The 55989-nt window shown below is 44.5% G+C and carries 51 protein-coding genes and 1 pseudogene; 18 read left to right on the top strand and 34 right to left on the bottom strand.

Features of this window, described 5'->3' with window-relative positions; translation table 11 throughout:
- The first annotated feature begins 342 nt into the window (after positions 1 to 342).
- Complete coding sequence (locus RT064_RS07965) at positions 343 to 1629, top strand: replication-associated recombination protein A (protein ID WP_313062746.1); 1287 nt, start codon at positions 343 to 345, stop codon at positions 1627 to 1629.
- Positions 1630 to 1681: 52 nt separating this feature from the next.
- On the opposite strand, the gene RT064_RS07970 is transcribed toward RT064_RS07965, so the two are convergent.
- The gene (locus tag RT064_RS07970; RefSeq protein WP_313062747.1) at positions 1682 to 2335 is read right to left on the bottom strand and encodes a BLUF domain-containing protein; all 654 of its coding nucleotides are present in this window, start codon (positions 2333 to 2335) and stop codon (positions 1682 to 1684) included.
- Between the two features lie 458 nt (positions 2336 to 2793).
- Between RT064_RS07970 and ribBA the strand changes: the two genes are divergently transcribed.
- Entirely contained in the window at positions 2794 to 3909 is a 1116-nt protein-coding gene (gene ribBA, locus RT064_RS07975) for a bifunctional 3,4-dihydroxy-2-butanone-4-phosphate synthase/GTP cyclohydrolase II (protein ID WP_313062748.1), read from the top strand.
- Positions 3910 to 3992: 83 nt separating this feature from the next.
- Here the strand turns inward: ribBA and RT064_RS07980 are convergent, their stop codons facing one another.
- Together RT064_RS07980 and RT064_RS07985 are read right to left on the bottom strand one after the other, a co-directional pair.
- Positions 3993 to 4466: an acyl-CoA thioesterase gene (locus RT064_RS07980; RefSeq protein ID WP_313062749.1), complete on the bottom strand. Its 474-nt coding sequence runs from the start codon at positions 4464 to 4466 to the stop codon at positions 3993 to 3995.
- Between the two features lie 64 nt (positions 4467 to 4530).
- Positions 4531 to 5493 carry an acyl-CoA thioesterase gene (locus tag RT064_RS07985; protein WP_313062750.1) on the bottom strand — a complete coding sequence of 321 codons (963 nt, stop codon included), beginning with the start codon at positions 5491 to 5493 and terminating at the stop codon, positions 4531 to 4533.
- Between the two features lie 183 nt (positions 5494 to 5676).
- On the opposite strand from RT064_RS07985, the gene plsB reads away from it, so the two are divergent.
- The gene (gene plsB / locus RT064_RS07990) at positions 5677 to 8412 is read left to right on the top strand and encodes a glycerol-3-phosphate 1-O-acyltransferase PlsB (protein WP_313062751.1); all 2736 of its coding nucleotides are present in this window, start codon (positions 5677 to 5679) and stop codon (positions 8410 to 8412) included.
- A 60-nt stretch (positions 8413 to 8472) separates the two neighbouring features.
- Here the strand turns inward: plsB and RT064_RS07995 are convergent, their stop codons facing one another.
- A complete protein-coding gene (locus tag RT064_RS07995; protein ID WP_312276743.1) occupies positions 8473 to 9198 on the bottom strand; it encodes an SPOR domain-containing protein in 726 nt (241 codons plus the stop codon).
- Between the two features lie 62 nt (positions 9199 to 9260).
- Positions 9261 to 11078 (bottom strand): arginine--tRNA ligase, encoded by a 1818-nt coding sequence (argS, locus tag RT064_RS08000; RefSeq protein ID WP_313062752.1) that lies wholly within the window; start codon positions 11076 to 11078, stop codon positions 9261 to 9263.
- Positions 11079 to 11344: 266 nt separating this feature from the next.
- On the opposite strand from argS, the gene RT064_RS08005 reads away from it, so the two are divergent.
- The gene (locus tag RT064_RS08005) at positions 11345 to 11563 is read left to right on the top strand and encodes a DUF2788 domain-containing protein (RefSeq protein ID WP_007117392.1); all 219 of its coding nucleotides are present in this window, start codon (positions 11345 to 11347) and stop codon (positions 11561 to 11563) included.
- A 79-nt stretch (positions 11564 to 11642) separates the two neighbouring features.
- On the opposite strand, the gene cmoB is transcribed toward RT064_RS08005, so the two are convergent.
- Both cmoB and cmoA read right to left on the bottom strand, forming a co-directional pair.
- Positions 11643 to 12695, bottom strand: coding sequence for a tRNA 5-methoxyuridine(34)/uridine 5-oxyacetic acid(34) synthase CmoB (cmoB, locus tag RT064_RS08010; RefSeq protein WP_313062753.1), 1053 nt, complete (start codon positions 12693 to 12695; stop codon positions 11643 to 11645).
- 48 nt (positions 12696 to 12743) lie between these two features.
- Entirely contained in the window at positions 12744 to 13517 is a 774-nt protein-coding gene (gene cmoA / locus RT064_RS08015) for a carboxy-S-adenosyl-L-methionine synthase CmoA (protein WP_313062754.1), read from the bottom strand.
- A 268-nt stretch (positions 13518 to 13785) separates the two neighbouring features.
- Here cmoA and msrA point away from each other — a divergent pair, with 268 nt between their 5' ends.
- Positions 13786 to 14316, top strand: a complete 531-nt coding sequence (gene msrA, locus RT064_RS08020; protein ID WP_284034948.1) for a peptide-methionine (S)-S-oxide reductase MsrA — start codon at positions 13786 to 13788, stop codon at positions 14314 to 14316.
- Between the two features lie 266 nt (positions 14317 to 14582).
- On the top strand, positions 14583 to 15968 hold the full coding sequence (locus RT064_RS08025; RefSeq protein WP_313062755.1) for a lytic murein transglycosylase: 1386 nt from the start codon (positions 14583 to 14585) through the stop codon (positions 15966 to 15968).
- 189 nt (positions 15969 to 16157) lie between these two features.
- Here RT064_RS08025 and RT064_RS08030 read toward each other — a convergent pair whose 3' ends face one another.
- The 4 genes from RT064_RS08030 to RT064_RS08045 form a co-directional block, all read right to left on the bottom strand.
- Positions 16158 to 16418 (bottom strand): hypothetical protein, encoded by a 261-nt coding sequence (locus RT064_RS08030; protein WP_007115866.1) that lies wholly within the window; start codon positions 16416 to 16418, stop codon positions 16158 to 16160.
- 201 nt (positions 16419 to 16619) lie between these two features.
- Positions 16620 to 17627 (bottom strand): DUF4062 domain-containing protein, encoded by a 1008-nt coding sequence (locus tag RT064_RS08035; protein WP_313062756.1) that lies wholly within the window; start codon positions 17625 to 17627, stop codon positions 16620 to 16622.
- Between the two features lie 128 nt (positions 17628 to 17755).
- The gene (gene murI / locus RT064_RS08040; RefSeq protein ID WP_313062757.1) at positions 17756 to 18625 is read right to left on the bottom strand and encodes a glutamate racemase; all 870 of its coding nucleotides are present in this window, start codon (positions 18623 to 18625) and stop codon (positions 17756 to 17758) included.
- A gap of 190 nt (positions 18626 to 18815) precedes the next feature.
- Positions 18816 to 19550 carry a DUF1285 domain-containing protein gene (locus tag RT064_RS08045; protein WP_313062758.1) on the bottom strand — a complete coding sequence of 245 codons (735 nt, stop codon included), beginning with the start codon at positions 19548 to 19550 and terminating at the stop codon, positions 18816 to 18818.
- A gap of 551 nt (positions 19551 to 20101) precedes the next feature.
- Between RT064_RS08045 and RT064_RS08050 the strand changes: the two genes are divergently transcribed.
- Positions 20102 to 21763: an electron transfer flavoprotein-ubiquinone oxidoreductase gene (locus tag RT064_RS08050; protein ID WP_007115862.1), complete on the top strand. Its 1662-nt coding sequence runs from the start codon at positions 20102 to 20104 to the stop codon at positions 21761 to 21763.
- Positions 21764 to 21824: 61 nt separating this feature from the next.
- On the opposite strand, the gene RT064_RS08055 is transcribed toward RT064_RS08050, so the two are convergent.
- The 3 genes from RT064_RS08055 to recG form a co-directional block, all read right to left on the bottom strand.
- Positions 21825 to 23642 (bottom strand): alkaline phosphatase D family protein, encoded by a 1818-nt coding sequence (locus RT064_RS08055; protein WP_313062759.1) that lies wholly within the window; start codon positions 23640 to 23642, stop codon positions 21825 to 21827.
- Positions 23643 to 23877: 235 nt separating this feature from the next.
- Complete coding sequence (locus RT064_RS08060) at positions 23878 to 24057, bottom strand: hypothetical protein (RefSeq protein ID WP_099807412.1); 180 nt, start codon at positions 24055 to 24057, stop codon at positions 23878 to 23880.
- A gap of 220 nt (positions 24058 to 24277) precedes the next feature.
- On the bottom strand, positions 24278 to 26431 hold the full coding sequence (gene recG, locus RT064_RS08065; RefSeq protein WP_313062760.1) for an ATP-dependent DNA helicase RecG: 2154 nt from the start codon (positions 26429 to 26431) through the stop codon (positions 24278 to 24280).
- A 155-nt stretch (positions 26432 to 26586) separates the two neighbouring features.
- Between recG and RT064_RS08070 the strand changes: the two genes are divergently transcribed.
- Positions 26587 to 27483, top strand: coding sequence for a patatin-like phospholipase family protein (locus tag RT064_RS08070; RefSeq protein WP_313062761.1), 897 nt, complete (start codon positions 26587 to 26589; stop codon positions 27481 to 27483).
- Positions 27484 to 27561: 78 nt separating this feature from the next.
- Here the strand turns inward: RT064_RS08070 and RT064_RS08075 are convergent, their stop codons facing one another.
- Positions 27562 to 28095, bottom strand: coding sequence for a hypothetical protein (locus tag RT064_RS08075; RefSeq protein ID WP_313062762.1), 534 nt, complete (start codon positions 28093 to 28095; stop codon positions 27562 to 27564).
- A gap of 500 nt (positions 28096 to 28595) precedes the next feature.
- Between RT064_RS08075 and argA the strand changes: the two genes are divergently transcribed.
- Entirely contained in the window at positions 28596 to 29951 is a 1356-nt protein-coding gene (gene argA, locus RT064_RS08080) for an amino-acid N-acetyltransferase (protein ID WP_409519547.1), read from the top strand.
- A gap of 113 nt (positions 29952 to 30064) precedes the next feature.
- On the opposite strand, the gene RT064_RS08085 is transcribed toward argA, so the two are convergent.
- From RT064_RS08085 to RT064_RS08120, 9 genes and pseudogenes are all read right to left on the bottom strand, one after another.
- Positions 30065 to 30808: a BamJ family beta-barrel-assembly machinery protein gene (locus tag RT064_RS08085; RefSeq protein ID WP_409519548.1), complete on the bottom strand. Its 744-nt coding sequence runs from the start codon at positions 30806 to 30808 to the stop codon at positions 30065 to 30067.
- 151 nt (positions 30809 to 30959) lie between these two features.
- Positions 30960 to 31805 carry a BamJ family beta-barrel-assembly machinery protein gene (locus RT064_RS08090; RefSeq protein WP_313062765.1) on the bottom strand — a complete coding sequence of 282 codons (846 nt, stop codon included), beginning with the start codon at positions 31803 to 31805 and terminating at the stop codon, positions 30960 to 30962.
- 361 nt (positions 31806 to 32166) lie between these two features.
- Positions 32167 to 32802: a lysophospholipid acyltransferase family protein gene (locus RT064_RS08095; protein WP_313062766.1), complete on the bottom strand. Its 636-nt coding sequence runs from the start codon at positions 32800 to 32802 to the stop codon at positions 32167 to 32169.
- An 80-nt stretch (positions 32803 to 32882) separates the two neighbouring features.
- Complete coding sequence (locus RT064_RS08100; RefSeq protein ID WP_007115850.1) at positions 32883 to 33221, bottom strand: YnfA family protein; 339 nt, start codon at positions 33219 to 33221, stop codon at positions 32883 to 32885.
- A gap of 27 nt (positions 33222 to 33248) precedes the next feature.
- Positions 33249 to 33422, bottom strand: coding sequence for a hypothetical protein (locus RT064_RS08105; protein ID WP_313062767.1), 174 nt, complete (start codon positions 33420 to 33422; stop codon positions 33249 to 33251).
- The gene (gene parE / locus RT064_RS08110) at positions 33422 to 35308 is read right to left on the bottom strand and encodes a DNA topoisomerase IV subunit B (RefSeq protein WP_313062768.1); all 1887 of its coding nucleotides are present in this window, start codon (positions 35306 to 35308) and stop codon (positions 33422 to 33424) included. Before parE ends, RT064_RS08105 begins: the two co-directional genes overlap by 1 nt.
- A 67-nt stretch (positions 35309 to 35375) precedes the next feature.
- A pseudogene (locus tag RT064_RS11000) lies at positions 35376 to 35567 on the bottom strand (barstar family protein); the annotation flags it as partial.
- Between the two features lie 107 nt (positions 35568 to 35674).
- Positions 35675 to 36151 (bottom strand): GNAT family N-acetyltransferase, encoded by a 477-nt coding sequence (locus tag RT064_RS08115; protein WP_313062769.1) that lies wholly within the window; start codon positions 36149 to 36151, stop codon positions 35675 to 35677.
- Positions 36148 to 36777 carry a YqiA/YcfP family alpha/beta fold hydrolase gene (locus RT064_RS08120; protein WP_313062770.1) on the bottom strand — a complete coding sequence of 210 codons (630 nt, stop codon included), beginning with the start codon at positions 36775 to 36777 and terminating at the stop codon, positions 36148 to 36150. Before RT064_RS08120 ends, RT064_RS08115 begins: the two co-directional genes overlap by 4 nt.
- 234 nt (positions 36778 to 37011) lie before the next feature.
- On the opposite strand from RT064_RS08120, the gene RT064_RS08125 reads away from it, so the two are divergent.
- Positions 37012 to 37329 carry a DUF1289 domain-containing protein gene (locus RT064_RS08125; protein ID WP_313062771.1) on the top strand — a complete coding sequence of 106 codons (318 nt, stop codon included), beginning with the start codon at positions 37012 to 37014 and terminating at the stop codon, positions 37327 to 37329.
- Between the two features lie 35 nt (positions 37330 to 37364).
- On the top strand, positions 37365 to 38351 hold the full coding sequence (locus RT064_RS08130) for a putative bifunctional lysylphosphatidylglycerol flippase/synthetase (RefSeq protein ID WP_313062772.1): 987 nt from the start codon (positions 37365 to 37367) through the stop codon (positions 38349 to 38351).
- A 136-nt stretch (positions 38352 to 38487) separates the two neighbouring features.
- Here RT064_RS08130 and RT064_RS08135 read toward each other — a convergent pair whose 3' ends face one another.
- Positions 38488 to 38643 (bottom strand): DUF1328 domain-containing protein, encoded by a 156-nt coding sequence (locus RT064_RS08135; RefSeq protein ID WP_007115844.1) that lies wholly within the window; start codon positions 38641 to 38643, stop codon positions 38488 to 38490.
- A 654-nt stretch (positions 38644 to 39297) separates the two neighbouring features.
- On the opposite strand from RT064_RS08135, the gene RT064_RS08140 reads away from it, so the two are divergent.
- Positions 39298 to 39792, top strand: a complete 495-nt coding sequence (locus RT064_RS08140; protein WP_313062773.1) for a hypothetical protein — start codon at positions 39298 to 39300, stop codon at positions 39790 to 39792.
- Between the two features lie 162 nt (positions 39793 to 39954).
- On the opposite strand, the gene sstT is transcribed toward RT064_RS08140, so the two are convergent.
- From sstT to RT064_RS08155, 3 genes are all read right to left on the bottom strand, one after another.
- Entirely contained in the window at positions 39955 to 41190 is a 1236-nt protein-coding gene (gene sstT / locus RT064_RS08145; protein ID WP_313062774.1) for a serine/threonine transporter SstT, read from the bottom strand.
- Positions 41191 to 41315: 125 nt separating this feature from the next.
- A complete protein-coding gene (locus RT064_RS08150) occupies positions 41316 to 41783 on the bottom strand; it encodes a DNA polymerase III subunit chi (RefSeq protein ID WP_313062775.1) in 468 nt (155 codons plus the stop codon).
- Positions 41784 to 41805: 22 nt separating this feature from the next.
- A complete protein-coding gene (locus RT064_RS08155) occupies positions 41806 to 43320 on the bottom strand; it encodes a leucyl aminopeptidase (protein WP_313062776.1) in 1515 nt (504 codons plus the stop codon).
- 368 nt (positions 43321 to 43688) lie between these two features.
- On the opposite strand from RT064_RS08155, the gene lptF reads away from it, so the two are divergent.
- From lptF to RT064_RS08175, 4 genes are all read left to right on the top strand, one after another.
- Entirely contained in the window at positions 43689 to 44804 is a 1116-nt protein-coding gene (lptF, locus tag RT064_RS08160; protein ID WP_409519546.1) for an LPS export ABC transporter permease LptF, read from the top strand.
- Positions 44801 to 45874, top strand: a complete 1074-nt coding sequence (gene lptG / locus RT064_RS08165; RefSeq protein WP_313062778.1) for an LPS export ABC transporter permease LptG — start codon at positions 44801 to 44803, stop codon at positions 45872 to 45874. Before lptF ends, lptG begins: the two co-directional genes overlap by 4 nt.
- 1 nt (position 45875) lies before the next feature.
- The gene (locus RT064_RS08170) at positions 45876 to 46541 is read left to right on the top strand and encodes a DNA glycosylase (protein WP_313062779.1); all 666 of its coding nucleotides are present in this window, start codon (positions 45876 to 45878) and stop codon (positions 46539 to 46541) included.
- Positions 46542 to 46744: 203 nt separating this feature from the next.
- The gene (locus RT064_RS08175; RefSeq protein ID WP_313062780.1) at positions 46745 to 47566 is read left to right on the top strand and encodes a DUF305 domain-containing protein; all 822 of its coding nucleotides are present in this window, start codon (positions 46745 to 46747) and stop codon (positions 47564 to 47566) included.
- Between the two features lie 100 nt (positions 47567 to 47666).
- Here RT064_RS08175 and RT064_RS08180 read toward each other — a convergent pair whose 3' ends face one another.
- Together RT064_RS08180 and RT064_RS08185 are read right to left on the bottom strand one after the other, a co-directional pair.
- Entirely contained in the window at positions 47667 to 47993 is a 327-nt protein-coding gene (locus RT064_RS08180) for a chaperone modulator CbpM (RefSeq protein ID WP_313062781.1), read from the bottom strand.
- A gap of 111 nt (positions 47994 to 48104) precedes the next feature.
- Positions 48105 to 49097: a DnaJ C-terminal domain-containing protein gene (locus tag RT064_RS08185; protein WP_313062782.1), complete on the bottom strand. Its 993-nt coding sequence runs from the start codon at positions 49095 to 49097 to the stop codon at positions 48105 to 48107.
- A gap of 172 nt (positions 49098 to 49269) precedes the next feature.
- Here RT064_RS08185 and hisH point away from each other — a divergent pair, with 172 nt between their 5' ends.
- Entirely contained in the window at positions 49270 to 49905 is a 636-nt protein-coding gene (gene hisH / locus RT064_RS08190; protein WP_138017838.1) for an imidazole glycerol phosphate synthase subunit HisH, read from the top strand.
- A gap of 55 nt (positions 49906 to 49960) precedes the next feature.
- Here hisH and RT064_RS08195 read toward each other — a convergent pair whose 3' ends face one another.
- Positions 49961 to 51283: a valine--pyruvate transaminase gene (locus tag RT064_RS08195; protein WP_313062783.1), complete on the bottom strand. Its 1323-nt coding sequence runs from the start codon at positions 51281 to 51283 to the stop codon at positions 49961 to 49963.
- Between the two features lie 104 nt (positions 51284 to 51387).
- On the opposite strand from RT064_RS08195, the gene RT064_RS08200 reads away from it, so the two are divergent.
- The gene (locus RT064_RS08200; protein WP_313062784.1) at positions 51388 to 52764 is read left to right on the top strand and encodes an ATP-binding protein; all 1377 of its coding nucleotides are present in this window, start codon (positions 51388 to 51390) and stop codon (positions 52762 to 52764) included.
- A 95-nt stretch (positions 52765 to 52859) separates the two neighbouring features.
- Here RT064_RS08200 and RT064_RS08205 read toward each other — a convergent pair whose 3' ends face one another.
- The 3 genes from RT064_RS08205 to RT064_RS08215 all read right to left on the bottom strand — a co-directional run bounded on the left by RT064_RS08205 (position 52860) and on the right by RT064_RS08215 (position 55778).
- Positions 52860 to 53069, bottom strand: a complete 210-nt coding sequence (locus RT064_RS08205) for a hypothetical protein (RefSeq protein WP_253852213.1) — start codon at positions 53067 to 53069, stop codon at positions 52860 to 52862.
- Positions 53070 to 53166: 97 nt separating this feature from the next.
- Positions 53167 to 54861 carry an ATP-binding protein gene (locus tag RT064_RS08210; RefSeq protein WP_313062785.1) on the bottom strand — a complete coding sequence of 565 codons (1695 nt, stop codon included), beginning with the start codon at positions 54859 to 54861 and terminating at the stop codon, positions 53167 to 53169.
- Between the two features lie 209 nt (positions 54862 to 55070).
- On the bottom strand, positions 55071 to 55778 hold the full coding sequence (locus tag RT064_RS08215) for a response regulator (RefSeq protein ID WP_007115827.1): 708 nt from the start codon (positions 55776 to 55778) through the stop codon (positions 55071 to 55073).
- Positions 55779 to 55989 lie beyond the last annotated feature (211 nt).

The raw sequence follows: 55989 nt of genomic DNA on the forward strand, positions 1-55989 counted from the left end.
TTATCAAAATTCCCTCATTATGTTCTTTTGTATATTAAATGTTCAACACAACCTAACAATATTGTAGTTTTTTTAAAAATATGGCTCATTAAGCCTCACATCATTACTGTTTATTTTTATTTAACAAAGTAAAAATATTTCTCAATTCAAGTAGTCACACAAATCAAACAAGTTAGCTTACTGCTGTCGTTTAGGCATGCTAAAATTCTTAAAAAACCCTCATTGTTTTTGATGCAGTTACTTTTACCAAATAAGTACCGCGCTTGACTACAATCCCAATCTAAAAAATAGTGAAATCGCTGAAAACCTTCGACTAAGTAATCCAGTTAAACTTATACCCTAATGATGAATCAAATCGCTCAAATCCCCCTTGCCCAACGTGTCCGCCCAAAGTCGCTTGACGAGGTAATCGGACAAACCCATTTGCTCAGTGCCAACGCACCGATTCGCCGTATTGTTGAGCAAGGTTACTTGCCATCCATTATTTTGCATGGGGAAGCAGGCATCGGCAAAACCACCTTAGCCATGCTATTAGCCGATGCAGTGGGTCGTCCTTTTCGCCCGCTCTCGGCTATCAATGCAGGAGTCAAAGAGCTGCGTGAAGTACTGGCAAAAGATGACGGCTTGTTTGGCGAGCCGCCGGTGGTATTTGTCGATGAGATTCATCGGTTTAACAAAGCCCAGCAAGATGCACTCCTCGGCGCGGTTGAGTCTGGGGATATTACTTTAATTGGTGCGACCACTGAAAATCCCTCGTTTAGTGTCAATAATGCGCTGTTGTCTCGTTGCCAAGTGTATCGACTCAACCCTTTGAGCGAAGATGAAATCAGCCAAGTACTACAACGTGCCATTGACGATGATGCAGTTTTTAAACAATTTAAGATTGAAATACAATCAAGCCAAGCGATTTTTGCGCTATCGCAAGGCGATGCGCGTAAGGCGTTAAATTTACTTGAACTCGCCATTCAATCGAGCCCCAATTTTAAGCAAGGCAGCCAATCAGCGATAGTGGTGACTGATGACAATGTCATCGCGGTGGCAGGTGCAAGCCTGGTACGCTACGACAAATCGGGTGATGGCCATTATGACCTAGTGTCAGCGATGATTAAGTCAGTCCGCGGTAGCGACCCTGATGCGGCACTGTATTGGATGGCGCGGATGCTGACAGCGGGCGAAGACCCTGCCTTCATTGCACGGCGGTTGGTGATTTTGGCAAGTGAAGATATCGGACTTGCCAACCCCAATGCGTTACTACTTGCCGATACCGCACTGCGAAGCGTGCAGAGCATCGGTATGCCTGAAGCGCGGATTATTTTGGGGCAAGTGGTGGTGTATTTGGCGACATCGCCGAAATCCAATTCTAGTTATCAGGCCATCAATAAAGCGATGCGACTGGCTGAAAATGACCAATCGCCTGTACCACTACATTTGCGTAATGGCGTCACCAAGCTGATGCGTGCCGAAGGTTATGGCGCCAATTATGTCTATCCGCACGATTACCCCAATCACTACCACCCACAGCAGTATCTACCCGATAATTTGATGGGCACGCAGTTGTTTGACTTTGCTGATAATGCCAAAGAACAGCAAACCTATGCCTTTATACAGTGGTTAAAGAGCAGTGGTTAAAAAGCAGCGGCTAAAGGGCAATCTTTGAAAAGCGGTGACTAAAGAGCGATGCTTAAAGCGCGGCGGCTAAAAAACCCGTCAAAACAGACAACGGATGATTTAGCGCAGCCAAATGAACCCTATTCTGTAATACCCAGTATATCACCAGCAACAAGAACACCAACAAAAACCCAAGCTGAATCCACAAAAAATAGCGATGCTTAAAGCCCAATCGGCGCAGCTTGGCATGGCTATAACTGCCCTTATCAAAGTTAGTATGTTGATGCCTTTGCCATTTGCCCGAACGATAATAGTTTTCTACATCCGCAAGTAACCTTGGCACACTGGCGCTATCAAATTGCGCAGTTTCAAAATAATCGAGCAGGGGGCTGATATCATCGACATCATCCATATCATTGACGCTATCTAAATTGATGCAGTGCATTTTCCAATGCCCAAACAGCGCATTGGGCGCCTGTCCCTGCGCAATGACGTGAATATTTTTGTGTCTTTTATCGGCTTTGATTTTGTCAAATAGTTGGGTGATAGTGCGCTCATTACCTTCCATATAGTGTAAAAAGTTGCCTTGCTTAAAAAATAGTACGCTATTGACATTTGCCTGGGTGTTGCGCGCGACTGACTGACGATAGATATCAGGCAACGTCATCGTATGCAAACTTGCTTGTAAGGTGATTTTGCTCGTGTAGATAAGATAAAAGACTGACATCACAGGCTCCTTAGATAAATAAATCGGTTAGACGTCTATGACTTTTTAATAGCGTTTTCTTCAAACGTATTAAGAATGTAATTTTTATTAATTATTAAGTAATAATATACCAGTTTTTTTTAATTTTTGCTCAAAAATTATACAAAATCGCCACTTTTTGTTAATTTTTTCAACTAATCTACCCTAACCTTATGTCTGCGTGCGCTACCAGCGCGTATGGCTATCAATATTTCACTGCTTAGACTTACTGAGTTAATGCTATAATAGCGCACAAATAAGAAATGGGCGCCTATGCTAGCTTCACCCAATTTGATAAGGTGATTGTTAAAGTTAATTTAGACAATAGTTTGAACAATACTAGCTGATAGCGCTTATTTTCTGTCCCTATTTGTTAATCAGTTTTTCAATCAGTTTTTTAATCAATGTTATTTTAATAAATCGTTAACGAAGGCACTTTTATGGCATTTAATACAACGGCAGAAATTATCGATGACATCCGTGCAGGCAAAATGGTCGTTTTGATGGATGATGAAGACCGTGAAAACGAAGGCGACTTGTTGATGGCAGCCACCCATGTACGCCCAGAAGATATTAATTTTATGATTACCCATGCGCGTGGCTTGGTGTGTTTGACCATCACCGCTGACCGCAGTGAACAGCTCAATTTACCGCTTATGTCGGATAAAAATGGCGCTAAATTTAGCACCAACTTCACGGTATCGATTGAAGCGGCAGAAGGGGTCACCACAGGTATCTCAGCAGCGGATCGCGCCAGAACCATCCAAACAGCGGTGTCTTCGACTGCTAAACCCGAAGACATTGTACAACCGGGACATATATTCCCAATCGTGGCACAAAATGGCGGTGTGCTACACCGTGCCGGTCATACCGAAGCCGGCTGTGACCTAACACGCTTGGCAGGACTTGAACCTGCGGCAGTGATTTGTGAAATTATCAAAGAAGATGGCGAAATGGCGCGCCGTGATGACCTAGAGATTTTTGCCAAAGAACATGGCTTAAAAATCGGCACCATCGCTGATTTGATTAATTACCGTATTGCCAATGAGCAAACGGTAGAAGCTATCGCCAATTACCCCATGCAAACTGAGTTTGGTGAGTTTACTGCTTATCGTTTTAAAGAAAAAAATTCAGAGGATACCCATTTGGCACTGGTCAAAGGCAACCCTCAAGAAGGCGTGAGCACTGTGCGGGTGCATAGCTTCCAGCCATTGCGCGATTTATTCACCGTGCAGCTACCCAACAGCGGTAAGAGTAACTGGGATATCCATGCCTCGCTCAAAGAAATCAGCCAATCAGAGCGTGGCGTGTTTGTCTGGATTGGGCATCAGCAAGCAATTGATATGGGCGAAGCGCTCGATAACTTTGTCGCTGACAAACCCAACTCACCGCTTAATCACCAACCCTACCGCAGCATTGGGGTTGGTTCACAGATTTTACGTTATTTGGGCGTGCGTGATATGCGTTTGCTGTCATCACCACTCAAATTCAACGCGTTATCAGGATTTGACCTAAACTTGGTCGAAACCGTTGCCAATCCAGACCACAAAGAGTAATTCACCAGACAAAAAAAGCCACAAGCATTGCAGCTTGTGGCTTTTTTTTAACAATTTTAGTAACAGTTAAATTTTAGCGACAGTTAAACCGTATGACTTTCTAACTCGGCAAGTTGTTGGCGTTGACCATCAGAAATCGGTTGCTTGTTTTTGCCGTTTTGGTCAAAAAATACAATGACGGACGATACGGTAGCGACGACTTTTTGCTGGGCCGTGCTAAAGTAAACATAGTCATGGGTCAGGCTGGTATTGCCTATTTTTTCGGCACGAATGCCAATCCAAAGCACATCGGGGAAAGTGACAGAATTTAAATACTGGCAAGATGACGAAGCGAGCACGGTATAAGTTTGTAAGTTAAACATATCGACTTGTTCAAGGTAGTGGATACGTGCGCGCTGGGCATAGTTGTAATACACCACGTTATTGACATGATTGAACGCATCCATATCGCCCCATTCCACTTTTTGCTCATAGATAACAGCAAAGCCTTTTAATGGGTGATTGTCTTGTTGGGCGATGTTTTGGCGGACGGCATCACTCATTGGGGGATTGGACATATTTTTTTCTCTCATACGGCTACTATTTAACACGAGTTAACACAAGATAAAAACTATTGAATCACTAGCGCAGTCGCATTAACCCTTGCTGCTGGGTTGTGGCGACCAATTTGCCATTTTGCCAAAATTGACCGTGGTTTAGGCTTTTTGACTGTGATGTGGTATCGCACCACATGTTGTAGAGTAACCAATCATTCATATCAAATGGGCGGTGAAAATGCATACTATGGTCGATACTTGCCGCTTGCAACCCTTTAGTCATAAAGCTAATCCCGTGTGGCATCAGCCCTGTACCAATCAAATAAAAATCCGAAGAAAATGCGAGCAGTGCTTGTTGCACTTGAATTGACTGTTTACCCAGCTGCGGAATACGTAGCCAGTTGGCTTGGCTAGGTTCCATGATTTTTGGATGAATCGGGTCACGCGGCTGTACTGGCTTGATTTCGATATGACGCTGGCGCATAAAGCGCGCTTTTAGGGCATCAGGGATTTTGCCTACCACTTGGTCTTTGAGCTGCTGCTCGGTCAGCAACACATCTGGCGTAGGATACGTTGGCATCGCTTGTTGATACTCAAGCCCTTCTTCAAAGGGTGAAAAAGACGCCATCATGGTAAAAATTATGCTCGGTTGGTTATCATCATCATATTGGCGTGCTGTCACTTGACGTGAGGCAAGGCTACGACCATCACGTAATTTCTCGACTTGGTAATATACAGGCTTATTGATATCGCCACCGCGCAAAAAATAGCCATGAAATGAGTGGCAAGGTTTTGAATGCTCTACGGTATGGCTGGCGGCCATCAATGCTTGTCCCAGTACTTGTCCACCAAAAATACGCGCACCGACATAGTCGTGGCTTTGCCCAATAAATACACTGTCTTGATACGGTACGAGGGTTAAGGTTTCTAATAACTGCGTGACTAATTGCTGCCAAATCGCTTGCTGCGTTACGGCTGTTACGGGCACCTGTGGTTGCTGAGTGATATCAATCGTATGGGTATGGTTTATATCTTGCTGGCTTGCCATAGACACTCTTATGATTAACGTTATTTTGGGTAGATAAAATGAATTAAAGTCACTCATTATACAAGAATTTTTGAGTGATAAGGTTTAGAAATTCATCAATCTATGGCATGATAAGACATTTTTTAAACCTTGTATTTATCTTTAAAAAACTTACGAAAAAATCACGCAATCACTAGGCATACTATGAATCACGTAGGGAAAAATTCAGGCACTACCGAAGCGAACAACAAAGGTACCCATCCTGCTGCGACCCCGCTGTTAAAAAATCTATACCGACAAGTCTCTGGCAAATTATTGGGGCTCGCCGTCAAATCCAAACTTATCGGCGACATCCCCAATATTAGCGAAACTAGCACCCATGGTGGCGATGATAAGCTACCGACAGCAAGCGATAGCAATACATCAAGCCAGCGGCTCACCTTTTATGTGCTCAAAGAGTATTCTCGTAGCAACAGTATTTTAATTGACCTAGAAACCAAACAATACGACCTACCCCCTGCCCTAGCCAATGTCATCGATCGGGCGCATGGTATTGATGAAAATACTGCAATGATTTTTTTGCATCACCATAAAACAGAAAAACTGTCTGATAACAGTGCCGTATTCTCACCTCGCCTATTACGCTTGATTGAAGCCGTCGAGCGATACCCAACGCTACACATTGATTTTATCCCTGTCACTATCTTGTGGGGGCGCGCCCCAGAAAAAGAAGATTCGCTGTTTAACCTCCTCACGGCTGATGAATGGCAAGTGCCTAGCCTCAGTAAACAGCTATTTAATATCGGGGTCAAAGGGCGGGATACCTATGTGCAGTTTCATTCACCCAAAGATTTGCGTGCCATCATCGAAGATGAGATTAGCAAAAACCCTGCACTGCAAGCCGATAACCTAATATCCACTGATACTGCTAGTGAAGACCGCCATCATTTATACACCATCACTGCGCGGGTACAACAGCGTTTAGAAGGTTATTTGGATAAAAAACAAGAAGCCATCTTAGGTCCTGACTTATCAGACCGTCGCAATGTGGTCGATAAAATTCTGTATACGCCTGCCATTCAGCATGCCGTGAATGTCGATAGCAAAGAAAACTCGCGTGAACTCGCCAAAAGCCGAAAACTGGCGCGTGGCTATTTGAACGAGATTGCCAGTGATTACTCGTCTGCAACCGTGCGCTTTTTTGACCGCTTTTTGACCTGGCTATGGACACAGTTGTATGACGGGGTTGAAGTGGCGCACTTTGAACGGGTACGCGAACTGGCATCCGACCATGAAATCATCTATGTGCCTTGCCACCGCAGTCACATGGACTATCTGTTGCTGTCATACGTGATTTATAAACGTGGATTACGTGTACCCTACGTTGCCGCAGGCGAGAACCTAAACATCCCCGTACTAGGTCAAATATTACGCAATGGTGGCGCTTTCTTTATGCGTCGCAGTTTTAAAGGCAATCCGCTATACTCTGCGGTGTTTCGTGAATACGTGCATAGTATGTTGATGCGCAACACGCCGATTGAGTACTTCATCGAAGGCGGACGCTCGCGCTCAGGTCGCTTGTTACCGCCCAAAAAAGGGATGTTAGCGATGACAGTACAAAGCCATCTGCGCCAAGCGGGCAAACCGATTGTCTTTATCCCGACCTACATTGGTTATGAACGTATTATGGAAGGCGGCACTTATGTGGGTGAGCTTAAAGGTAAACCCAAAGAATCTGAATCGTTATTGGGTCTGTTAAAAGCCAGCCGAAAAATCGAGCGCATCTTCGGTCATGTGCACGTCAGTTTTGGTCAGCCACTGTATCTAGCTGATTTTATGAAAAAATTTGAGGTTGCCCCAAATACCCTACCCAAAGACCGTACCGATAGTGATATGCCTGCCAATGTCACTCACATGATTGACAATTTGGGCATCAAAATCATGCAGCGTATCAACCGCTCTGCGGTGCTTAACCCAGTCACTTTACTAGCTTTGGTATTGCTCGATACGCCCCATGGCGCACTCGATGAGCAAAGCTGTCGTGAACAGTTGGCACTGTATCAACGTATTGCAGAAAAAATCCCGTATGATGATGATGTGTCAATCACCCAGCAAAGCCCAGAATCCATTATCAATTATGGCGTCAAGCTTAAACTCATCGAGCGCACCCCACATGTGCTCGGTGATTTGATTCGTATTGCGGACGGTCAAGCGCCGCTACTGAGCTATTTTCGCAACAATATTTTGCATATTTATATCATCGCGTCACTGTGTGCCTCATTGATACAGCGTAATGGCACCATGAGCCTAAACACCATTGAGCGGGTGGTGGGTATCATGTATCCCTTCTTGCAAGCAGAGTTGTTTTTGAAATATCCACTGCGCACCCTAAATGACACTTTGCGTGAGCATATCGATACGTTGGTCGAAGAAAACATCATCGTGGACAAAGGGGTGAATGCGGACGGTCATCGCATCCTGACCACGCCAGAGCCGAATACCCGTAGCTATCAGCAGTTGACAGTACTTGCCAATTCAGTTGAGCAAAGTCTAGAGCGCTACTTTATGGTACTTGCGCTGCTGAGTCAGCAAGGCTCAGGCAAACTCACCAAAGATCAAGTGATTGATTTGGGTCATCTGCTTGGTCAGCGTCTATCGGTGCTATACGAAGATGACATGCCAGATTTTTTTGACCGTGCCTTGTTTACTAGCTTTATGGATGCGCTAGAGCGTCTAGGCTATATTACGGTGTCGGGTGATGGGGTGATTGAGTTTGATGCTCGCATTCATACCATGGCAAAAAGCGCGCGATTTATCCTCAATATGGACGTGATGCATATCTTACAGCAAATTTCACAACTGACTGATGAGGAAATCAAACGCACCTTGACTGAACTGCAAAACAAAAAGCAACGCAAATTTAGTCGTAAAAAAGCTTAATTCCACCGAACAATAAAAAACCGTGTTATCGCAACACGGTTTTTTTGCCTGCAAATCAGCCTAGCGACGCTGCTCGACAATCAATGAATCAATGCGGCTATTTTGTAGTTGGCGTTGGGCTTGTGCCGCCATTTCTGGGCTACTCATGGCGCGAGAGATGACTTGATAGACGGTTTGGTCATTATTTAAGCGTTTTTTGACGATTTGGGCATCCACCCCCGCCATTAGCACTTCAGCACGGCGTTTATCGGCATCATCGGCATTATCAAAGCTATTGATTTGCAAAATATAAGTCCGCGTAGGCTCTTCATTGCCAATCACAATGGCATCGGCACTGCTTTTGTCATCGGCAGCGGTGCTGGTGTCTATCGTGCTATTATTGGCTGAAGCGCGTGGCTTGGTACCGTTATCATCAGACAACAAGGGATTATCGACCACGCTGACATTCGCTGATTTTGGCGCACTGGTGCTGTCAGCTTGGGTCAACACCACATCAGGCTGCGCTGAGACTGGCTGACTGGCAGCAGCCTCGTCGGGGACTGCACTGACCTGCTGTTCTTTGAGTAAGTCATAGAACTCGTAGTTATTGGTTTTGGGTTTGTCTTGCACCTTTGGCTGCACCATCGGCGCTTCATCGCTGCTCGTGGTTTTGCCTTGGTTAAATGGATTCCACAAATAAACAAACAGTCCAATCCCCACAGTCAATATCATGCCCACCAACATGGCAGCAAAAAACGACATCGTGCTTGGCGCTTTACGCGGGGTCGCTCCTTTGGGTCTTGCCATCATCATCTCCTACGACATGGGATACGGTAATATTACAGCGTTTTTAGCGTATCTTAATCATATCACATACTGGTTGGTGCCGTTAATCCGAGCAAAATTAAGCCGTTTTGAATCACTTGGCGTACCGACTTTGATAACCGCAGACGCGCTTGCATCAAGTCCAGCTCATCTTGGGTTGGGGTTTCGCCATCTTTGGGTAAGATACGGTTGTCGTTGTACCAACCGTGGAACAAGCTTGCCAAATCTTTGAGGTAATTGGTCAATAAATGCGGCTCATAATTAACCGCAGCACGGCGTAGCACTTCAGGGTAAGAAGCCAGTAAGCTCAATAAATCCGTTTCAACAGGTTGGGTCAACAGATGCTGGTGGGCTTTGCCGGCTTTGTCATCGACCTTAATACCGCGCTCTTCAGTACGCTCAAGCACCCGGCAAATACGCGCATGGGCATATTGAATATAATACACCGCATTATCTTTGGTATGCGATTTGGCAAGTTCTAAGTCAAAGTCAATGTGCTGTTCTGGTTTACGCGCGACATAATAAAAGCGCGCGGCATCATTGCCGACTTCTTGACGCAGTTCACGTAAGGTCACAAACTGACCTGAGCGTGATGACATCTGGATTTGCTCTGTACCGCGCCATAGGGTGACAAACTGCACCAAAATCACATCCATACGCTGCGCATCGTAGCCCATCGCCGTCAATGCCGCTTTCACGCGTTTGATGTAGCCGTGGTGGTCTGAGCCCCACACATCAATAATTTTGTCATAGCCGCGGTCAAGCTTGTCTTTGTGGTAGGCGATATCCGAGGCAAAATAAGTAAATTGACCATTGGCACGGCGGACAACACGGTCTTTTTCATCGCCAAATTCGGTGGATTTAAACCACAAATTACCGTCTTTTTGGTATAAAAACCCCCGCTGTTCTAATAATTCCAAAGCAGGCACAATGGCATCTTGGATTGATTTTTCGCTAAACCATTGGTCAAAATGGACATTAAAATCCGCCAAATCATCTTGGATATCTGCCAAGATGGTACTTAGTGCGGCTTCATGAAAAATCTGATAGTTATCGCCCAAATTGGCTTTGGCATTGGCAATCAGCCCGTCAATATGGGCTTCTTTATCACCTGAGATACATACTTTTTCGCCGTTGGCATCGATTTGGTACTCGGCATCGGCAGGTACATTGAGTAGCATATGTTCCCAAGCGGTTTTTAGGCTATCGCCATGCTGTTTTTTGATGGGTTTGGCAATATCTTTGACATAATCCCCTTGGTACGCATTGGTGGGAAATACAATTGGCTCACCGCACAGCTCAAGGTAGCGCAAATAGGTACTGGTTGCCAAAATATCCATCTGACGACCTGCATCATTGACATAATACTCACGCCCGACTTGGTAGCCAACTGCCTCTAGTAAATTGGCCACGCTCATGCCAAACGCAGCGCCGCGACCGTGACCCACATGCAGGCTTGAGGTTGGGTTGGCAGAGACAAACTCAACTTGGATTTTTTGACCAGCAAATTCTTCGGATGTACCGAAGTCGCCTTTTTGCTCCATAATGGTGTCTAAGATGGCAAAACGCGCATTATCATCTAAGAAAAAGTTAATAAACCCCGGTCCTGCAATCTCAACTTTGCTAATCATGTTTGAAGCAGGCAACATCGCCACGATTGTTTGCGCCAGTTCACGCGGGTTTTTCTTGGCAGTCTTGGCAGCTATCATAGCAAGGTTACTGGCAAAATCGCCGTGCGCCTGGTCTTTGGTGCGGCTGATGGTACTGTTATCAACCCAATCGATTGGCAAAATTTGCTGTTGTTTTAGTGATTCCACCACTAATGCTAAGGCTTGCGAAATGACGGGTTGTTGTTCTGACATGGAAATTCTCTTTGTTGGCTCACAGGTTTTGTTGCAGGGTTGATAGCTAAAAAAGCACGATAAATCAATGAATCACCACCCATTTGAGGCTATCACTCGCTCACAATCGATGGGCATGGATTTTGGCGTTCAATATACCAATTTTTGATGGTTTTTTCATTATAATCCTGTCAAAAGATACATGCCATTACAAGGAAACGCGGTTTTTTAGCGTATAATATGCGCTAAAATTTTGTAATGTCTGATGACAATCATAGGATAATAACATGTTTGTTTTAGTCTCTAGTGAGTTAATCACCAAACTTGGCATGTATGTGCTGCTGCCTATCTTTATCGCGTTTTTATTTTTTATCATGTACGATATTTCCAAGAAAAACAATGCAGGCAAACAAGGCACATTTTGGATTTTTTTGGCACTGGGCGGCGGTTTTTTTGGCTTTCTCATCAAAATGGTCTTGGAGTGGTATTTTAGTAGGACGCTTTAAACTCCCCTACGCTAAACCTTACTGGCCTAAAACGCCATTACCCCAAAGCGTATGACCCTTGTTACTTGTTCATGTGCCGTTACGGTCGTTTGGCTATCATCACCGCACGGGTCGGGCGTTGATAGCCCTCGATGGTTTTGCTGCTATCATTGGGGTCAAGAAAATCGCTTAAAGATTGATAATCCATCCAGTCGGTTTTGCGTTGTTCATCCGTCGATGTCACATCCACATCGACACAGCGCACTTCCACAAAGCCTACTTTGTACAGCCATAGCGACAGTGCCGCAACCGATGGAATAAAATACACGTTATTCATCTGTGCATAGCGCTCACTTGGCACTAACACGGATGTTGCGTCCCCTTCAATCACTAGGGTTTCTAGTACCAATTCTCCGCCTTTTGCTAGCTGATGGTATAACTGCTCAAGATGCTCAAACGGTGACGCGCGGTGATACAGCACGCCCATACTAAACACGGTATGAAACAACCCCGCTTGCCCGCTAGTCAAGCTAGGATTGGGCAAGGCTTCAAGCGGTACGGGCACATAGTGCACCCTGTTGCGTCCAAAATCGTTACGGTCAGCGTCTCTGACGAAATGCCGAATCGCCATAAACTGGTGATAAAACAGACACGATGGGTCGATCACAATCACCGTGCTTGCCCCTGCGCCCGCCATACGCCAGCCGTGATAACCCGAACCGCCGCCCACGTCTAGCACGCGTTTGCCGTGAAGTGGGCTGATATGCGGCAACACCCTATCCCATTTCCAGTCACTGCGCCATTCGGTATCAATATGGATTTGCCGGTCATCTCGACCCAGTAAAAAACCGCCTTTGCGCCACGGCATCAAACGTTTGAGTAGCGCATGGGTTTGTTTGTATTCACTCTCTTGCCAGTCAAATGCTGCGGTGATACAGGGTTGATTTAGGTCTACTTGCGCGTTGTCAACCACGGGCAAGCGCTCAATGAGCGATTGATAAAATGGCGCATGGGCGTAGCGTGATTTGTCTTTGACGGTAGCCAGCCAGTTGGGCAACTGGGCAAGCCATTCATTGGCAACTGGGTATTTTTCCGCCAATTGCAGCAAGGTAAGATAGACGTCGGTTTCAGCAGTTTTGATGGTATAGTTCATGGTGGACTCTTTTAGGATTGACAGGTTTTCATCTTTTAAGGGTAATCATCACTTAAACGCAATAATCGACGCGAAGTTTAAAAACTGAAACCACGTCAAATGGCGGTCAAACCCCACCATTGCTAGACGCTGATGATGAAAATCGAGGGTATCGGTGATAAGTACATTCTCCAGTGCATTGCGTTTACCACTGATTTCCATCTCACTATAGCCATTGGCGCGTTTAAAATCATAATACCGCTCAACGCGCCAGGCATCGTCCGCTTCATCGAGCAAATGGGTTTTTTCGGTCAAAATCAAAATACCGCCTTCAACTAAAGCATCATAACAGCGTTTGAGTAACTGCTCGCGCTTGTCAGGGGATAAAAACTGCAAGGTTAAATTGAGCACAATCATATCGCACCGCTCAAACGCCACCCCACACACATCGGCACAAATCAGCTCGATATCATGCTCAGGATAATGCTGCATCAGTACACTTTGCGCTTTGGTGATCATCGGCTCTGAGATATCAATGGCTTTGATTTGCAAATCTTGCGGCGCAAACTCGCCTGCGAGCGCAAAACTCACCGCCCCGAGTGAACAGCCCAAATCATAGACGCGGCTGACTTTATTGCCGTCGCTATTGGTTTGGCGAAACTGGCAATGGCGTTTGGCAAAAATCGGTAACATGGCGAGCATCTGCCCATACCCAGGCACACTACGGCGAATCATATCGGGAAAACAAGCCACCACTTGCTCATCAAAGCTAAACCGCGCATTGGCATCTAGCGGCGTGGTAAATAATATATCGTGGGGTGGTTTGGCTTGGGGCTGACTCATGCGGCTGACTCACTATGGCTGATTGAGCGTTACTAAGACTCAGTATCGCTGACTTAGTATCGCTGACAGTTTTATGCGCGCTTCAACGATGAAGCGCTTAAGAAACGCTTAAACTGCCAGGTTTTTAGATAGCGGAAACTTGGTTTACATTGCCTAACTTGAATGGCGAGTAAACTTTGCTATTCTAACATTTTCACCCGTTTTACTTTTAATAATTTATTTTAACCCTTATATCAAACCAATGAGATAACCATAAAAAGGTACTGTTATGCAAACGATTATTTTAGGTGGTGGCTGTTTTTGGTGTACCGAATCAGTATTTAGCCATGTCAAAGGTGTGACCGATGTCACATCAGGCTATATGGGTGGTGATGAAGTAAGCGCCAATTACAAAGCCGTCTGTGGCGGCGATACCGGTCATATCGAAGTGATTAAAGTCGATTTTGATGAGACCATTATTCCGCTTGAGACGGTATTAGATATTTTCTTTGCCACCCATGATCCAACAACACAAGACCGTCAAGGTAATGATGTCGGCAGACAATATGCCTCTGTGGTGTTTTACACCGATGAAGCGCAGCAAAAACCGACCATTGACCGTGTGATTGGTGAGCTTCGCGATGAGCAAGGCATCAAGGTGGTGACCGAAGTCCATCCTGCTGCGCAGTTTTTCCCTGCCGAAGACTACCACCAGGACTATTACGCCAACAACCCGACCCAAAGCTATTGCAACTTTGTGATTCCGCCCAAGCTTGCCAAGCTCAAACAATATTTTAGCGGTTTTATGATTGAACAATAACGCGTATTGTTATTTTATTGATACTTTGTTGATACTGCGTTAATCCTTTCAAAATTGGGCTTTACACCGTTAATGCCCAATTTTTTTGAGTTCAACAATTAAACTTACCAAAACCGTGCAAAAATTAACGCTTTATCACCCAATGTGAAAAAATGTAATTAAATGCATTTACTCCTTTCACTAAGCAAGCTTTTTTTATACCCTTGAATGAGTCAAAATTCACCCCGTTTGTTGATGTCTTTATCTGTCACTATTCAAGGTTTGTTATGCGTTTACTTCCGATTTTTATGGCGCTGGCAGGCGTGGCGATGATTAGCCAAGCCAATGCCGCACCGACACCGCCTAATCTTAGCAATGCCCAGTTTCAACAGTGTTTATCCAATCTCAAAAACAGCAGCACCTTTCGCGGTGTAGCGAGCACTTTAGAGCAATATCGCCCCACTGAGCCTGACCCTAGTGTGATTGTCTCGCTCAACTATCAACCTGAGTTTCAAAAAGAAGTATGGGACTATCTCTCAGGTTTGGTCGATGAAGAGCGTGTGCAAGACGGTATCAATGCCAAAAACCAACTGCAAAGTACGTTAAGCCGCATCGAGCAGCGCTATGGCGTGAAAGGAACGGATGTACTCGGTGTTTGGGGGGTGGAATCTAACTTTGGTAAACAGCTGGGTAAAAAAGACTTAATCCAGTCGTTAGCGACCCTGTCTTGCTTTGATCGTCGTCAATCGTACTTTCGCACGGAATACGCTAATGCGCTGCGTATCTTGCAAAATGGTGACATCCGCCGTGATGATATGACTGGCTCATGGGCAGGGGCGTTTGGGCAAACCCAGTTTATGCCAAGTACCTTCTTACGCTTGGCGCAAGATTTTGATGGTGATGGACGTAAAGATTTGGTCAACAGCCAAGCTGATGCGCTCGCGTCAACGGCCAATTTCTTGGATAAAGCAGGTTATCGCACGGGCGAGCCTTGGGGGTTTGAGGTCAAGCTGCCTGCAGGGTTTTGGGCAGATAGCAACCGCAAAGCCAAAAAACCGATGAGCTACTGGCGCAATCAAGGTCTGACCCTTGCCAATGGTCAGCCGCTACCCTCTAGCCTTGATAGTGCAGGATTGCTATTACCTGCAGGTAGTAAAGGCCCGGCGTTCTTAGTGGGTAAAAACTTTGATGCGTTTTATAGTTACAATGCGTCAGAGAACTACGCGCTAGCGATTGCGCATTTGTCCGATATGATTAGCCAAAACCGTACTAGCAACGTCGGCTTTGTCACACCTTGGCCCACGGATGATGCCGGTATTAGTCGCCGTCAAGCCCGTGAAATTCAGCAAGCACTACTTAATCGTGGGTATGATATTGGTCAAGCTGATGGCATGATTGGCGATAAATCACGTTATGCGATTCAAGATTTTCAGCGTCAGCAAGGTGTCAACCCTGATGGTCGTGCGGGTATGAAACTCTACCGTATGCTAGTGACTCAGCCAACAGGCAATGCTCAGTATCCAAACCAATACCCAACCCAAACGCCGGTTCGATACCAGTCTGTACCGAATTCAACGGTTACTGCCACGCCGACTAAAGTGATACGCGATGCTAATGGTCGCACGAGTTACTATCGTATTGATAATGGGCAAGGTGGGGTGACAACGCCCTAGTCATTGAAACCTTAGTGTTTCAGTGTTAAGCATTAAACCTTAAATGATTTAAACCTGAGATATTTGAAACTTAGTCATCTACAATGTTTATTAATTTTTTATCCCCCAATAAAAAACCCTTAATGTCAGCATTAAGGGTTTTTTGTTGATAGTGACACGGTTTTGTTAATATCCCCACATGGGACAACCTTATACAATAGGTGGCGGGGTGGGCTCTTCACCATCATCCATTTGGATCGGTTTGACTTCACCTTTTGAATTGCTGCCCCAATTGTCCTCTTCGTCTTCATCCCACTTTTTGAAGTTATCGCGTGGGTTGATGCCACGGCGTTTCATGTCTTCGACTTGCTCTTCAAGGGTGCGAAACTGCTGGGCTTCGTGCATGGTATCTTCAAGTTGGTTGATGTTGTTTTCAAGATCGTCTGCTTGTTGGGTCACATGATTGCTCATAATTTTCTCCTCTTTTATCCTCAATGTTATCGTTATATGTGTTGTGGGCTTATCATAACACAAACAAATGTGACGCTAGTTAGCAGGTCTGTATAACATTATCATGACATGAGTAAATTATGGCTTGGTGAAAGCTGATATAAAATACTTGGGTAAAATACTGAAATAAAACACTAAAAAAGGCGTGTTAAAAATGACGGATTAAGCTTGTACAATGATGTTAATCTGCCACAGCTCGCGGATACTTCGTTCTTCTTTGACCGAGACCAACCATTGTTTTTTCACCAGTTGGCTTTTGATCCATTGATAATCAATATTGCTAATTTGACAGCGAGAGACGGCATGGATTTTGGGTGAGATTTTGAGCGCTTCTGCCATCGCAGCATCTTTGAGGGCATCATTAATTTGGGTCAACATCATATTACTGGTAAACGGCTGCGGTAATGCTTGTAGCATTTGCACAATATTGCCCCAGCTAAATGTATAAGCCGCGCTGATTTCTTGCAAGTTGCCGCCTTCAAACGCGTGTGCGGTATAGTTCACCAATAACACTTCATTGAGCGCTTTTGGCGTGACTTGGGTCGGTCTGACTTCAAGTTCAAGCGGCTTTTGATCGCGCTCTAGACTACTGGCCGTTAAGGCGGGTTGCACGCTATTACGGATATGAAATCTATCCGAGACAAAAACTGACTTCAAATCACCACTAGCGCCTGTCGGTAGCGCCCTTAATGGATGGGTGTCTTTGACCCAACCTGACCGCGGAAACTTCTCTTTGATTTCCTCAAGCATTCGCACACAGTCTGGCACGCCATCATGGGTCTGATCGAAATGAATGGCCCGCGAACCTTGTTCTTTAATCACCAAATTAAACAGATCCAACCGTTGACGTAATAGCTCATGTTGGCTTGGCTGGGTATTGACTAACGCAATCATTGGCACACGTTTTGAAGACGCATAGATATAAGATAAGTGCAGATAACTGACACCGGATAGGCTTAAATGACCGTAATCATTGCCCAAAATAAAAATCATATAATCACATTGGTCAATTTGTTGGCGGCTGTATTCAACAAAATTGGTATGGGTCGCAAGCAAATCCCAAGTCAAAAAATAATCTGTCGATAGCGCATACTCTAGCGCGTTCTCTAAGTTGACATTTTCATTTCTCACCAAAGAGATATGAATATGATAACGTTTCTTTTGAGACATGCTATCTTCTCCATAACGCTCTAATGAACGCAATTAATTAAAAAAGTAAAGGGTTAAAAGCTGAATCGTTAAAAGTTAAATCGTTAAAGGCTAAAAGGGTAAAAAGCCATGCTGACTAACCAACAAACTCAATACACTGCGCGATGTTGAGTCACACACAAGGTAAAAAAATCAATCCCCAACTCTGGCAAAAATCGCTGCAACAGACGCGTTGCTGCCTGCTCAGTAGTGGGTAAGTTGGCGGTGGCATAAAACTGTAACCGTAGTCGCTCTTTATGAGAGGCAAGCTGATTGGCTTGCTCAAGCAAATCATGCACGCGTTTGGCAATGGCATCCCCTGAATCAATCAATGCTACTTGCCCCATAGCTTGGTGGGTCATCATCTCATCGATACGCTTTGCCAAATAGGCTTTAAAAAAAGGAAAATGGGTACAGCCCAGTACCAGTTGGTCTACTTTTTTATCCTGTAACTCACTTAGCAAGTGATCTAAATCAGTCACGGCTAGGTGATTGCTTGGCATACCCAACTCCACCCAAGGCACTAGGCTGTTAAAACTATATTTGTGGACAGTCACTTGCTGCGGTTTGGCGACTTGTTCAATGACTTCATTAAGTAAATACCCGTGCAAGGTCGCTGGGGTTGCCAACACCGCAACTTGCTTGGTGACCGATTGCATCACCGCAGGTTTTAATGCAGGGACTAAGCCGACAATCGGCACTTGAGGATACTGCCGCCTTGCCGCCTGTAATCCATGCGCAGAGGCACTATTGCAAGCTATCACAATAAGTTTACAGCCTTGCGAATGTAGCCAGTCCACTGCCTGCAAGGTAAGTTCACGAATCTCTGCTTCACTGCGTGAGCCATATGGTACGTGCAGGGTATCGGCGAGATAGATATAACGTTCAAATGGCAAGCGTCGCTGCAAATGGGTCAATACCGACAATCCGCCCAACCCAGAATCAAATACGCCTATCGGCGCGCTTGCTAACTCTACCATAGCCTAATCAGTCCAACTCGCAGGGTGCCGCTATTTTGAACCGCAAAATAATCGCCTACCCATAAAATAGACCACTATCTTATACCAATTTTTAGACGCTCACTACAAAAAAATGCAGTTGCCGAATTTGACAGCCCATTCGTCACTTTACTTGCTCAAAACTTATCAACAGTTTGGTTAACGCTGAGACTTATGCGGTCATGGTCAAGGTAAAAGTGCTATCACCACTGTGCAAAATCAATGACGTACCCTCTTCACCCTCCACCAACTCACCCAGTTCAATCAAATGGTAAAACACATTGCGATGAATGAGTCCGTATAATGCTGAGTCACCATTTTGGCGCACCAACAGATAAGGCTGGCTGACTTGTTTTTGCTGTAAGTCAGCATCATGCGGAGTAGCATGAGTAAATGGCAGACCCAAACGGATCGGATGCTGCTCGTCAGCAATCACCACATCGCCTTGCGTGGTGGTGAACTGCAACACAGGTTTGCTAGTAGCGCCAAATTGCTGGGTAATGACGTCCACTTGATTCACTAGCAGTGGCGCGTCTTCTACTTGGATTTGCCATTTCTCAACAGGGGTTTTTAAAAAATACTCAACGTGGTGGTTGTCATCAACCTCTGACCATAATACTTTGGCAAACAGATCAATGAGTAGCTGCCGGGTGATTTGACTGCCTTCATGCCACCACTCGCCATTGGCTTTGACCACCACATCCATCGTACCGCTGAGTTTGGGTTGCCATTTTTCAAGCGGTGGAATTTGGCGTGTCGGATGATTTGCGTTTGCTACCGCTTGTGAAGTGACCGATTGCGAAGCGACCGATTGCTCGATTTGTTGGCTTAGCTCGCCTATATCAACGCTAGTATCAAAATTAATATCAAAGCTGGGTTTAGATGCTACATTATCATTATTAGTCATTTTATAGCTCATATTATGGTAGTTTTTATTTAGATTAGGATTTAGAGTATTGTATGGGTTTATGAATGCCATGATGCGCTGTGTTGACATCACTTTGTGGTACATAGTAGTCAATTCAACGCTGGGTTTCAAATAGTCGCTGTTAGTACCTGTGTCGATTTATTGTATATAAAGGTGACAGATAGCATAAGACAAGCCAGATTAGATACGATAAATTAAGCCCGGCAGTCATTTTCTCCTGCAAAAATATTAGGTGGTTAAACGGTTAATCTATTATACTAAGTAGTATTTTTTCTGAATTCATATAACGATTCATTATATGTTAAAATCAAGAAAACCATTGATAACATTGCCAGCCTGTGCCAGCAATTATTTGATGAACTGATAATCAAAGGCTAACCTTCCCAATCACTAGCCTTGCAAAAATCATCGTGATGCGACTTATGTTGATGAATTGTCAGATATAAGCTGATAAACCGCATTGGGTTAAACAATGCGCGCAAGGTTAAGCAAGTTGTCATCACTGAATTTTATTTTTCTAAGGAGTTTGTATGCAAGACATCGAACGCGAGCAAATGGAGTTTGACGTAGTTATCGTGGGTGGCGGACCTTCAGGTCTATCTGCGGCAATTCGTCTACGTCAACTTGCCATTGCTGCTGGCAATCCTGATTTTAGCGTGTGTATCGTTGAAAAAGGGTCAGAATTTGGTGCCCATATCTTATCAGGTGCGGTCATGGAGCCTAACGCACTGACTGAACTGATTCCTGATTGGAAAGAAAAAGGTGCGCCCGTTCGCGTGCAAACCAAAGGTGACCGCGTCTACATGCTCAAAAATGAGACCAAATACCGCGAATTGCCAGAAAAAATCGTCCCAAGCTTGATGCACAACCACGGCAATTACATTATCTCATTGGGTAACCTTGTACGTTGGTTAGCTACCCAAGCCGAAGAGCTTGAAGTGATGATGTTCCCAGGTTTTTCTGCCGCTGAAATTCTCTACAACGAAGATGGTTCTGTTCGTGGCGTATTGACAGGTGACATGGGCGTCAATGCCGAAGGTCAACCAAAATCAGGCTATGAGCCAGGCTATGAGCTACTGGCAAAATACACCATTTTTGCTGAAGGGTGCCGTGGTCACTTAGGTAAACGCTTAATCAGCCGTTTTAACCTATCAGAAGGCAAAGACCCGCAGCACTACGGGATTGGCTTAAAAGAGCTTTGGGAAATTGACCCTGCCAAACACCAAGAAGGCATGGTGCTGCACGGTTCAGGTTGGCCACTTAGCGAGACGCATAGTAATGGTGGTTGGTGGTTATACTTTGATGAAAACAACCAAGTGTCATTTGGTATGGTGATTGACTTGTCTTATCACAACCCTTACCTATCGCCATTTGATGAGTTACAACGTCTAAAAACCCACCCGCTCATTCGCAATATTTTAGAAGGTGGTAAACGCTTATCTTACGGTGCGCGTGCCTTGACCAAAGGCGGTTTAAACTCATTACCAAAATTGTATTTTGCCGGTGGTGTATTAGTAGGTGACGATGCAGGTTTCCTAAACCCAGCAAAAATCAAAGGTACTCATACCGCCATCAAATCAGGTATGTTAGCCGCGGAAGCCGTGTATGAAGCGATTGCTGCCGGCCGTCAACATGACGAAGTGCCAACCTATGAGCAAAAATTCAAAGCATCCTGGCTCTACAACGACATGTACCAAGCGCGTAACTTCGCAAATGCGATGCACCGCATGGGTATCTGGATGGGTGGTGCGTTCAACTTCCTAGAGCAAAATATATTTAAGGGTAAAATGCCTCTGACTATTCGTGACAGAATGCCTGACTACGATGTGCTTGAGCGCGCAGACCACGCTTATATCCCTGAGTATCCAAAGCCCGATGGTAAGCTAACCTTTGATAAATTATCTTCCGTGTTTATCTCCAATACCAACCACGCTGAAGATCAACCTTGTCACTTGAAATTAACCGATCCAGAGGTACCAATTAAGCGTAACCTCAAAATCTTTGCTGAGCCAGCACAGCGTTATTGCCCAGCAGGGGTATATGAAGTGGTACAAAGTGACAGCGGCGCAAAATTTGTAATCAACTCACAAAACTGTGTGCACTGTAAAACTTGTGATATCAAAGACCCCTCACAAAACATCACGTGGGTCACGCCAGAAGGCGGTGGTGGTCCAAACTACCCAAATATGTAAGGATTTATCAAAAAAAGCCGCTAATGTTAGCGGCTTTTTTATTGGGTTTTGTTAAAGTTGTTTAAACCAAATAAGGCTCACCCACTTTGACACGCATGGTTTTACCAATACTGCTTGAATAAGTGGGCTTGGTGATATCACTGACAAATACCCAGTCGCTAGTGCATTGCTCAGGGGTCACTGTCACAATCATATAACCGCGCTGAGAGGTGTCACACCATTTTAACGTACCACCTTTGACCAGCATAGGTAACCCCAGTGCTAACTGTTTTGGGTCAACTGTTGCTAAGTATTCTTCAAAACCTGGCGATGTCACTGACTGTACCGCAAACTCCACCCCGACGGGTTCACCTTTGACATTGACTAGATTATTCGCCCAAGCATTATGGGTATCGCCTGCCAATACCACTAAGTTTTTTTGCATCGCGTTGGCAATACCATAAATCATCTCGCGTGCCACCGCGTAACCATCCCATGCATCTAGGTTATAAGGGATGAATGGGGCTTGCTGCAACTGTTGTACCACACTCTGCTCTTGCGGCGTCAAGGTCGTGGGCGCTGTCTGCGCTTTTTGCATTAGGGTCAGATAAGTGACGGCATCTACCCCCAAGGCAGGATTCATGAAGTTGAGCAGTACGGGGGCAGGAATAAACATCTGCCCCATCACCACTTGCTGACCCAAAATTTGCCAAGTCGACTTTGACGCTTGCAATTGACCTGCCAGCCAATTTTGTTGTGGCAAACCGATCAATTGGCGACTGGTATCTTGCATTGCTGCGGTGAATTTTGCGCTATCTAAAGTGAGCTGGCCATTGGCATCTTTAATTAAAAAATTATTGTAATCTAGCTGTTTGTCACGGGCAATGACACGGGTGTCTAGCATATGCAGACTGAGTAAATTACCAAAATCAAAACTGCGATAAATTTGCGTCATCACACTATTACGCGTGGGCATCCATTCATGATAGGCTTTCATGGCGTCCATTTTGCGCTGATTCCAATCGCCTTCATTGGGTTGGTGGTTTTCAGCACCTGCTTTATAAGTGTCATTACTAATCTCGTGGTCGTCCCATACCGCAATCATTGGCATGGTGGCATGTACAGCCTGCAAATCTTTATCGGTACGATATTGGGCATAGCGCAAGCGATAGCCAGTAATGGTGAGCAATTCTTCCACTGGAATGACTTCACGATTGAGCTGGGCGGCCTGGCTTGAAGCATAGGCAGGCACCGTTTTACCTTGCTCATCGATAGTATGGCGACCATATTCATAGATATAATCACCTAAGTGGAGCAGCACATCGACATCGCTGCGCTTGGCAATATCGGCATACGCATGAAAATAGCCTGCAGGATAGTTTGAACAGCTCACTACCGCAAGTTTCACTTGATTGACATTCGTGACAGGTAGGGTTTTGGTTTTACCAATCGGACTGGTGACACCACCACATATAAATCGATAAAAGTAAGGGGTATTCGGCTGTAAACCCGTGGCATCCACTTTGACCGTATAATCTTGCCCACCGTTTGTTTTGCTCGTGCCTTTATGGATGATGGTGTTAAACGCATTATCACTGGCAATTTGCCAATCGACATCAAGGCTGCTGCCACTGTTCGTCGGTGTCACACGAGTCCATAAAATCACTTTGTCAGCAAGCGGGTCACCACTGGCTACGCCATGTAAAAAGCTAACCTGCGCTGTGTTATCATTATCATCATTGTCATTATTACAGCCCGCTAGCATCATCGATGCACCTGCGGCAGTCGCAAGCGAGGTAGATTGTAAAAAACGGCGACGGTTGATACTTGGGGTTGATGGCTGGGTGTCTTTAAGCAAATTGTGGATAGGAGAATTTTGCTCAGCAGGCGGTTTGGTCATGGGATTTCCTCAAGGTTAGGCAAAGCCAAAATGTGATAAAAATGAGTGACGTAACTAGGAAACATTAGCTGACTAAGGTGACAACCGTATGACGATTGAATGAACAATTAATGGCAAATTTTAGCCAATAAAAAAGCTGACCGAAGTCAGCTTTTGTGCAGTCAAAAATCTATGCAATAAAACATACAGGCAATAAAACTAGAAATCAAACCTAGTCGCTTATCAAGACTAGCCGCTAGATACCTGCAGCCGCTTTAAATGCAGCCTCATCAAAGTCATCACCATGGGTCACAACGATGGTACCATTAGGGTTAACGTTGACAAATTTGACCCCTTTGATGTCTTCGGTTTTTTTGATGATTTCATCCGCAGCGGCTTGGTCTGCGATAGGTAAATCGTATTTGGTTTGTGGCATAACAGGTATCCTTTATATTGATAACAAAATATTGATAATTCTATATTAATAACAGTGGTATTGCGCAATAGATAAAAATTAATTAAAACCAATAGTTAAGTCAGTGTTAATTAATCAATAAGTGCATAGGGTATAACATAACAAAAATTTGGGGATGTGAATAGGCGCTTTATCCGTAAAAACAACGCTCTATCAGAATTCAAGCGCCTACTATGCGCTATCATGCGTTAATGTATTTGATGGCATCGGGTGTCCAATGGCTGATATATTGCTGTACTTGTGATTTGCGATTTTCATCAGCAATTAGGTACTTAGCAATCGCTTGCGCCACGATTAGCAAGCTTTCATCTCTGGCTAGGTCACTGACATAGTAGCTATCAAATCCCGTCTGCCGTTTACCTAAAAGCTCGCCTGCACCGCGCAGTTCCAAATCTTTTTGCGCAATCACAAAGCCATCATTGCTATCTCGCAGCACATTGAGCCGCTCGATACCCGTTTCTGACAATGGCGTTTGATAAAGCAATACACAAAAGCTTTTTTGGGTGCCACGCCCCACGCGTCCGCGTAGCTGGTGCAATTGCGATAACCCTAATCGCTCAGCATTTTCAATCACCATCAGCGAGGCATTGGGCACATCGACCCCGACTTCAATCACGGTAGTAGCCACCAGCAAAGCGGTTTTACCGGCTTTAAAATCCGCCATAACTGCTTGTTTGTCATTGGGCTTCATTTTGCCATGCACCAAGCCAATGTCGAGATTGAGCCTGTCATTCAAATCGACATAGGTCGCTTCAGCGGCTTGGGCGTCAAGCACGGTAGATTCTTCGACCAGTGGGCACACCCAGTAAGCTTGTTTGCCTTGCTCGCAGTTGGCAGCGATACGTTCAATCACTTCATCACGTCGGTCACGGCTTATGGTGACGGTGGTGATGGGGGTGCGGTTGGGCGGCAGTTCATCAATGATGGACGTATCCATATCACCAAATGCACTCATCGCAAGGGTACGCGGTATAGGGGTGGCTGTCATAATCAGCTGATGCGGAGTAGTATGCGCCAAGCCTTTATCTACTAGCGCCATTCGCTGCTCCACCCCAAAACGGTGCTGCTCATCGATAATTACCAAGCCCAACTTGGCAAAACTGACATGTTCTTGAAATAGCGCATGCGTACCGACCACGATTTGCACCTCGTTGTCTTGTACTTGTTGCAAGGCTTTTCCACGCGCTTTGGCTGTTTGCTTACCCACCAGCCAACCCACACCGATGCCAAGCGGTTCAAACCAGATTTTAAAGTTATTAAGATGTTGCTCCGCCAAAATCTCTGTCGGTGCCATCACCGCCACTTGCCAGCCGCTATCAAGCGCATAGCATGCCGCCAAAGCTGCTACCAAGGTTTTGCCTGCGCCAACATCGCCTTGCACAAGTCGCAGCATAGGCACTGACGTTGACAAATCTTTGACGATTTCCGCCACTACACGATTTTGGGCATGGGTCGGGGTAAAAGGTAAATTGGCTAACAGGCGATTGGCAAGCGCGCTTGTGGCATCGCAGCGCGGTGCTTTGTGCTGATAAAGCTGTTGTTTGCGGTACAGTAGACTCAGCTGGTGCGCCAGCATTTCTTCGATAATGAGCCGCTGACAGGTCGGATGGCTGCGATTTTTTAACGCCGCTAATACCAAAATTTGCTTGTTCAAATCGGTATAAATCGGTGGCTGATGAATAAAGCTAATGGCTTCTAGCAAGCTAAATTCCCCAAATGGGTTATGGCTACCTGCCAGTAACGGAAACTGTTGGCTCAGCGCATTTTGTACTGTTTGCCACTCAGTATCACTGATAGTAGCCATCACAGGATTGGCTTGTTTAACCGTTTGCAGCGCAAGTCGAATCAAGCTACGCAGTTTATTTTGATGCAAGTTTTTGACCGTTGGATAAACAGGTATCAGCCCTGTATTGGTCAGGGGTTGATGTCCAGTAATAATTTCATATTCAGGGTGGCTGATTTGGGTGCCATACTTACTGATACTGATTTCACCAAAAACACGCAAGGTATTGCCCACTGCCATGGTTTCGGTCAGTCCACGATAGACTTTGAAAAAGCGTAATGTTGTTTGCGCTGTCCTATCTTGCAATGTCACGCTGAGGCCCATCTTTTTGTTGTCGACGCGGACAACGGTGCCTTGTAGCAATGCCGATTGTCCATCGACGACATCACACATGTTGACCAGTCGGCTGCGATCTTCATAATCACGCGGCAAATGTAGCAACAAATCAAACACGCGCTCGATACCTAGTTGGTCAAGCTGTTCAGCGATTTTGCTACCCACGCCAGCAAGCGCGGTGACAGGGAGGTTAAAGATGTCAGGTTTTAGCGTCATATCATAAGCTTAGATGCGCTGTCCATGATAAAAATAGCATGAAAAAACACCAAATTAAGTTAGAATACATAGCGACACAATTTACGCTTTATAACCGATGAACTCAACAAATTTATCATTTAATAATATTGCTGTTTTGATTGATTAGGCTTGCTATGAAACCGTTTTCTTTCTTTGCCCTGATAACTACTAGCATTTGTTTTACGGTTACCGCCTGCACCCAAACGCCAGTGATACCCATCCAACCTATAAAACCACCCGTTCAACCATTAGCAAAGCCCAAAATCGCCCTTGTATTGGGCGGTGGCGGTGCCAAAGGTTTTGCCCATGTCGGCGTCATCAAGGTACTGGAAAAAAATGGCATCACCCCCGACCTAATCGTCGGTACCAGTAGCGGCAGTCTAGTCGGTAGTTTATACGCCAGTGGCAAGTCCGCTAGCGAACTTGAAGACATCGCGACCCATGTTAGCAATAATGAGTTGCTCGATTATAGCTGGAGCAAACAAGGCTTTATCGAAGGCATCAAATTACAAAACTGGGTAAATACCCAAGTCGATAATCAACCGATTGAAAAACTCCCCATCCGTTTTGCCAGTGTTGCCACGGATTTAACCACCAAGCAAAAAGCTGTCTTTGATAAAGGCAATACCGGTCTGGCGGTGCGGGCATCCAGTAGCGTGTATGGCGTTTTTGTACCGCCACGCATCAACAATAAACGCTATGGCGATGGCGGTTTGACAAGCCTTGTGCCTGTGCAAACTGCCAAACAAATGGGCGCAGATATTATCATCGCGGTAGATGTTTCAGGCCCGCCAAAAAACAGCCATCCGCAGGATTTTTGGGCGCTACTGGATAAGACATTTGCCGTCATCCCCAATCAAGCAAATGCTGCTGAAATCAAATTGGCGGACGTGGTGATACGCCCGGATGTTGGTGATATTGGCACGACCAATACCATAGCCAGAGAGGCGACGATAAAAGCAGGGGAAATCGCAACCTTCTCAAAGCTCAGCGATATTGAGCAAAAAATCGGCAAGTTTCAAAAATTGTAATTAAAAAAACCGCTCATTCAATTGAGCGGTTTTATGCGTGAGCCCTTCTAGGCATTGCTTCTAGGTATTGAGCGCTTATTATTTTACTTTTAAACGATATTTTACCATCGCTACTTCATTAAGACCCAAACCTGGTACATCCCACTGTATGGCTTTATAGTAAGCCATCGGTAGATTTTGTAGCACGCCATTCATGTTGGTTTTTAGTGGCATATATTGAAAATTGGCACCGTCCATACTGCCAAACGCGCGGGTTGGCTCTACATCGCTCGTGCTCACTAATTCCATATTGGCTGGGATGTTCATGGTCACTTTCAGGTTGCGGATACGGTCAGGGCTGTTATTGGTTAAGTAGCCGCGATACTCTACGACGTTGCCAGATGCAAGGCGAGTTTGTGCATTGACGGGGCTTAACACTTCTTGACCTTGTGGATCCTGACCAACAACAGAGGCTAAAATGCGGGTTTGAACTTGACCAGCGACAGGTGCTGAGATAGGTGCAGTTTGATTATTATCAACAGGGTCTAATGCCACCGTTGGCAGCACAGCCATTGCGGCGGCTGATGCCCCAAGTGAGGCGGTCATTAGCGCGAATACTGAAAGCTTTTGCATGAATATTCTCCATTAAATCATGATTTTCAAATGTTCAAAATTGTTGTGTCAGCGGTTGTTAGCGTATTCTCTTTTTTTGGCAGGTTGGCATACAACGCTGATTGGGTGGTCAAATAGGTTAAGGCTCGACTATAGATTAGCATAACAAACTTTACAATTTAACTCACTAGCAAGTTGAAAGTTGCGGGATGAATTTACTAAATACAAACAGCGCAGCCAAAATCAGTAAGATTAACTATTGTATTTTGTAAGGTTTATTGATAGCCTTATCGTTAGTCTCTGATCGATGCGCGCAATCACGCTGTTAAACTTACATGTATGTTTAATTAAAAGAGACATAAACTTTATCGTGCGCTGTTTGTACGTCTACTTTTTTTATCATGTCTACTGTTATCATGCCAACTTCAACCGATACTTCAGCAAATTTTACCCATGGCACTGCACCGCTTGCCAATGGTGAAACGATGACTGATAATAACCCTATACTTGCCTATCACGCTATGATTGATTTACCCAATACTGCCCAACAAAATGCCGCTGCCACCCCTGCTTATGTTACCCCACCTTATGTATTATGGTTTCGTAACTTTGCGCCCTATATCAACACCCATCGTGGCAAGACCTTTGTCATTATGTTCAATGGCGAAGCGGTCAATCACGACAATTTTAGCCATTTGATTCATGATTTTGCGCTGCTGCATAGTCTCGGCATTAAGCTCGTACTCGTTCACGGTGCGCGTCCGCAAATTGATGCCAACCTTGCCGAGAATCATATCGAAACACCGATGGCAGATGATGTGCGCATCACTACAAAAGAAGCCATGCCGTACATCCTAAAAGCCGTTGGCTCAATTCGTCTGCAAATTGAAGCGCAGCTATCGATGGGACTTGCCAACTCGCCGATGTATGGCTCTCGTATTGATGCCATCTCAGGCAACTTCGTCACCGCCCGTCCTTACGGTATCCGTAATGGCATCGATTATCAATTTACGGGTGAGGTGCGCGCGATTGATGCCGAAGCCATCCACAACAATTTAATCCATGATCATGTGGTGATTTTGGGCAGTATGGGCTATTCTGCGACAGGCGAAGTATTTAACCTGCTGGCTGAAGATGTGGCGCTACAAGCCGCGATTAGCCTAAAAGCGGATAAATTAATTTTCTTGGGCGAGCAAACAGGTATCTATAAAGATGGCACTCACCTGCTTAAAGAAATGATTCCGCATGAAGTAACACGCTTCTTACGTGATGTTCCTGAAAGCTCAGAAATCGCGCGTTTCTTACGGGCAGCAAGCGATGCTTGTCAATATGGTATCCACCGTACCCATATCATCTCCTATGCCAAAGATGGCGCACTGCTTGAAGAGTTATTTACCCGTGACGGTTCAGGGACGCTAATTTCCCATGACCCGTATGAAGAAATTCGCCGTGCCGACATCGATGATGTGGTAGGTTTGATTGAACTGCTAGAGCCACTCGAAGAACAAGGTATTTTGGTCCGTCGTTCACGTGAGCGTTTAGAGAGCGATATCGAGAACTTTAGCGTGATTGAGCGTGATGGCATGGTATTAGGCTGCGCGGCTTTATACCCACTCAACGACCAAGCCGCAGAAGTTGCTTGTGTGGCTGTCCATCCCGATTATCGCAATGGTAGTCGTGGCGCAGATTTGATAGCATTCTTAGAGCAACAAGCGCGTAGCCGCGGCATCCACGAACTCTATGTCTTGACTACTCGCACCGCGCATTGGTTTGTCGAGCATGGGTTTATGGAAGTCCCTGCTGAATCGCTACCGGCTGACCGCTATGCTTTTTATGACAATACCCGCAACTCTAAAGTATTAAAAAAGGTGCTTTAAAGGTACGCTTTTCAAGCCAGTATATAAAAAACGCTCAATAGGAATTGAGCGTTTTTTTATAGCCAACTAGGTAAAACTTTAAGCTGGGACAAAACTTAAAGATAGGAAAAAACTTAAAGTTTGACGGGTTGGGTCACAGGTGGGTTGACTTGTAACAGCTCAATATCAAAAATCAACACGCTGTTAGGTTCGATATCGGCATTACCTGCTTCGCCATACCCTAAATTAGCGGGGACAAAGAGACGGTATTTACCCCCTTCTTTCATCAACTGTAGCCCTTCTGTCCAACCTTTAATCACTTGATTGAGTGGGAAAGTCACAGGTTCGCCACGTTTATAAGAGCTGTCAAAAATGGTACCGTCAATCAAGCGACCTTCGTAGTGGACTTTGACTTTGTCCGTCGCTTTAGGCGATTTACCCTTTCCTTGTGTTAGCACTTGGTATTGTAAACCCGACGCGGTAGTCATCACGCCTGATTTTTTGCCGTTTTGTAGCAAGAATTGTTTGCCTTTTGCCGCATTGCTAGCTGCTAACGCTTGTACTTCTTTGGCATAGGCAATTTCTTTGTTTTTTTGATAGTCTAGCAATACTTTTTGCATTTGTTTTTTGTCAAGATTGGGCGACTGCGCTGAGTATGCATCCCGAAATCCCTGAAAAAACGCATCAAGATTTAAATCATCAATACTGTCCTTGTTGCTCTCACCCATCAGATAGCCAAAGCTATAGCCGACTTGTGCCAATGCTGGGCTGGTTGCCGTCACTGTTGATTTTGGTACATAAACAGAGGACGCAACTTTGTTTGCGCCAGTGCTCGCTGCTGCGGCATTTGCACTGATTGAGGTAACTGCTAACAGCATGCCAGTAGCGATGCCAGTCACTAAACTTACTTTTTTATATCCTAAAATCATTGGGATGTTCCTTTGCCATCGTGCCGATGAGTAGGGCGAGCGAATTCGATAGTTGCGCTTGCCCAGCTGATTGAGATCACCTATCTGACGCCAACCCAACCTATTTGGCAGGTTGAGAAGCTGACTGCATGGCTTCAATTTGTTGTTGTAGTTGGGCTTGGATATCTGCTGCGGCAGGCTGTGCGGCATCAGCAGGTGGATTGACTTTTAGCAAATCAACATCAAAGATGAGCACACTATTTGGCTCAATCCCACCTTGAGGGGCACCTTGCTCACCGTAAGCAAGTTTTGATGGAATGTAGAAGCGATATTTGCCGCCTTCTTTCATCAATTGTAAGCCTTCAGTCCAACCAGGGATAACTTGGTTGAGCGGGAATACCGCAGGTTGACCACCATGCTGTGCGGTGCTATCAAACACTTTACCGTCTAACAATTTACCTTCATATTGTACCGCTACGATATCTGTGGCTTTTGGCTGCGCGCCGGTACCTTCTTTGAGCACTTCATACTGCAAGCCAGACGCGGTAGTTTTGACCCCTGCTTTTTTAGCGTTTTGCGCTAAGAAAGCCTCGCCTTTGGCTTGGTTGTCTTTTAGGCGTTTTTGCATTTGATTTTGCTCATAGGTTTGTACCGCTTTAATCATTTCTTCACGGGTCATGGTCGATTCTTTACCATTAAAACCGTCATTGATACCTTGATTGATATCAGCAGGATTGAGGTCTTTGGCGTCTTTTTTGACGTTTTGACCCATCATATAACCTAGGCTATAACCTACCTTTGCCACTTCACTGCTTTGGGCATTGATAGCGGCTGAATTACCCGCCAACTGACGGCTACCGATGGCGGCTACTTGTGGGTCATTGCCAAAACTTTTGATAAAAACGGGTGATAATGCCAAAGCACCTAACACAACTGCTGCCAATACGGGAACTGTATTATTGCTCATAAAATTTCCTATCTGATATGTCCAATTAAGGTCTAATAACGACTAAAAAATCGTCTCAAAATTGTAGCTATCATAGCAGAAATAGTTTGTAAAACCTATGGCATCGTCAGCTTTAGGTTTTTTTGCCGGTAAATAGCGGCGATAGCAAAACGGTCTTTACCTGTATACTGTTTTGTTGATCTTATCAGCAGCAAAAGGACTTTCATGGCGCTTTTTCGCCCTTTTTTTACCTTATCAGCCCGCTAACGATGAACAGGATGAATGTAACAGCAAAATTATTAAGCCCTTGACATAAAGTTAGCTTAACTAAAATTAGCTCAACGTAGCAACAGCATCACAGATTTATGGGTAGCTAAAACAATTAGCCATGCAAATCTTGTAACGGCTGTGACATTTTTTCAAAATGCTTACCCAAAACGCCGCGATAGCGTTCTAAAATTTTGGGTAAATCGGCATCATAGTCGCCCGTTGGGTAAAACAAAGGCATAAAACGGATTTGCTTGGTTTTATAGTCCATTGCAATCGGCAAAATTGGTACGCCTGCGCCTACGGCAATATGATAAAAGCCTGTTTTCCACTTGTCGGTGTAACTTCGCGTCCCTTCGGGTGCCAATGCCAACCAAAGCTGATCTTGTTGTTTAAACTGTTCCAAAGTCGCCTGCAAAGTCGAGCCTTTTTTCTGACGGTCAATTGAGATCATACCGCCCCACTTTAAAAAAGGACCGATAACTGGAATACGAAACAACTCTTTTTTGCCCATGAGTTTGACATCAATGCCAAGCGTTAAAATACCCATCACCGCATTCCAACCGTCTTCGTTTGAGGTGTGCGGGACGGCGAGCATCACCAGCTGTTTGACATTGGGCATCTCGCCCACAAGTTGCCAACCGCGCATTTTTAAGTATTTTGCGGCGAGCTTGGCGATGTTTGGGTCATGACGGCGGGGCACATTTGAGCCAAATTGGCTTGGGTCTAATGGCGTTTGGTTGATATCCATGTAGGGTCTCTTTGATTTAATAATTTAATTTGAGTTTACATTAGTGCACTGAAATTAGCAAATCTGTTGATTGGAGGAATTTATAACAAGCTTTTGGGCTGCAAGATAATGATAGTTGCGCCCAACAGTATCACCAAACCGCCAATGCTGTCCCAGTGTGTCAGAGAAACGCCATCGACAAATTTTAGCCATACCAAAGCCGTCGCGATATATATGCCACCGTATGCGGCATATACTCGCCCTGTCGCTGTGGGATGAAGGGTCAATAACCATACGAACAGGGCAAGCGTGATGGTCATAGGCACAATGAGCCAAAGCGGTTTATGCTGTTTGAGCATCAGATAGCCAAGATAGCAACTGACAATCTCGGCAATAGCGGTGATAAAGAATAACAGCAGGGTAATCAACAATTTAGTCATATTGGCGGATTTGCCCCATGTTAGATGTTAGGCAGAAGGGGAAAGTTGATAAATCGCATCATGAGCGTCATTTTCTTTTAAAAAGTCTAGAGCGTCATAGGATTTATCTACTCGATAATGTGCAAACGTAGCTGATAGCCATGCACTGTCAATAGTATGCGCTAGCATTTTAGGCTCAACGCCAATCATTTGCGTAGCCATTAAACCCCAATTTCCGCCAAATCGCCTTTTTGCTCAAGCCATGTTTTACGGTCGCTGGCGCGTTTTTTGGCAAGCAGCATATCCATCACGCTATCGGTTGCAGTTGGGTCATCAAGGTCTAGCTGCACCAAACGTCGTGTATCTGGATTCATCGTGGTTTCACGTAGCTGTTCGGCACTCATCTCGCCCAAGCCTTTAAAACGGGTAATTTGCGGCTTTTTATTTTTTGCCACTTTTTTCAAGATTTGCTCAAGCTCGTCATTATCAAGGGCGTACTCCACCTCTTTACCAATATCAATGCGGTATAGCGGTGGCATAGCGACATACAAATGCCCTGCATCAACGACCGCTTTAAAATGTTTAACAAACAGCGCACACAGCAGCGTGGCAATATGCAGTCCATCCGAATCGGCATCCGCCAAAATACAGATTTTGTCATAACGCAGTTCGCTCAAGTCGTCCGAATCAGGATCAACGCCAATGGCAATGGCAATGTTATGAATTTCTTCACTAGCAAGCACCGTATCGGGCGATACTTCCCAGGTGTTCAAAATCTTGCCTCGCAGGGGCATAATCGCTTGAAAATGTCTATCACGGGCTTGTTTAGCACTACCCCCTGCCGAATCCCCTTCCACCAAAAACAGCTCTGCCCCATCTCGCAAATTACCGCGACAATCCGCCAATTTTCCTGGCAACGCTGGTCCTTGGGTGATTTTTTTACGCTCAACTTTTTTGGCGGATTTGAGCCGTTTGCCTGCTTTATTAATCGCCAATTCAGCGATTTGTTTGGCAATCTCTGAGTTTTGATTGAGCCACAAGCTAAAGCCATCTTTGGCAAAGGCTTGTACCACGCCCGCCGCTTCTCGGCTCGATAGGCGTTCTTTGGTCTGTCCGCTAAATTGCGGTTCGGAGAATTTTAGCGATAAAATATAATTGACCCCATCCCACACATCTTCAGGAGCGAGTTTGACGTTGCGCGGCAGTAGATTGTGCAGTTCACAAAATTCTTTTAACGCGTCAGTAATACCTGTGCGTAGTCCATTGACGTGCGTGCCACCTTGTGCCGTAGGAATCAAGTTGACGTAGCTTTCTTGTACAGGCGTACCACCCTCGCTAAGCCAACAAATGGCAAAGCTTAAACCTGCTCGCTCGCCTTTTTTGGCGTCGTAATTAAACACAAATGGCTGTTCTGGAAGGGTGATTTCTTCGACCAGTTGCTCGGTGAGATATTGCGATAACCCATCGGTAAATTGCCAAACGTCTTTGTCGCCGTCAATTTCATTGATAAAAGTGATGGTCAGCCCTGCCGATAACACGGCTTTGGCTTTAAGGTGATGTTTGAGTTGTTTGATGTTAAATTTTGGTGAATCAAAGTATGTTTCATTGACCCAAAACCGCACGAGTGTACCGCGTTTTTTCTTGTTAGAAGACGGGGCAACCGCCAGCGGAGCAACGGCATTGCCATCGACAAATTGCATGGTAAATGCTTCGCCATTTCGCCACACAGTAACATCGACTTTGTGCGACAAAGCATTGACCACCGAAATCCCCACGCCATGCAGACCGCCTGAGACTTGGTAGTTGTCGGTAGAAAATTTACCGCCTGCGTGTAGGCGTGTCAAAATCAGCTCAATGCCCGATTGGTTAAATTCGGGGTGAATGTCGGTGGGCATGCCGCGTCCGTCATCTTCGACTGACAACGAACCGTCAGTATGCAGTATCACGGTGATGTTTTTGGCGTGACCTGCAAGCGCTTCGTCCACTGAGTTGTCGATGACTTCTTGGGCAAGGTGGTTGGGACGTGTGGTGTCAGTGTACATACCAGGACGACGGCGTACCGGGTCAAGACCTTCTAATACTTCTAAACTTTGACTGGTGTATGACATCTTTTACTCTTATAAAATTTCAAATTTAGATTTTTAATCTATTAAAAAAATCAATTAATTAAATGACTTACTGCAAAATAAAATCAAATTTTTGTTGCCAATCTAACTTTTCATCATGGTCTTTAACTCTTTGTAAAACATCAGTAATTTTTTCAAAATCTTCGCCTATATTGTGTTTGGATATATCAGAATTTTTCCAAATAATAATTAGTTGTCTTTCAATATTAAAACTTAATAAATCCCAGAGTGCATCTAAATTTTTACCATAATACTATTCAACATTTAATGCTTTAGCTAATTGATTGTGAAAATCTTTATCTGAAAAAATTTCATTACCACGAATTTCTATTTCCATCGACTAACCTTTTAATCAAGAAACTGTAAAACCATCAACCAATTTTCTAGGATAACGCCTGACCTTTCGACCGAATTTTTTTGAACAGTTTGAAACCCTTGTTTCTCAAAAAACGGCTTAGCGATATGTGAAGCACTCACGTTAATCTGATAGACATTATTTCCTTTGGCAACGCTTAAAACCTTTTCAAACAACGCTTGCCCGACACCTTGCTGTTGAAATTTTGGCTCGATATAAAAACAATCGATCTTACTAACTCTATCTTTAAGACCAAATTCAATAAAACCAACTGGCTCTTTATCAATCAAAGCCACAAACGGCTTAGTGCGTTCAAAGCGACTTTGCCAAAACTCATCTGAATGATTGCCAATCCATGCTTGTTTTTGACTGGTTGAATAAATACGATTATCAATTGCCAAAATCGCATTTTCAAAAATTTTGGCTAATGATTTACTATCTTGTGGCTGATAATCTCGAATAACTATCATTTAATCAACGGCAAGCCAAACAAGAACAGTATAATTTGCGGTAGTTTGGTTTCAAAATCACTCATCACATGGTCGCCACCCTCTTCTACGATAATGTGGCTTTGAGCATTGCTTTTTTCCAAAGCGCTTTGACTAAAATAATTGACCGCATCTTGGAAATTGAGTAACTCATCGCCTTTTTTCAAGATTACCAATAAATTTTGCGGATTGAGCGATTGTTCGGGGCGATTTGCTACCAGCCACTCAATATCTTTTTTGCTAATATGCCAACCATCAGGCGTCACGTGACCAACATAGTCATCGGGCAAACTGTCAAAATCTTCCCCAAAAAAACGCTTGAGACTTGTTCCACTGTGCACACTTGGATTGAGCAATACCGTTTTTTTGCCTGTCAAATTTGCCAAAATATTGCCATAAAATCCACCCAGCGAACTACCGACCAAACCTGTATTCGGGTCTTTGGCAATAATTTCTTGGATTAAAGCAATCGACTCATTGGGTGAACGATTCAAATCGGGCGCAACAACCTTGATTTGTGGGAAATTTTTGGCACAAAAATCTTTGAGTTTTTGCGCTTTTTCGGCGTTTGGATTGCTATCAAGTCCGTGAATATACACAATTTGCATGGCTTTATCTCAAATTTTTAATTATAGTAAATTATCATATCGACTGTTGTTGGTTTGGCTAACATTTAATCTTAGCATTGCTTGGCTAAAATAGCCATGATGCGAGGTTTCAACACGTTAAAATTTGTCGTGTTAGTTAGATAGTTGTGTTTGGCGGTACGTTTTTGCCTGTGTTATTTGATTTTCAGCCCAGTTAACCCTATCTCTGCATAGGTGGTTTACTCGTCCATTTGTATGGCGTCATCAGGAGTTATCACCGCGATGGAGCAGCAAGAGTTATTTGAGATTGCCAGTCCTTGTATTCAAGTCTGCGAGCTTGATAAACAAGGGTATTGTAAAGGCTGTTTGCGCAATCGTACCGAGCGTGACCTTTGGCTACTGATGAATGACTCCCAAAAGCGGCAAGTACTTAAGCTATTGACTATCCGACGACTCAAACGACTGCGTGCCCAGCGTTTGGCGCACCAAACCCCTACTGCGCAAGATGATGAGCTGAATTTAACATTGTTTGAAGATAATGAAAATAATGTTGGCGACTCATTGATTAAATGATTGTAATGTCTACTAAAAAAAATTAGGTTGAATGCATGAATAGTTCTTGGTTTAAGCAGGTTTGGCGACTTGCATTAACAGCGATTACGGTATTGATTTTTTTTATGGCAATTCGTGCGCTCTATCGTTTGACCAAAACTGTGCACTATCAAGACGTTCTAGACGCTATCGCGCATATTCCTACTTTCCATCTTATTATCGCCGCCATCGTGGTGGCTTTTGGTTATTTAGTACTCACTATTTATGATTTTATTGCACTACGCCAACTTGGCAAAAAACTTGATTACCGCCATGTCGCCCTCACCTCTTTTACCGCTTATGCCATTAGCCACACCATTGGGCTCAATCTTGTCACCGCGAGTGGTATCCGTTATCGTAACTATCGCCGTTTTAATCTGACTCATAATGAAATTGCCAACATCGTCTGGATGGTGTCAATGGCGTTTACCTTTGGTATTACCACGTTGATTGGGGCGTCTTTGACTAGCCATCCTGAGATTACCATTCAACTATTATCTGAACTGGATAAATCCCTTGGCATCTTTGAGCATACTTTCTATGTACGCATGCTTGGCATCATCATGTTAAGCGTTATTGCAGCGATTATTGTGTACGCTGGCAAGCAAGGCAAACACGTGGTGATTCGGGGTTGGCGCTTTGACTTACCGCCCGCCAAAATTGTGCTGCAACAGATTGCGATTGCCATTTTAGATTTAAGTACCGTGGCGTTGGTACTATACTTACTGTTACCGCCTTCTGAGCATATCAGCTATTGGGCGACCTTTTCTGCGTTTATTCAATCAATGGCAATCGGTATTTTAAGTCATGTCCCTGGCGGTCTGGGGGTGTTTGAAGTGGTTATGATTACGGCGTTGCCCAAAGTCGATCGGACGCAGATGCTGGCAGTATTATTGATTTTTAGATTACTGTATTACATCATGCCATTTTTGGTTGCCTTACTGGCATTGCTAGCATATGAGGCAAAGCTATATTTAAGTGAAAATTCTGACAAAGAAAAATAACCTTTTACATTTTTAACACCTTGCATCAAACAAACGTGTTTTCATATAGTAAAAGGTTATTTTAAGCGTGGTTGGTACGATCATACCAAATTAAATAGACCTATCTTATTAATACCTAGTGTTTAAAATTTAGTCTCTAAACTTTTCGGCTAATAAAGGCGATAATAAATAAAATCACCGCTACAGCCAAGAACACATATGCCAAGTTTGCTGATAGTCCTGCGACACCACCAAAACCTAAGAAACTTGCAATCAGTGCGATTACAGCAAAAATAATAGCCCAACGAAACATGATAATTCTCCTTTTTTTATTGTTTTTAATGTCCTGCTTTTGCACCATGCTTTTGCACTTAGACACTTTGCATTTTACATTCTAGTTGTTAAAGCATGTTGACCTATGCTTTATCACATCACTGCATATTAAAATGATTCTATCGGGTTGTAACGAGCAATTTTGTAAGGTTTGTGGCATTCTCATAGCCGTTGTATAAAAAAGTGCAAAAAAATTCCTCCAAGGTTGATGACGTTGACGCTTCTAGTAAGCTTTAGTAAGTTTTGCAACGCTTTGTTAATACATTCCGATAACTGGTGTTGTACTCATGCCATAAAATTTACCCTAAAATAAAATTTGACCACGTTTTATTGACAATTTTACTGATTGTTAACGCTACCGAATAACTTCCTTAAGAGTGCAAAGATTTATTTACGTACTCTCAACATATTTACGTATTTTCAACATTTTGTCCCCAATCCTTACATTCTCACATCTGTTGATTGTTTATAATGACAGCTAGGCGTTTAGTATTCCCTTAAAGCAAAGCATTTTCTTGATAACCACTTTCTTGATAATTGATAATACGGTCATATTTGGGGATTATACTAACTACCTATTATAACTATAGAAAACAAGTTAGCCATTAACCTAGCAATCAACAATGAGGAAAAAATGATGAAAAAATTAGCCACAACCCTTACTGCATTAGTCATAGCAACTGGTCTTACAGTCAGTGCGCAAGCAGCGACTAAAGTAACAACTACGACCAAATCGACTACCACACACAAAAACGTAGCAACGGCAAAAGCAAAACCGCAAAAAGCTACTCAAAAATCCACAAAAGCATCAAAAAATACTCACAGCACCAAAGCTTCAGCCAAGGCTAAAAAAAGCAGCAAAGTAGCTCCAAGAACCAGTGAAGTAAACATTGATATCCCAGCTGACCTAAAAATCGACGAAAGCAATAACAAATCTGTTGCGCCAACTGCACCTATGAATGCTCAACCAAATCCTGCGGTTGTGGTACCTGTGGCAAAAGTTATCCCAAAAGGTCCTGTGGTTCAATCAGTCACCGTGCAGCCTGTTGATGACAATACAGCGATTGCCTCAACAACAACGGCCGTACCCGTTGATGTACAAATCGTACCCGTTGTAGTAAAACCATAATCGCTAATTGTTAAGTGATTTTTATAAAAAAAGATGCCTGCGTGGCATCTTTTTTTTGTGGATAATTGGCTAATTAGTCTATTGATTATTTGGACAATAAAAAAGACACGTTTGATAGCCTTTTTTATTGTTCCTTTTTTATTGTTATATAGCTCAAAATCTTTAGCGATGATAAGCATATTTGGGATCCGCGGCCGCGGTAAATAACACGTCCGTTGATGAGTTGAGTGCTGTCTCAACCGAGTCTTGTACTACCCCAATAATAAAACCAATCGCGACTACCTGCATGGCAATGGTATCAGGAATATTAAAGAAACTACAGGCCAATGGTATCAATAGCAATGAACCCCCTGCAACACCCGATGCCCCCGCCGCGGCCAAGGTAGCTACCACAGATAACAACAGCGCAGACCCGAAGTCCACATTAATACCTAACGTATGGGCCGCTGCCAATGTCATCACATTAATGGTAATCGCTGCCCCAGCCATATTAATGGTGGCACCTAGTGGAATAGTGATTGAATAAGTATCCTCATGTAAACCTAACTTATGCGCAAGGTTTAGATTCACAGGAATATTGGCAGCTGAACTGCGAGTAAAGAAGGCGGTGATGCCACTTTCTTTAAGACAGGTAAACACTAATGGATAAGGATTTTTGCGGGTTTTGACAAACACAATCAAGGGGTTTACAACCAACGCGATAAATGCCATAGAGCCGACCAACACTGCTAACAAACGGGCATAACTTAATAACACCGACAGACCCGTTTCAGCGATGGTTTGTGTCACCAAGCCAAACACGCCCAATGGCGCAAACCAAATCACCCATTTGACCACGCTTGAGACCGCTTCCGCCAAATCGTTAATCATTTGCTTGGTAGTGTCTGAGGCATGGCGCAAGGCAAAACCCAAAATCGCCGCCCACGATAGCACGCCCATGTAGTTGGCATTGACGATCGATTTGACGGGATTTTCCACCATGTTGGTCAATAGGGCTTTTATCACTTCTGCTAAGGATGACGGTGGCGTCTGACTGACTTCACCGGCTTTTAAAATCAATTCGGTTGGGAATAAAAAACTTGCCACGACGGCGGTCAAAGCTGCCAAGAACGTACCTGCCATATACAGCACCAAGGTTGAGCGGACATTGACCTGAGTGCCTGATTTATGCTGACTGATAGCGGCAATGATTAAGATAAACACCAACAACGGTGCAATCGCTTTTAACGCACCGACAAACAACGCACCCAAAATTGAGATGGTTTGCGCCACACTCATGGATAAACCGCCGATGATAGTCGGATTGGCTAATGAACCGACTAAGATACCAAGTATCAGCCCTATCACAATCAAAGGTACCAACCCCACGCGCTGATACGCTTGGATAAGCTTTAACATAATAACCTCTTAATATTTCACCGCAAAAATGGCTGCTATATTAACATTTTTTAACAATTTGCATAAATTATTTTTAAAATCGTCAACTTGTCAATTTAAAGCTATCAAAGTGTTGGGTAGAGAGGTTATCGGATTTGAAAAACTTGGATGGTAGGTGGGCTGCTAGTTGCTAGGGCTTGTAATTGTGCTTGATAAGTACGGTATTTGTGACGACCACTTTCAACGTGTTCGGGGGCGGCGTCGATGACCTCTAGCAAGCGGCTAGCTTGGGTATCTACAATTGCTTCGTTGGTGAGATTGATGACGACGCCATCAAATTGGGTGACAAGTTCGATATTATCGGTGAGTACTACACTGGCAGGGAGTTTTTGGTGGTAAAAGGCATCAAGTTGCTGGATAATTTGGTGCGGAATAAACGCCACATTACTCAATGACCATAATCGGTTATCAAGTGAGGGTAATAGCTCGGACGCTGCCACTACGATAATGCTATCCTCGCTTTTGGCTAGCACGGTTGAGATCAGCTGGCAGACGAACGCCAGCTGTTTTTTTTGCGGGGATAAAATATAAAAACTAATTTGTGATGCCGTCATAGGGTGGTCAGCGTCCTATCAGCTAGACTGCATCTTGGATAGCTTGGCGATAAAGATAATGCATCAATAGCGGTACTGGACGACCCGTTGCTGTTGGCTCTTTGCCCGACTGCCATGCCGTACCTGCAATATCCAAGTGCGCCCAAGGAATATCTTCCACAAATTTCGATAGAAAACACGCCGCTGTGACTGACCCTGCTGGCATACCGCCAATGTTCTGCATATCTGCCATGTTGGATTTAAGCTGCTCTTGGTAGTCATCATCCAGTGGCATGTGCCAAACACGGTCATACGCTGATTCACTAGCTTGTTCAAGCTCAAAAATCACATCTTCATTGTTACTGTATAAACCTGAGCGCACATAACCCAGCGCCACGATACACGCCCCAGTCAAGGTTGCCATGTCGATAATCACTTTTGGCTGATAGCGCTGTACATACACCAAGGTGTCGCAAAGTACCAAACGACCTTCGGCATCCGTATTGAGGATTTCCACGGTTTTACCATTCATGGCGGTGACGATATCGCCAGGGCGAGTCGCTGTTCCTGATGGCATATTCTCTGCACAAGCGAGTGCGCCAACGACTTGCAGCGGTAGACGCGCTTCACATAGCGCTTTAATCATCCCCATGACTGCCGCTGCACCGCCCATGTCGTATTTCATCTCGCCCATACCCAAACCTGGTTTGAGTGAAATACCACCACTGTCAAAGGTGATGCCTTTGCCTACAAGTACAATCGGTTGCTCTAGGCTTGATTTTTTGCCTTTGGTTTTGCTGTTTTTGTCTTTTTTGGCGGCTTTACCATTGTACTCAAGTAATACCAGCTTAGCTTCATGCGCGGAGCCGCGAGCGACTGCCAAAAAGCAGTTCATCCCTAATTGCTGCATGTCTTTTTCACCCAATACTTTGACCGTCAATAGCTCTGGGTATTGATTGGCCAAGTTTTGCGCTTGCTCTGCAAGATACGCAGGGAAACATACATTCGGTGGCTGATTTGCCAAATCTTTGGTGAGTGATTGACCTTGCGCAGTCGCCTGCTGCAGCTGTAGCAGGGTGTCAAACGCGGCTTGTTTGTCTGCGCTAACCAATAAGGTCACGTCTTTTAGCGTCGGTTTATCCGCTTTTTGCGATTTATAAATATCAAAGGTGTAGCTTTGATTTAACAGGGCTAATGCCAACTGACCAAAACTCACTTCATCAATACTATCGCCTAAACTGACAATGGCAGATTTGGTAAGACGGCTTAAACTTGCATAAATCGCTTTAGCAATTTTTTGCAGGCTACCCCCTTTTAATTTGTCTTGACTGCCCACGCCGACCAATAACAGACCCGTATTGTTGTCTGTGCCATAATTGATTGCGGTGTCGGCAAGCTTACCCTTAAAACGACTCGCTTCAATCAAGCGACTGACAGCGGTTTGTAGCTCACTCGTTAGTTGCCCCATAGTTTGGCTATTGTCATCTACCAATACCACGTGATAGCTATTCTTGACCGTTTTTTTAAGCGCGGTCGCTAGTGTCAATGTCAAACTCATTTAAGCTCCTTAATTATTGTCATCAAGAAATAACTATTATCATAGCATACCTATTATGGTATTTGGGTTATAGCATTTGGGGATGGGGTATCAGGCGTCATTGCATAGGGTAAAATGCGGTTGTAAAAAGTCATTGTAAAAAATGGCTTTGATAAAGCGGCTGTAAAAAGTGGTGGTGAAAAGTCATTGTGAAATGTTACCTTACAGTATTCATATTCATAATCTCTCGGCAACGCGCTAAAATAGCCGATTAACAGATGCGCTCAATGGTATGATGTCGTACAATATTGGCATTTACTTCCCTAGCTGTTTGAATTGATTAATTTTTGAGTAATATTAGGTGGTTACTTGTGATATTACGACGCTATATGACGCAACAAGTCGCCGCTAATACTGCGATTGTGCTGTTATTTCTGATGGCGCTGATGCTTGGCGGTCGCTTAATCCGCTATTTTGGTATCGCTGCAGAAGGCAGGCTGGATGTTGGTTTGCTGTTCGCCATTATTGGCTATAACATTCCAACCTTTCTTGAGCTAATTTTACCGCTGTCATTTTTTATCGCGCTGATGCTCGTGCTCGGTCGTATGTACGTGGATCATGAGATGAGCGTCCTGTTTGCCAGTGGCATCAGTCGTGGCCGTTTGACACGTTTGATGATTCCGCTGATTACTGGGTTATTTGTATTTCAAATGGGAATTAGTCTTTGGGCAAAACCATGGGGACTGTCTAACAGTGAGCAGATTTGGCAAACCCAGTCGCTCGGTAGTTTACTCGATTTAGTGCGTCCAAAAACCTTTATCAGCAGTGGTAACTATCACCTGTATGTCGATGAGTTTGATAAAGAAAAACGTGAACTCAAAAACCTATACGTGGTGCAACAGCAAACCGATAAAAGCGGCAAAATCGCCAAAAACGATGTTATCATCACCGCCAAGCGCGCCTATCAAGTACCCAGTAAAGACACGGATAGCTCAATGCAGCTGGATTTGTTTCAGGGTCGTCGCTATGAGCTTGGCACCAATCAGGCCAACTATAATCAAGCCAGTTTTGAAAAATATCGCATTACCCTAGAAAAACCTGCCAGCGAAAAAATTACCGAAACCAATGTCGAAACCCAAACCACTGCCAAACTGCTCGCCCATACCCAAAAACCTGAAGTCAAAGCCGAGCTGGGCTATCGCTTTACCATGCCGTGGCTGATTATCATTGCGGCAATGCTTGCTACCCCGCTTGCACAGGTACGCCCCCGTCAAGGACGCTGGCTTCGTTTGTTACCTTCCGTGCTTATATTCGCTAGCTGTGCGATTAGTATCATTTCGCTACGCACTGCCATTGGTAAAGAGCGCATTAGTGAGTACGCATATATTTGGCTAATCGTTGGTTTTATCGCATTTGCATTGTTGTTAAATTGGCAAAGCCGCGTGGTACATCGTGTCCGCTATCGTCACCAAAGTCGTCAGTTGTCTGCAGGCGGTCAGCCATGATTTTATCTCGTTACGTTAAAAAACAAGCGCTTTTTGCCATGACAGGGGCTATCATTGGTCTTTGGCTCCTTAAAGTCGTCTTTGATTACCTGGCAGAGTTGCAGGATCTCAATGATCATTACAATTATTTAGATGCCTTGCGTTTTATTGCCTATAGTGCACCCAGTGATTTACTCGACTATATGCCATTTGGCACGCTATTAGGCGCAGTGGTAGGGCTAGGCTTGCTTGCCAACACCAGTGAGCTGACGGTGATTCAAGCGGCAGGTATCAGCCGCTTTAAAATAGTCGGTTGGGTGATGCAACCAGCGATTCTTTTTGTCATTATTGGGCTATTACTTGGGCAGTATATAGTGCCAACTAGCAATCAGTTAGCGCACCAAGTCAAACATGACAAGCCTTTGCTATCAAGTGCCATTAACGGTTATTGGGACAAACAAGCCAACCGCATCATCAATATTGACTATGCCAATACCAAAGGCGAGCTCAAAAACATTAAAGTTTGGCAGCTAGACGACACTGCTCATATTCAGCAAGTGCTGCAAGCCGATACTGGCAGCTTTGTCAGTCAAAACGCCGCCGATAAGACATCGGGCTGGCAGCTGCAACAAATCAAACAATTGACCATTGCCGCCGATGGGCACAGTCAGTTGACTACCATCCCGACGATGACGCTGCAATTACCCATTGAGCCGTCAGCGATTTATCTGTTAACACGCAGCCCTGATAACATGTCAGTGACCGAATTATGGCAGCACCAACAGCTCTTAGCCAAAGACAAACGCCGCTCGCTTGAGCATGAAGTGGCCTTTTGGAAAAAGCTATTGTCGCCTTTTGCCATGCTATCGCTAGTGTTGGTTGCTTGTTCATTTGTATTTGGCTCCTTGCGTAACCAAAGCTTGGGCTATCGTATTGTGATCGCTCTGCTCTTTGGCTTGGTATTTAGTTATCTGCAAGATTTGGTCGGGTTTGTCAGTCTAAGCACGGGATTTTCACCGTTTTTTATGGTGCTGTTACCGATTATTGCCAGTGCCGCGCTTGGCGTGTATTTAATTAGAAATAAAAACTGATATGTCTGCTGATTTATTGACTGACCCGCGTGTCGAAGCCCATCCGTTTGGTAACTTCTTTTTTGCTGATACCAAAGTTTTGATGATGGGTACCATGCCGCCCACACCTGATAAATGGTGCATGGCATTTCATTACCCCAATTTTTATAACGATATGTGGCGCGTCATGGGCAAGGTGTTTTTTGATGATATCGATTATTTTCGAGTCGGTGATGAAAAACGCTTTGATGCCGAAAAAATTAAAGCATTCTTACAGGCTTATAAAATTGGTGAATGTCCCTCAGTCACTCATGTCATCCGCGAAAAAGGCAATGCGGCTGACGAACATCTGACTGTGGTGGCTACGGTTGATTTGGGTAAAGTTTTGGCGCAGCTTGAGCAGGTCAAGTGGATTTATACCACCGGTGGCAAGGCCACAGAAGTGCTGATAGCGCTGGTGAACCAAAGTATCAGTGACCCCGCGTCACCCTATTTTGATCCCAGTCAAACACTCTATAAACTACCAAAAACCAATCAGTTTCTTGAAGTTAACGCTTTTGGGCGAGCATTTGGTATTTATCGGTTGCCATCGACCTCGCGCGCTTACCCGCAAAGCTTGGAGAAAAAAGTAGCCGCTTATCGAGCGTTTTTTACCTTGGCGGGGATATTGCCCGCAAGCGGCAGTTAGCATAATCGACAGCTAGTACAATCAGCATTTAGCAAATAATAAGTAAGCTGCCATGACACAATTGATATAGTCACTGTGATTACCCTACTTTATACTCTTGCCTAAGACTGATAATCAATACGGACAGTCAACGCTTACCGTTAATGCTTACAATCATCATTTCAAAAAACACCGTATAAAAATCAAGGCATGGGAGCCGATGCATGGCCAACACCGCACCACCAATCTTGCTTGTCATCGCAGTTATCAGCATGATTGGTTGTGAGCAATCTGATTCTCAGCAGCCAGCACCCCCTACCGCTGCCGCCGTGAGCGCGCCCCAAGAGTTTGATGATAAACCATTGCCACAGGTATTAGACACACAGGCAATCAATAACAACATGCTCACCGTCAGTCAATTGGCGCAAGGCTACGTGATGCCCGCCTCAAGTACCATCAATGACTATCAAGAAGCATATTTTACTGTCATCAAGCAGCCAAGCATCGATGCAGCTACAGCAAGTGACCCAAATGCCCTCAATCAATTTGACTATATACCCATCTCACCTGATATGATTTTTGTCAAAGCTATGCTAAGTCATTTTGATGAAATCATCGCGCTTGCCAATATTGAGCAGCGATACGGCAAAAACCCTGAACTACTAGGTTTAGCCCGAGACATTATCAGCTCACGCCAAAATGAATCACAAATATTACAGAATTGGCTTGCCATGCAACTGGTTCAAAACACCGCGGACCCTAATCAGCCGATGGCAGATAGTGTGGCAGCCCAGCAAGAAATCGATAGCATTATCGATGATATGCAGCAAGAAATGGTCGACACAGTCATGACTAAAAACGCCGACCAAGCGTTTGCCCAAACCGTGCTGATTCATCATAAAGGCGCGATTGCGTTCTCACAAGTGGTTGCCAAATATGGTAACGATGACAAAGTGCGTAACCTTACCAATACCCTAATCGATACCCAACAAGCCGAAATTCAACTTCTACAAAATTGGCTTCGTAACCACGGTTATGCCCAATAATCGTTTGCTGTAGCAAATAAAAAAGGCGGATTATCGCACGATAACCCGCCCTTTTTTAAGATTAAATTCACCTAGTTGATGTTGGCTAACTTGATGCTTGCTAGCTGTCATCCACATCATGAACCATTCGCGTGAGCGTGATTTGCCGCTGTAACTGCCGAAGCGGTCTTAGCTCGTCAAGCAGCGATAGTATCAAGCCAATCGCTTGCGGACTGGCATCAAAATCACGGCGTAGGCGTGAGGCAAGGCGCACTGTGGTCAGTTGTGCGCTATTAAAATAGGGCTGGCTGTCGATGGCAGGCGTTTCAGCATAAATAATATCTTCATCTATTAGCGCTAATACCCAGCTTTTATCCCAACTACTCGCCGTAATCAAATCATCTAAAGTTAACCGTAATGATAAATCCGTATTGGTGGTTTGAGCCATGTTGCACTCCTGTTGTGTCTCTATAGTTATGTTTGGTGCTGGTTTGTCATTTTTTTATTGTACTGCCTGTTTTTTTTGCTTAGTTATCAATAGCGCTTAATTATCAATAGATTAGCGCGTTGGCACAAATGAGGCAAATGCCGATTTGAACGCTTCAAATGCTTGGATGTCTGCGTCTGTATCGATTTTTGGCAACACGATATTTAAGCTTAAATATAAATCACCGGCTTCTTTAGCTGGGATACCTTTACCTTTCAGGCGAAGATTGGTACCGGTGCGGCTATTTTTTGGGACAGTGACATTGACCTTGCCAGCAGGCGTGTTGACGGTGATTTGACCCCCCAAAGCGGCTTCCCAAGGCGCAACGTCTACCGTTTGGAACACGTCTTTGCCTTCTACACGGATATTGTCTGGGTGATTAAATTTAATTTTTAGGTACAAATCACCATTATCACCGCCATACGGGCTTGGATTGCCTTGTTTTGCCAAGCGAATTTGTTGCCCTTCGGCAATACCTTTGGGGATTTTGACTTCAATGGTCTTGGTTTGATAATCCAGCCCTGTCGCAGTTTGCACGGGTAAACTTAGGCTGATTTTACGGGTATCGCCTTCATAGGTAGCTTTTAAATCAATTGATAACTCGGCATGCTGATCGTCGCCTTTACTCGAGCGTTGCGACTGTCTGCCACCAAATCCGTCTGCACCGCCCCCGAATGTCGAGAAAATATCATCAAATCTAAAGCCACCCGCACCTTGCGATTGACGACCGCCAGCCCCACCGCCAAACTGGCGAAGAATTTCATCCAAATCCGCTTGGCTCATATTGGCATTAAAGCCCTGACCGCCGCCCATGCCACCCCCCATACCGCCAAAGCCTTGACCCATATAAGGGTTGTCGAGCATCAGGTCGTATTGGGCGCGTTTTTCAGCGTCCTTGAGCGTTTCATAGGCGTTATTGATTTCACCCATTTTGGCGTCAGCATCGGGTGAGTCGTTGATATCAGGGTGATATTTTCGTACCAGTTTGCGATAGGCTTTTTTAATATCTGCTTCACTGGCTTTTTTATCGACGCCTAAAATGTCATAATAGTTTTTTTCTGCCATTATTATTGTCCTTACAATTTTGCGAATAATGCTATTCGCGCAGCAATGTGATGATATTAATATAATGGCTATTTTGGCATTTTTCAAAGCTTCTTTGGTAATTGATGATGAGCGCCAAGTGATATCAGCGTTTAATCGCGGTTTTGGGCTTTCTTTGACAATAGGATAACAGATGACAAAGGTTGCATTGTTAGATTATGGCATGGGTAATTTACATTCGGCGGGTAAAGCCTTGACGGCAGTGGGCGCTGATGTGTCGATCACGCGTGACCCTGCGGTGATTGCGGCAGCGGACAAAATCGTCTTCCCTGGCGTAGGGGCAATGCGCGACTGTATGGCAGAGATGCAGGCAGCAGGAATCGCTGATGCTGTCAAAACGGCTGTATTTAATAAGCCTGTAATGGCGATTTGTGTGGGGATGCAGGCGTTGTTTGAGCGCTCAGAAGAAAATGACGGGGTAGACTGTCTGGGGGTACTGGGCGGTGATGTCAAACGCTTTGATGATCATTGGCTAGATGACAAAAACGAACGCATTAAAGTGCCGCATATGGGTTGGAATACTATCACCCATATGGATTTGGCGCATCCGCTATGGCAAGGGATTGAAGATAATACCCATTTTTATTTTGTGCATAGTTTTTATTGTGTGCCGTCTGATACTTCGATTGTAGCGGCAACCTGTGATTATGGCGTCGAGTTTTGTGCCAGCGTGATTAAAGATAATTTGTTTGCGACCCAGTTCCACCCCGAAAAAAGCCATACTGCAGGATTACAGCTACTGAAGAATTTTGTTGAGTGGAAAATTTAGTTGTTCAAAACAACAGTAAAAGGGCGCGATGTGCGCCCTTTTTTATTGCTCGTTTTTACTGCTTGGCATAAACCGCTCTCACCACTTCCCCAATCGTGGCAATCCCTTTTTTCAAGGTATCATCATCTTGGGCGATGCTTAAGCGGATGCACTCATGGGCATGTTTAAAGTTTTCAGTATCCACGCCAACAAAGAAATGCTCGCTAGGAATAATTAATGTGCCTTTGGCTTTTAATCGCTCATACAATTCCACCGTGGTTATCGGTAAATCTTTAAACCATACCCACAGGAAAATCGCACCTTCAGGCTTGTGGATTTTCATCGCATTGTTATATGGGCTTGGCAAGTCGCCCAGTTCTTGTTTTAGCAGCTGCACCGCTAATTTGGCTTGTCCTTGATAAAACGGACGAATATGGTGGTCTGACAAATCTTTTAGCCTGTCATCTTGTAGCAGTGGCGTAGCAATCGCCGCGCCAAAACGGGTCGGCGCTAGATTGACAATGGCGTTTAGGCTGCTAATCGCTTTGACCACCTGCGGATTGGCGACCACAATCCCTGTACGCACCCCAGGCAAACCGATTTTTGATAGGCTAAAGCACAAAATAATTTGCTCATTCCAATTGAGCGTGGCTTGGCTATAGATGATATTGGGAAACGGCATCCCATACGCATTGTCAATAATCAGTGGGATATCAAAACGCTTGGCAATCGCTTCAAGGCGCGCCATTTCGTCATCGGTCAGTACGTTGCCTGTTGGGTTGGTGGGGCGTGAACAACAAATTGCCCCAATTTCGCCGTTGTGCAATTCAGCCAAATTTTCTAGCGTGTCAAAATCGACTCGGTATTTAAAAAAGCCGTCTTCGCCTTGGTGTTGCACAAATTCGATGCTGGGTGGCACTGCGATAAAATGCTGCCCATCCACATGGGCATCGGCATAACCCACATATTCTGGAGCAAGTGGTAATAGAATTTTTTTATCAATGCTGCCTTGTGTAGTATCGTCAAACTGCCCACCAAACAAGTTGAATAAATAAAAAAATGCGTTTTGTGAGCCATTGGTCAGGGCGATATTGTCTGTGGTAAGTCCCCAATCATAATGGCGATTAAAAAAATCTACCAATGCTGAAATAAACTTGGCATCGCCCTGCGGTGTTGAGTAGTTTCCGATATTTTCGATGGCCATTGAACCCGTATCACCTTCGGCTAGGGTTTTAAACACCGACCAATAGGTTTGGTTAACTTTATCAATCCGTGCTGGATTGCCACCGCCGAGCATATTAATCGGTTGCTCACTGTTAAGCGCGTTGCCCAAATCATCCATTAACTGCAAAATACCGCTGTTTTTGGTAAACTTTTCACCAAACTTTGAAAACTGCATGATTGCCCCTTTAATTTTGCCAAGCTATCTGCGTATTATAACAGGATGCAAGTGCCGTTGCCCGTTTTGACTCACCTGTACAGCCACCATCAGGATACCCCAGCATGAAACCGCATTTACCCAAACTTAAAGGCTATAGCCACACTTGGCAAACCACCTTGATGGTGATGTTGATGGTACTGGTGAGCGTGGCGTTGTCGCTGTGGTTTTTTTGGCGCAGTCTGTATTTACCAGAGCTACAAAACCATGCGACTTATCTTGCCCATCAGCTGTTGATGATTGATAAAGCGGATAAAGATTTTAAAAACAATCCCGAGCTTAAAAACTGGATTATTGATGCCTCGCATATTAACGTGATTACTGACCCACAACAGATACCTTCTTTTCAAGAAAAAACCTTGGTGGATTATTTTACCCAGCGGATGGCAACACAGATGGAAACCGTGATGCAGCGTCCGGTATCGGTCAATTTTAAATTCAAACCCGTACCGATTTTGTATATTCAAGACAGCGCGCATCCGGATGTTTGGCTGCAAGAGCCCGTCAAGTTTTATGCCAAATATAGCCCAACGTCGATTTATTTTTTCTTATTGGGGATTCCGCTTGCCACGTTGCTGACTATTTTGTTTTTGGTCAGACAATTAAATCGCCCGCTCAAACGCCTACAAAAAGTGGCGATTGATTACATCACCCTTGGGCACGCCAACAATTTGGTGACCAATGAAGGCTCAACGGAGATTCGTCAGGTGAATTTGGCATTTAACCGACTGTTTCATAACCTGATCCAAACCCAAAAAGAACGCAATATTATGCTAGCAGGTATTTCCCATGATTTGCGCACGCCACTGACGCGGATGCGACTCACAGCTGAGATGCTACCCGATGAGTTTTTGCGGGAAGGGCTAGTGTATGACATCGAGGATATGGACGCGATTTTGGAGCAGTTTATTTCATTTATGAAAGATGGCTCAGATGAAGCAGTGCGATTGACTAACCTGCGTCCCATCATTAACGAGATTGTGGTGCAGTTTGCCCCCACCCCCTTTATTATCGACATCCAAGACGATCTGCCCAGTGTGCCATTGCGACCCTTATCCATCAAGCGTCTCATTGTTAATTTGGTCAATAATGCTTGTCGCTATGGTCAGCCGCCCATTCATATTGAAATTAGCATTGATGATGATCTACAGCCTACCGAGCAAGTGGTCACCGATGAAACCCTAACGCCAGAGATAACCTCTAGACAAAAATACTTAACCATTAAAGTTAGCGATGAAGGGCAAGGCGTTGCCGAAGATCAGCTTGAGCGGATTATGCAGCCGTTTGAGCGGGGCGAAACGGCACGTACCACGCAAGGGAGTGGACTTGGGCTTGCGATTGTAAGCCGCATTACTCACCTGCACAATGGTAGCGTCATCGCTCGTAATCAGCCCAATGGCGGCGGCTTAGTAGTGGTAGTGAATATTCCGATTATAGAATAAAGCTGACAGAAGCCTAATTGGTTGCTTAATAGGTTAGGCTAACCATGATTCCTTAGTAACTTTGGTTTTGATAACTTTGGTTCGGGTAGCCATTTTTACTTTTTAGTACCAATCATGGGGGGTAATTCACTTGACACATTGGTGGCTGTGACAGGGTGAACCAATGCTGCGCGCGCCTGTGAGACGGACTGGCTTTCAGTAGGTTTGCGCAAAAAACTGTAATAACCAAAAACAGCCATGTTGAGTACCACCAATGCTAAAAATAGGTAACGCATGCCATCCTCGCTTGTGATGATTTCGCTCATCGGTTAATTGATGTGCGCAAATTTCGCTAAACCATTGAGTCACTCAGTAAAATTTAGCCCAGTCTGAGCAAATTTGCAAGCATCACTGGTAACAAGCTTATGACCCTTGCGCTTGCGTGTATTTTTTCTCACTACTTTTTTGGGTAATTTCATCGGCTTCAATACTTGACGCTAGCTGGCTTTTTGGCCACTTCATGATAAATCGCGCGCCACCCAAAGTCGGGCTTTCATCCACTGACATCCGGCCATTAAACCAAAACGCAATTCGAGACACGATTGATAAGCCGAGACCATAACCACCCGAGGCACGGGTACGACTATCATCCAGACGCGCAAATGGGATAAAGACTTTTTCACGGTCTTTTTCTGGAATACCCTGTCCATCATCTTCCACACTGATAAAGGCTTCATTTTTTTCTAAGCCTGCTGAGATGATAATGGTGCTTTCGGCATAACGGGTGGCATTACCTGCCAAGTTTTGCAACACGCGGTGTAAATAGCGTCTATCAGCTTGTGCAAACACACCTTTCTGCACCTTACCTACTTTGACGGTGACAGGTTTACCAAGCGCATTGGTCTCACGGACAATCTGCGAAACCAGTTCTTGCAAATCGACATCTTCCCAGTCCATTTTGGGTGAGCCTTCTTCAAGCTTGGCATAGGTCAAAATTTCATCAATCAAGCCATTGAGCGATTCGATATCTTGGTCGATATAATCACGCTGACTCATCCGATCTTCATAATCATCCGTATCAGCCAGCATATCCACGGCAAAACGGATACGTGCTACTGGGGTGCGCAGCTCATGAGATACGGCACGCGTCAACTCGCGCTGGGATTCAATCAAACGGCGGATGTGCTCAGTCATACTATTAAAGGTTGCGGCTAGATGAGCAATTTCATCTTCGCCCACGACTTTTACTTTGGTATTGAGCTTACCTTCGCGCACTTTAGTGATACCGCTCTGAATGAGCTGCAATTTACGCTCTAATGGGAAAATCAGCGCATATACACCTAGACTAATCAAGAACATACTAATAAGCGTGATACTAATAATCAGATTAAGCGGAAACCAGTTAAATAGCGGAATGGGTCCCAAATCCACCACGGTATCTTGGATTTCAGTCGGTGCTAATACCCGAATCGATGAATTCTCTACACTGGTATTGTCACGGAACATAATCACAATGTCTTTGCGATACAGGCGCGCTTTTTGGTCGGTATCAAGCTGCAGTTTATTAATAGATTGCAAGGTGAGCTTAAAAGGGAAAAATTTTTGAATTTGTTGCAAGCGTTGCTGTTTTTCTGCCAAAGTACGATAGTAGGACAAATCATCGAGTAGCAACACGCCTACCCCTTTGATTTGTTGCTCACTGAGTTTATTAAAACTCACATGCAACACGTTATTCTCGCCCGAGACTTTGTAATAAATCTCAGCCGTATTGTTATCGCTATTAAAACGTACTACGGCTTGTTGTTTATTAAGTCGATTGATTTCGCTGGTTCTAAAGTCCGCTTTTGAGATCGGTTCGATATTAAACTTGGTATCAAATAAAGTACTGACATCAGAGAGCCAAAAATTACGCTCTTGGGCAGTAACTTGGCGCGATAAGCCTGAATCAATGAGATAAAATGCCGCTGATGCCATATCCTCGCGATAAGTCTGTACCCGCTCTGCATTGATAGTGGTTATAAGCAGTTGCGCAAAAAATGCAACCAACAAACAGATAAATAACAGACCTGCATAAATTCGCAGAAAAATAGACTGGTTTAAGGAGGATAATAGCGGCATAAAAATCTAGGGTTAAGGTCAATAGATAATAGCCGTATTATTACCTAGCAAAATTAATATTACAATGTAAAATTCATGAAGCAACTGTCTAGTAACGTAGTAAATTGTTGTCCAAAATCTTTCAATTGGTCAGTAGCAAAATATATAGCGACAAAAAAAGCCAGCTTGATGCCGACTTTTTTATCAATACTGTGCTTGTCAATACTATGTTAGTTTTCTTTGACAAACAGATAGCCTTTACTGCGAACGGTTTTGATACGTTTTGGGTTTTCTGGATCATCACCAATTTTTGGACGGATACGAGAAATACGTACATCAATCGAGCGGTCTTGACCATCGTACTCAATACCACGCAGACGTTCAAAAATATCTTCACGCGATAAAATACGACCTGCATTTGATGCCAACAACCACAACAAATCATATTCTGCACTGGTAAAGTCAACAAGCTCATCGTTCAAAGTGACCGAGCGACCGCCGTTATCAATAACCAAATCGCCAAATTCAAGACGCTGCGGCACTTCATCGGTTGGCGCGGTATCAGAGCGGCGCAATAGCGCACGAATACGCGCTAATAACACACGGGGTTGAACCGGTTTTGCCACATAGTCGTCCGCACCCATTTCTAGACCTAATACTTGGTCCATATCTTCGGTACGCGCGGTTAACATTAAGATAGGGTTATGAAAATGAGGACGTACTTCACGGCATACCGTGAGACCGTCACTACCTGGCAGCATCACATCAAGCACCACCATATCAGGCTGCTCAGCCACAATACGACGAATCGCACGGTTACCATCAGTTTCAATTGCCACATCTAGACCATTTTTACGCAAATAATCTTGGGTCAAGGTGGCAAGACGCTCATCATCCTCTACAATCAATACGCGGGGTATCAACTCTTCTTCTGACATAATTTCCTCCAAAAAATTTTATACATACTCTTAATACTTATATCAGAATATATCTTTATTTATCTATCAGCAATAAGTAATGAAAGTTTACGTATTACCTGTACTACTACAATATAATTGAATTAATTTAGCGAAAAAATAGCCAATTTAATATTGGAGACCTTTGCACGAAACAGCCCCTTTGCTCGAGGCATACCACCAAACCGAAAAA

Source organism: Moraxella sp. CTOTU49097, assembly GCF_032064105.1.
GTDB lineage: Bacteria > Pseudomonadota > Gammaproteobacteria > Pseudomonadales > Moraxellaceae > Faucicola > Faucicola osloensis_B.

What these genes read in the sequence shown, in the direction of transcription:
- RT064_RS07965 (WP_313062746.1), top strand. Translation starts at nt 343, where the DNA reads ATGATGAATCAAATCGCTCAAATCCCCCTTGCCCAACGTGTCCGCCCA.
- RT064_RS07970 (WP_313062747.1), bottom strand. Translation starts at nt 2,335, where the DNA reads ATGTCAGTCTTTTATCTTATCTACACGAGCAAAATCACCTTACAAGCA.
- ribBA (WP_313062748.1), top strand. Translation starts at nt 2,794, where the DNA reads ATGGCATTTAATACAACGGCAGAAATTATCGATGACATCCGTGCAGGC.
- RT064_RS07980 (WP_313062749.1), bottom strand. Translation starts at nt 4,466, where the DNA reads ATGTCCAATCCCCCAATGAGTGATGCCGTCCGCCAAAACATCGCCCAA.
- RT064_RS07985 (WP_313062750.1), bottom strand. Translation starts at nt 5,493, where the DNA reads ATGGCAAGCCAGCAAGATATAAACCATACCCATACGATTGATATCACT.
- plsB (WP_313062751.1), top strand. Translation starts at nt 5,677, where the DNA reads ATGAATCACGTAGGGAAAAATTCAGGCACTACCGAAGCGAACAACAAA.
- RT064_RS07995 (WP_312276743.1), bottom strand. Translation starts at nt 9,198, where the DNA reads ATGGCAAGACCCAAAGGAGCGACCCCGCGTAAAGCGCCAAGCACGATG.
- argS (WP_313062752.1), bottom strand. Translation starts at nt 11,078, where the DNA reads ATGTCAGAACAACAACCCGTCATTTCGCAAGCCTTAGCATTAGTGGTG.
- RT064_RS08005 (WP_007117392.1), top strand. Translation starts at nt 11,345, where the DNA reads ATGTTTGTTTTAGTCTCTAGTGAGTTAATCACCAAACTTGGCATGTAT.
- cmoB (WP_313062753.1), bottom strand. Translation starts at nt 12,695, where the DNA reads ATGAACTATACCATCAAAACTGCTGAAACCGACGTCTATCTTACCTTG.
- cmoA (WP_313062754.1), bottom strand. Translation starts at nt 13,517, where the DNA reads ATGAGTCAGCCCCAAGCCAAACCACCCCACGATATATTATTTACCACG.
- msrA (WP_284034948.1), top strand. Translation starts at nt 13,786, where the DNA reads ATGCAAACGATTATTTTAGGTGGTGGCTGTTTTTGGTGTACCGAATCA.
- RT064_RS08025 (WP_313062755.1), top strand. Translation starts at nt 14,583, where the DNA reads ATGCGTTTACTTCCGATTTTTATGGCGCTGGCAGGCGTGGCGATGATT.
- RT064_RS08030 (WP_007115866.1), bottom strand. Translation starts at nt 16,418, where the DNA reads ATGAGCAATCATGTGACCCAACAAGCAGACGATCTTGAAAACAACATC.
- RT064_RS08035 (WP_313062756.1), bottom strand. Translation starts at nt 17,627, where the DNA reads ATGTCTCAAAAGAAACGTTATCATATTCATATCTCTTTGGTGAGAAAT.
- murI (WP_313062757.1), bottom strand. Translation starts at nt 18,625, where the DNA reads ATGGTAGAGTTAGCAAGCGCGCCGATAGGCGTATTTGATTCTGGGTTG.
- RT064_RS08045 (WP_313062758.1), bottom strand. Translation starts at nt 19,550, where the DNA reads ATGACTAATAATGATAATGTAGCATCTAAACCCAGCTTTGATATTAAT.
- RT064_RS08050 (WP_007115862.1), top strand. Translation starts at nt 20,102, where the DNA reads ATGCAAGACATCGAACGCGAGCAAATGGAGTTTGACGTAGTTATCGTG.
- RT064_RS08055 (WP_313062759.1), bottom strand. Translation starts at nt 23,642, where the DNA reads ATGACCAAACCGCCTGCTGAGCAAAATTCTCCTATCCACAATTTGCTT.
- RT064_RS08060 (WP_099807412.1), bottom strand. Translation starts at nt 24,057, where the DNA reads ATGCCACAAACCAAATACGATTTACCTATCGCAGACCAAGCCGCTGCG.
- recG (WP_313062760.1), bottom strand. Translation starts at nt 26,431, where the DNA reads ATGACGCTAAAACCTGACATCTTTAACCTCCCTGTCACCGCGCTTGCT.
- RT064_RS08070 (WP_313062761.1), top strand. Translation starts at nt 26,587, where the DNA reads ATGAAACCGTTTTCTTTCTTTGCCCTGATAACTACTAGCATTTGTTTT.
- RT064_RS08075 (WP_313062762.1), bottom strand. Translation starts at nt 28,095, where the DNA reads ATGCAAAAGCTTTCAGTATTCGCGCTAATGACCGCCTCACTTGGGGCA.
- argA (WP_409519547.1), top strand. Translation starts at nt 28,596, where the DNA reads ATGATTGATTTACCCAATACTGCCCAACAAAATGCCGCTGCCACCCCT.
- RT064_RS08085 (WP_409519548.1), bottom strand. Translation starts at nt 30,808, where the DNA reads ATGCTGTTAGCAGTTACCTCAATCAGTGCAAATGCCGCAGCAGCGAGC.
- RT064_RS08090 (WP_313062765.1), bottom strand. Translation starts at nt 31,805, where the DNA reads ATGAGCAATAATACAGTTCCCGTATTGGCAGCAGTTGTGTTAGGTGCT.
- RT064_RS08095 (WP_313062766.1), bottom strand. Translation starts at nt 32,802, where the DNA reads ATGGATATCAACCAAACGCCATTAGACCCAAGCCAATTTGGCTCAAAT.
- RT064_RS08100 (WP_007115850.1), bottom strand. Translation starts at nt 33,221, where the DNA reads ATGACTAAATTGTTGATTACCCTGCTGTTATTCTTTATCACCGCTATT.
- RT064_RS08105 (WP_313062767.1), bottom strand. Translation starts at nt 33,422, where the DNA reads ATGGCTACGCAAATGATTGGCGTTGAGCCTAAAATGCTAGCGCATACT.
- parE (WP_313062768.1), bottom strand. Translation starts at nt 35,308, where the DNA reads ATGTCATACACCAGTCAAAGTTTAGAAGTATTAGAAGGTCTTGACCCG.
- RT064_RS08115 (WP_313062769.1), bottom strand. Translation starts at nt 36,151, where the DNA reads ATGATAGTTATTCGAGATTATCAGCCACAAGATAGTAAATCATTAGCC.
- RT064_RS08120 (WP_313062770.1), bottom strand. Translation starts at nt 36,777, where the DNA reads ATGCAAATTGTGTATATTCACGGACTTGATAGCAATCCAAACGCCGAA.
- RT064_RS08125 (WP_313062771.1), top strand. Translation starts at nt 37,012, where the DNA reads ATGGCGTCATCAGGAGTTATCACCGCGATGGAGCAGCAAGAGTTATTT.
- RT064_RS08130 (WP_313062772.1), top strand. Translation starts at nt 37,365, where the DNA reads ATGAATAGTTCTTGGTTTAAGCAGGTTTGGCGACTTGCATTAACAGCG.
- RT064_RS08135 (WP_007115844.1), bottom strand. Translation starts at nt 38,643, where the DNA reads ATGTTTCGTTGGGCTATTATTTTTGCTGTAATCGCACTGATTGCAAGT.
- RT064_RS08140 (WP_313062773.1), top strand. Translation starts at nt 39,298, where the DNA reads ATGATGAAAAAATTAGCCACAACCCTTACTGCATTAGTCATAGCAACT.
- sstT (WP_313062774.1), bottom strand. Translation starts at nt 41,190, where the DNA reads ATGTTAAAGCTTATCCAAGCGTATCAGCGCGTGGGGTTGGTACCTTTG.
- RT064_RS08150 (WP_313062775.1), bottom strand. Translation starts at nt 41,783, where the DNA reads ATGACGGCATCACAAATTAGTTTTTATATTTTATCCCCGCAAAAAAAA.
- RT064_RS08155 (WP_313062776.1), bottom strand. Translation starts at nt 43,320, where the DNA reads ATGAGTTTGACATTGACACTAGCGACCGCGCTTAAAAAAACGGTCAAG.
- lptF (WP_409519546.1), top strand. Translation starts at nt 43,689, where the DNA reads ATGACGCAACAAGTCGCCGCTAATACTGCGATTGTGCTGTTATTTCTG.
- lptG (WP_313062778.1), top strand. Translation starts at nt 44,801, where the DNA reads ATGATTTTATCTCGTTACGTTAAAAAACAAGCGCTTTTTGCCATGACA.
- RT064_RS08170 (WP_313062779.1), top strand. Translation starts at nt 45,876, where the DNA reads ATGTCTGCTGATTTATTGACTGACCCGCGTGTCGAAGCCCATCCGTTT.
- RT064_RS08175 (WP_313062780.1), top strand. Translation starts at nt 46,745, where the DNA reads ATGGCCAACACCGCACCACCAATCTTGCTTGTCATCGCAGTTATCAGC.
- RT064_RS08180 (WP_313062781.1), bottom strand. Translation starts at nt 47,993, where the DNA reads ATGGCTCAAACCACCAATACGGATTTATCATTACGGTTAACTTTAGAT.
- RT064_RS08185 (WP_313062782.1), bottom strand. Translation starts at nt 49,097, where the DNA reads ATGGCAGAAAAAAACTATTATGACATTTTAGGCGTCGATAAAAAAGCC.
- hisH (WP_138017838.1), top strand. Translation starts at nt 49,270, where the DNA reads ATGACAAAGGTTGCATTGTTAGATTATGGCATGGGTAATTTACATTCG.
- RT064_RS08195 (WP_313062783.1), bottom strand. Translation starts at nt 51,283, where the DNA reads ATGCAGTTTTCAAAGTTTGGTGAAAAGTTTACCAAAAACAGCGGTATT.
- RT064_RS08200 (WP_313062784.1), top strand. Translation starts at nt 51,388, where the DNA reads ATGAAACCGCATTTACCCAAACTTAAAGGCTATAGCCACACTTGGCAA.
- RT064_RS08205 (WP_253852213.1), bottom strand. Translation starts at nt 53,069, where the DNA reads ATGAGCGAAATCATCACAAGCGAGGATGGCATGCGTTACCTATTTTTA.
- RT064_RS08210 (WP_313062785.1), bottom strand. Translation starts at nt 54,861, where the DNA reads ATGCCGCTATTATCCTCCTTAAACCAGTCTATTTTTCTGCGAATTTAT.
- RT064_RS08215 (WP_007115827.1), bottom strand. Translation starts at nt 55,778, where the DNA reads ATGTCAGAAGAAGAGTTGATACCCCGCGTATTGATTGTAGAGGATGAT.